This window comes from Comamonas sp. NyZ500 (genome assembly GCF_016772095.1).
GTDB classification, from domain to species: domain Bacteria; phylum Pseudomonadota; class Gammaproteobacteria; order Burkholderiales; family Burkholderiaceae_C; genus Comamonas; species Comamonas thiooxydans.
This window is the reverse complement of the sequence record NZ_JAEIJE010000022.1, coordinates 1-55,957: the sequence shown is the minus strand read 5'-3', so window position 1 is coordinate 55,957 and position 55,957 is coordinate 1. Positions and strand designations below refer to the sequence as shown.

At 63.6% G+C, this 55,957-nt stretch carries 53 protein-coding genes and 1 riboswitch (1 of these 54 cut by a window edge); of the genes, 31 read left to right on the top strand and 22 right to left on the bottom strand.

All coding sequences use genetic code 11. The features are described 5' to 3' along the window. Both JAO85_RS22420 and mltB read left to right on the top strand, forming a co-directional pair. Nucleotides 1-490, top strand: partial view of a DUF3488 and transglutaminase-like domain-containing protein gene (locus JAO85_RS22420; protein ID WP_202789066.1) — the end only. It extends 1,619 nt beyond the left edge of the window; 490 of the gene's 2,109 nt are visible here — the last part of the coding sequence; its start codon lies off the left edge, out of view; its stop codon occupies nucleotides 488-490. Next, complete coding sequence (gene mltB / locus JAO85_RS22415; protein WP_202789065.1) at nucleotides 487-1,629, top strand: lytic murein transglycosylase B; 1,143 nt, start codon at nucleotides 487-489, stop codon at nucleotides 1,627-1,629. The genes JAO85_RS22420 and mltB overlap by 4 nt, the downstream gene beginning before the upstream one ends. A gap of 42 nt (nucleotides 1,630-1,671) precedes the next feature. On the opposite strand, the gene JAO85_RS22410 is transcribed toward mltB, so the two are convergent. Next, on the bottom strand, nucleotides 1,672-3,027 hold the full coding sequence (locus JAO85_RS22410) for a branched-chain amino acid ABC transporter substrate-binding protein (protein ID WP_202789064.1): 1,356 nt from the start codon (nucleotides 3,025-3,027) through the stop codon (nucleotides 1,672-1,674). A gap of 91 nt (nucleotides 3,028-3,118) precedes the next feature. Between JAO85_RS22410 and JAO85_RS22405 the strand changes: the two genes are divergently transcribed. Together JAO85_RS22405 and wrbA are read left to right on the top strand one after the other, a co-directional pair. Continuing rightward, nucleotides 3,119-3,502 carry an Hsp20/alpha crystallin family protein gene (locus JAO85_RS22405; protein WP_039049179.1) on the top strand — a complete coding sequence of 128 codons (384 nt, stop codon included), beginning with the start codon at nucleotides 3,119-3,121 and terminating at the stop codon, nucleotides 3,500-3,502. A gap of 277 nt (nucleotides 3,503-3,779) precedes the next feature. Continuing rightward, on the top strand, nucleotides 3,780-4,382 hold the full coding sequence (gene wrbA / locus JAO85_RS22400) for an NAD(P)H:quinone oxidoreductase (RefSeq protein ID WP_202789063.1): 603 nt from the start codon (nucleotides 3,780-3,782) through the stop codon (nucleotides 4,380-4,382). Between the two features lie 55 nt (nucleotides 4,383-4,437). On the opposite strand, the gene tsaD is transcribed toward wrbA, so the two are convergent. The 7 genes from tsaD to JAO85_RS22365 all read right to left on the bottom strand — a co-directional run bounded on the left by tsaD (nucleotide 4,438) and on the right by JAO85_RS22365 (nucleotide 11,014). Further along, nucleotides 4,438-5,478, bottom strand: coding sequence for a tRNA (adenosine(37)-N6)-threonylcarbamoyltransferase complex transferase subunit TsaD (tsaD, locus tag JAO85_RS22395; RefSeq protein ID WP_202789062.1), 1,041 nt, complete (start codon nucleotides 5,476-5,478; stop codon nucleotides 4,438-4,440). 86 nt (nucleotides 5,479-5,564) lie between these two features. Continuing rightward, nucleotides 5,565-6,020 (bottom strand): CBS domain-containing protein, encoded by a 456-nt coding sequence (locus JAO85_RS22390; RefSeq protein ID WP_043004812.1) that lies wholly within the window; start codon nucleotides 6,018-6,020, stop codon nucleotides 5,565-5,567. Between the two features lie 153 nt (nucleotides 6,021-6,173). Next, nucleotides 6,174-6,884 (bottom strand): DUF937 domain-containing protein, encoded by a 711-nt coding sequence (locus JAO85_RS22385; protein ID WP_003053021.1) that lies wholly within the window; start codon nucleotides 6,882-6,884, stop codon nucleotides 6,174-6,176. Nucleotides 6,885-7,049: 165 nt separating this feature from the next. After that, a complete protein-coding gene (locus JAO85_RS22380; RefSeq protein ID WP_202789061.1) occupies nucleotides 7,050-8,096 on the bottom strand; it encodes a porin in 1,047 nt (348 codons plus the stop codon). A gap of 133 nt (nucleotides 8,097-8,229) precedes the next feature. Then, nucleotides 8,230-9,198: a tripartite tricarboxylate transporter substrate binding protein gene (locus JAO85_RS22375; protein ID WP_202789070.1), complete on the bottom strand. Its 969-nt coding sequence runs from the start codon at nucleotides 9,196-9,198 to the stop codon at nucleotides 8,230-8,232. A gap of 50 nt (nucleotides 9,199-9,248) precedes the next feature. Continuing rightward, entirely contained in the window at nucleotides 9,249-9,968 is a 720-nt protein-coding gene (locus JAO85_RS22370) for a hypothetical protein (RefSeq protein ID WP_202789060.1), read from the bottom strand. Continuing rightward, on the bottom strand, nucleotides 9,965-11,014 hold the full coding sequence (locus JAO85_RS22365; RefSeq protein ID WP_237734956.1) for a zinc-binding dehydrogenase: 1,050 nt from the start codon (nucleotides 11,012-11,014) through the stop codon (nucleotides 9,965-9,967). Before JAO85_RS22365 ends, JAO85_RS22370 begins: the two co-directional genes overlap by 4 nt. A gap of 131 nt (nucleotides 11,015-11,145) precedes the next feature. Between JAO85_RS22365 and JAO85_RS22360 the strand changes: the two genes are divergently transcribed. From JAO85_RS22360 to cobA, 3 genes are read left to right on the top strand one after another with little or no spacing between them, the layout of a single operon-like run. Continuing rightward, nucleotides 11,146-12,093: a LysR substrate-binding domain-containing protein gene (locus JAO85_RS22360; protein WP_202789058.1), complete on the top strand. Its 948-nt coding sequence runs from the start codon at nucleotides 11,146-11,148 to the stop codon at nucleotides 12,091-12,093. 58 nt (nucleotides 12,094-12,151) lie between these two features. Next, nucleotides 12,152-13,156, top strand: coding sequence for a DNA-binding protein YbiB (gene ybiB / locus JAO85_RS22355; protein ID WP_012839303.1), 1,005 nt, complete (start codon nucleotides 12,152-12,154; stop codon nucleotides 13,154-13,156). A 9-nt stretch (nucleotides 13,157-13,165) separates the two neighbouring features. Next, nucleotides 13,166-13,966, top strand: coding sequence for a uroporphyrinogen-III C-methyltransferase (gene cobA / locus JAO85_RS22350; RefSeq protein ID WP_059441120.1), 801 nt, complete (start codon nucleotides 13,166-13,168; stop codon nucleotides 13,964-13,966). 93 nt (nucleotides 13,967-14,059) lie between these two features. Here cobA and JAO85_RS22345 read toward each other — a convergent pair whose 3' ends face one another. After that, a complete protein-coding gene (locus JAO85_RS22345; RefSeq protein WP_003069412.1) occupies nucleotides 14,060-14,539 on the bottom strand; it encodes an acyl-CoA thioesterase in 480 nt (159 codons plus the stop codon). Between the two features lie 125 nt (nucleotides 14,540-14,664). On the opposite strand from JAO85_RS22345, the gene JAO85_RS22340 reads away from it, so the two are divergent. Together JAO85_RS22340 and JAO85_RS22335 are read left to right on the top strand one after the other, a co-directional pair. Then, the gene (locus JAO85_RS22340) at nucleotides 14,665-15,267 is read left to right on the top strand and encodes an SMI1/KNR4 family protein (protein ID WP_059441119.1); all 603 of its coding nucleotides are present in this window, start codon (nucleotides 14,665-14,667) and stop codon (nucleotides 15,265-15,267) included. Nucleotides 15,268-15,317: 50 nt separating this feature from the next. Continuing rightward, nucleotides 15,318-16,592 carry an NAD(P)/FAD-dependent oxidoreductase gene (locus JAO85_RS22335; protein WP_202789057.1) on the top strand — a complete coding sequence of 425 codons (1,275 nt, stop codon included), beginning with the start codon at nucleotides 15,318-15,320 and terminating at the stop codon, nucleotides 16,590-16,592. An 89-nt stretch (nucleotides 16,593-16,681) separates the two neighbouring features. On the opposite strand, the gene JAO85_RS22330 is transcribed toward JAO85_RS22335, so the two are convergent. After that, the gene (locus JAO85_RS22330; RefSeq protein WP_237734955.1) at nucleotides 16,682-17,731 is read right to left on the bottom strand and encodes a BMP family protein; all 1,050 of its coding nucleotides are present in this window, start codon (nucleotides 17,729-17,731) and stop codon (nucleotides 16,682-16,684) included. Between the two features lie 500 nt (nucleotides 17,732-18,231). On the opposite strand from JAO85_RS22330, the gene rpsU reads away from it, so the two are divergent. Next, nucleotides 18,232-18,444, top strand: a complete 213-nt coding sequence (gene rpsU, locus JAO85_RS22325) for a 30S ribosomal protein S21 (protein ID WP_003052999.1) — start codon at nucleotides 18,232-18,234, stop codon at nucleotides 18,442-18,444. A gap of 164 nt (nucleotides 18,445-18,608) precedes the next feature. Then, nucleotides 18,609-19,055, top strand: coding sequence for a GatB/YqeY domain-containing protein (locus JAO85_RS22320; RefSeq protein WP_039049219.1), 447 nt, complete (start codon nucleotides 18,609-18,611; stop codon nucleotides 19,053-19,055). A 107-nt stretch (nucleotides 19,056-19,162) separates the two neighbouring features. On the opposite strand, the gene JAO85_RS22315 is transcribed toward JAO85_RS22320, so the two are convergent. Further along, a complete protein-coding gene (locus JAO85_RS22315; protein WP_202789068.1) occupies nucleotides 19,163-20,098 on the bottom strand; it encodes a LysR substrate-binding domain-containing protein in 936 nt (311 codons plus the stop codon). Nucleotides 20,099-20,227: 129 nt separating this feature from the next. Here JAO85_RS22315 and JAO85_RS22310 point away from each other — a divergent pair, with 129 nt between their 5' ends. Next, entirely contained in the window at nucleotides 20,228-21,316 is a 1,089-nt protein-coding gene (locus tag JAO85_RS22310; protein WP_012839310.1) for a tartrate dehydrogenase, read from the top strand. A gap of 111 nt (nucleotides 21,317-21,427) precedes the next feature. Here the strand turns inward: JAO85_RS22310 and JAO85_RS22305 are convergent, their stop codons facing one another. After that, nucleotides 21,428-21,895, bottom strand: coding sequence for a DUF1801 domain-containing protein (locus JAO85_RS22305; protein ID WP_202789056.1), 468 nt, complete (start codon nucleotides 21,893-21,895; stop codon nucleotides 21,428-21,430). 139 nt (nucleotides 21,896-22,034) lie between these two features. After that, on the bottom strand, nucleotides 22,035-22,970 hold the full coding sequence (locus tag JAO85_RS22300; RefSeq protein WP_034352726.1) for a LysR substrate-binding domain-containing protein: 936 nt from the start codon (nucleotides 22,968-22,970) through the stop codon (nucleotides 22,035-22,037). Between the two features lie 111 nt (nucleotides 22,971-23,081). Between JAO85_RS22300 and JAO85_RS22295 the strand changes: the two genes are divergently transcribed. From JAO85_RS22295 to JAO85_RS22280, 4 genes are all read left to right on the top strand, one after another. After that, complete coding sequence (locus JAO85_RS22295; protein WP_202789055.1) at nucleotides 23,082-24,065, top strand: tripartite tricarboxylate transporter substrate binding protein; 984 nt, start codon at nucleotides 23,082-23,084, stop codon at nucleotides 24,063-24,065. A gap of 47 nt (nucleotides 24,066-24,112) precedes the next feature. Further along, the gene (locus JAO85_RS22290) at nucleotides 24,113-25,642 is read left to right on the top strand and encodes a UxaA family hydrolase (protein WP_202789054.1); all 1,530 of its coding nucleotides are present in this window, start codon (nucleotides 24,113-24,115) and stop codon (nucleotides 25,640-25,642) included. A gap of 62 nt (nucleotides 25,643-25,704) precedes the next feature. Next, nucleotides 25,705-27,186, top strand: coding sequence for an NAD-dependent succinate-semialdehyde dehydrogenase (locus JAO85_RS22285; RefSeq protein WP_202789053.1), 1,482 nt, complete (start codon nucleotides 25,705-25,707; stop codon nucleotides 27,184-27,186). 133 nt (nucleotides 27,187-27,319) lie between these two features. Next, nucleotides 27,320-28,123: an aldolase/citrate lyase family protein gene (locus JAO85_RS22280; protein ID WP_202789052.1), complete on the top strand. Its 804-nt coding sequence runs from the start codon at nucleotides 27,320-27,322 to the stop codon at nucleotides 28,121-28,123. Nucleotides 28,124-28,293: 170 nt separating this feature from the next. On the opposite strand, the gene JAO85_RS22275 is transcribed toward JAO85_RS22280, so the two are convergent. The 3 genes from JAO85_RS22275 to JAO85_RS22265 form a co-directional block, all read right to left on the bottom strand. Further along, on the bottom strand, nucleotides 28,294-30,900 hold the full coding sequence (locus JAO85_RS22275) for an EAL domain-containing protein (protein WP_202789051.1): 2,607 nt from the start codon (nucleotides 30,898-30,900) through the stop codon (nucleotides 28,294-28,296). A 259-nt stretch (nucleotides 30,901-31,159) separates the two neighbouring features. Then, a complete protein-coding gene (locus tag JAO85_RS22270; protein ID WP_202789050.1) occupies nucleotides 31,160-32,074 on the bottom strand; it encodes an EamA family transporter in 915 nt (304 codons plus the stop codon). A 112-nt stretch (nucleotides 32,075-32,186) separates the two neighbouring features. Further along, entirely contained in the window at nucleotides 32,187-32,741 is a 555-nt protein-coding gene (locus tag JAO85_RS22265) for a hypothetical protein (protein ID WP_202789049.1), read from the bottom strand. Between the two features lie 94 nt (nucleotides 32,742-32,835). On the opposite strand from JAO85_RS22265, the gene JAO85_RS22260 reads away from it, so the two are divergent. Beyond that, nucleotides 32,836-33,189 carry a hypothetical protein gene (locus JAO85_RS22260; RefSeq protein WP_003069365.1) on the top strand — a complete coding sequence of 118 codons (354 nt, stop codon included), beginning with the start codon at nucleotides 32,836-32,838 and terminating at the stop codon, nucleotides 33,187-33,189. Between the two features lie 57 nt (nucleotides 33,190-33,246). Here JAO85_RS22260 and pmbA read toward each other — a convergent pair whose 3' ends face one another. Further along, nucleotides 33,247-34,668, bottom strand: a complete 1,422-nt coding sequence (pmbA, locus tag JAO85_RS22255) for a metalloprotease PmbA (protein WP_012839320.1) — start codon at nucleotides 34,666-34,668, stop codon at nucleotides 33,247-33,249. 65 nt (nucleotides 34,669-34,733) lie between these two features. On the opposite strand from pmbA, the gene yjgA reads away from it, so the two are divergent. The 3 genes from yjgA to JAO85_RS22240 all read left to right on the top strand — a co-directional run bounded on the left by yjgA (nucleotide 34,734) and on the right by JAO85_RS22240 (nucleotide 37,592). Beyond that, on the top strand, nucleotides 34,734-35,417 hold the full coding sequence (gene yjgA / locus JAO85_RS22250; RefSeq protein ID WP_034389466.1) for a ribosome biogenesis factor YjgA: 684 nt from the start codon (nucleotides 34,734-34,736) through the stop codon (nucleotides 35,415-35,417). Then, nucleotides 35,410-36,021, top strand: coding sequence for a molybdopterin adenylyltransferase (mog, locus tag JAO85_RS22245; RefSeq protein WP_202789048.1), 612 nt, complete (start codon nucleotides 35,410-35,412; stop codon nucleotides 36,019-36,021). The genes yjgA and mog overlap by 8 nt, the downstream gene beginning before the upstream one ends. A 362-nt stretch (nucleotides 36,022-36,383) precedes the next feature. Beyond that, nucleotides 36,384-37,592, top strand: a complete 1,209-nt coding sequence (locus JAO85_RS22240) for an ABC transporter substrate-binding protein (RefSeq protein WP_039049162.1) — start codon at nucleotides 36,384-36,386, stop codon at nucleotides 37,590-37,592. A gap of 305 nt (nucleotides 37,593-37,897) precedes the next feature. Here the strand turns inward: JAO85_RS22240 and thiC are convergent, their stop codons facing one another. Beyond that, nucleotides 37,898-39,841 (bottom strand): phosphomethylpyrimidine synthase ThiC, encoded by a 1,944-nt coding sequence (thiC, locus tag JAO85_RS22235; protein WP_039049216.1) that lies wholly within the window; start codon nucleotides 39,839-39,841, stop codon nucleotides 37,898-37,900. Between the two features lie 259 nt (nucleotides 39,842-40,100). Beyond that, nucleotides 40,101-40,218: riboswitch (TPP riboswitch) on the bottom strand. Between the two features lie 81 nt (nucleotides 40,219-40,299). After that, nucleotides 40,300-40,959, bottom strand: a complete 660-nt coding sequence (locus JAO85_RS22230; protein WP_202789047.1) for a nitroreductase — start codon at nucleotides 40,957-40,959, stop codon at nucleotides 40,300-40,302. A gap of 184 nt (nucleotides 40,960-41,143) precedes the next feature. On the opposite strand from JAO85_RS22230, the gene JAO85_RS22225 reads away from it, so the two are divergent. Further along, nucleotides 41,144-42,364 carry an ABC transporter substrate-binding protein gene (locus JAO85_RS22225; protein ID WP_034363015.1) on the top strand — a complete coding sequence of 407 codons (1,221 nt, stop codon included), beginning with the start codon at nucleotides 41,144-41,146 and terminating at the stop codon, nucleotides 42,362-42,364. 131 nt (nucleotides 42,365-42,495) lie between these two features. On the opposite strand, the gene JAO85_RS22220 is transcribed toward JAO85_RS22225, so the two are convergent. The 3 genes from JAO85_RS22220 to JAO85_RS22210 all read right to left on the bottom strand — a co-directional run bounded on the left by JAO85_RS22220 (nucleotide 42,496) and on the right by JAO85_RS22210 (nucleotide 44,996). Further along, on the bottom strand, nucleotides 42,496-43,155 hold the full coding sequence (locus tag JAO85_RS22220; protein WP_046460931.1) for a nitroreductase: 660 nt from the start codon (nucleotides 43,153-43,155) through the stop codon (nucleotides 42,496-42,498). Between the two features lie 167 nt (nucleotides 43,156-43,322). After that, entirely contained in the window at nucleotides 43,323-44,159 is an 837-nt protein-coding gene (cysE, locus tag JAO85_RS22215; protein WP_012839329.1) for a serine O-acetyltransferase, read from the bottom strand. Between the two features lie 36 nt (nucleotides 44,160-44,195). Next, on the bottom strand, nucleotides 44,196-44,996 hold the full coding sequence (locus JAO85_RS22210; protein WP_003069345.1) for an RNA methyltransferase: 801 nt from the start codon (nucleotides 44,994-44,996) through the stop codon (nucleotides 44,196-44,198). Nucleotides 44,997-45,253: 257 nt separating this feature from the next. Between JAO85_RS22210 and JAO85_RS22205 the strand changes: the two genes are divergently transcribed. From JAO85_RS22205 to JAO85_RS22160, 10 genes are all read left to right on the top strand, one after another. Further along, nucleotides 45,254-46,174 (top strand): inositol monophosphatase family protein, encoded by a 921-nt coding sequence (locus JAO85_RS22205; RefSeq protein WP_003069344.1) that lies wholly within the window; start codon nucleotides 45,254-45,256, stop codon nucleotides 46,172-46,174. A gap of 237 nt (nucleotides 46,175-46,411) precedes the next feature. Beyond that, a complete protein-coding gene (locus tag JAO85_RS22200) occupies nucleotides 46,412-47,611 on the top strand; it encodes a site-specific integrase (protein ID WP_019726269.1) in 1,200 nt (399 codons plus the stop codon). Continuing rightward, nucleotides 47,608-48,672 carry a YhcG family protein gene (locus tag JAO85_RS22195; protein WP_019726270.1) on the top strand — a complete coding sequence of 355 codons (1,065 nt, stop codon included), beginning with the start codon at nucleotides 47,608-47,610 and terminating at the stop codon, nucleotides 48,670-48,672. Before JAO85_RS22200 ends, JAO85_RS22195 begins: the two co-directional genes overlap by 4 nt. A 364-nt stretch (nucleotides 48,673-49,036) precedes the next feature. After that, nucleotides 49,037-49,546, top strand: a complete 510-nt coding sequence (radC, locus tag JAO85_RS22190; protein ID WP_019726271.1) for a DNA repair protein RadC — start codon at nucleotides 49,037-49,039, stop codon at nucleotides 49,544-49,546. Nucleotides 49,547-49,829: 283 nt separating this feature from the next. Then, nucleotides 49,830-50,180: a DUF2958 domain-containing protein gene (locus JAO85_RS22185; RefSeq protein WP_019726272.1), complete on the top strand. Its 351-nt coding sequence runs from the start codon at nucleotides 49,830-49,832 to the stop codon at nucleotides 50,178-50,180. Between the two features lie 65 nt (nucleotides 50,181-50,245). Continuing rightward, nucleotides 50,246-50,524 (top strand): hypothetical protein, encoded by a 279-nt coding sequence (locus JAO85_RS22180; RefSeq protein ID WP_019726273.1) that lies wholly within the window; start codon nucleotides 50,246-50,248, stop codon nucleotides 50,522-50,524. Between the two features lie 700 nt (nucleotides 50,525-51,224). Further along, entirely contained in the window at nucleotides 51,225-52,049 is an 825-nt protein-coding gene (locus JAO85_RS22175) for a DUF932 domain-containing protein (protein WP_068584010.1), read from the top strand. Between the two features lie 64 nt (nucleotides 52,050-52,113). Further along, nucleotides 52,114-54,171: a ParB/RepB/Spo0J family partition protein gene (locus JAO85_RS22170; RefSeq protein WP_019726276.1), complete on the top strand. Its 2,058-nt coding sequence runs from the start codon at nucleotides 52,114-52,116 to the stop codon at nucleotides 54,169-54,171. 61 nt (nucleotides 54,172-54,232) lie between these two features. Then, on the top strand, nucleotides 54,233-54,442 hold the full coding sequence (locus JAO85_RS22165; RefSeq protein ID WP_019726277.1) for a hypothetical protein: 210 nt from the start codon (nucleotides 54,233-54,235) through the stop codon (nucleotides 54,440-54,442). Between the two features lie 854 nt (nucleotides 54,443-55,296). Then, nucleotides 55,297-55,611, top strand: coding sequence for a DUF736 domain-containing protein (locus JAO85_RS22160; protein ID WP_019726278.1), 315 nt, complete (start codon nucleotides 55,297-55,299; stop codon nucleotides 55,609-55,611). Nucleotides 55,612-55,957 lie beyond the last annotated feature (346 nt).

Below are 55,957 nucleotides of genomic sequence, written 5' to 3'. Positions count from 1 at the left end.
CGCCGTCTGGGAGGCCGTCAACAACCGCTGGAACCAGTGGGTGATCAACTACACGCAAAGCCGTCAGCTCAATTTGCTGCAGAGCCTGGGCTTCGAATCGCCAGGCTGGACGGATCTGCTGCGCCTGCTGGCGGGCAGCTTGAGCGCTCTGGCGCTGCTGTGGCTGATCTGGGCCCGCGCCACACGTCCGCAGCGCGACGGCTGGAGCCAGCTCATGCACGCTGCCAGACTGCGGCTGCAGCGCGCAGGCATAGCGAGCGGTGCCAGCGACTCCACGCGCAGCCTGTCGCGCCGCGTGCAGGAGAGCTGGGCCAAGGAATCTGCATCCGCGCCCCTGGCTGCGGCCATATCCGACTGGCTGCTGGACATGGAAAGGCTACGCTATGCGCCATCCTCCAATACCGAAGCCACCGAATTGAAGTCTTTGCGCCGACGCTGGCTGTCCATCCGGAAGCAACGCTGGCCCTATCCCTCCAGAAATAAAACATGATCATCACCCTCAATAACAGCAAGCACCTCAAAGCTAAAACACTGAGTACTCTGGCCCTGTGCCTGCTAACTGCCAGCGTCATCGCCGCACCAGCCAAAAAAGCCGTCCGCAAGGCAGCACCGGCTGCCGTAGCCACGGCTGCAGCCGCCACGGCCGTGGCCTATGCCGGTCGGGGCGACGCCATGCAACTGGCCGAAGAAATCGCAGTCCGCCGCGACCTGCCTGTCGACTGGGTGCGTGCGCAGTTGAGCGAAGCGCGCAACCTGCCCGTGGTCACACGCCTGATGACGCCGGCCGGCAAGACCTTTGTGAAGAACTGGACGGTATACCGCAGCCGCTTTATCGACCCCGTGCGCATACGCGCCGGCGTGAAGTTCTGGCAGGCCAACCACCAGGCGCTCGCGCGTGCCGAGCAGCAGTTCGGCGTGCCCGCAGAGATCATCGTCGGCATCATCGGCGTGGAAACCATTTACGGCCGCAACATGGGCAACTTTCGCGTGATGGATGCTCTGGCCACGCTGGCACTGGACTTTCCGCAATCCCACCCCCGCGCCCAGGCCCGCACCGACTACTTCCGTGGCGAGCTTGAGCAGGTACTGGTCACGGCCAGCCGCACGGGCAGCGACCCGTTTGCGCTACGCGGCAGCTATGCCGGCGCCATGGGCCTGGGTCAGTTCATGCCCACCAGTTGGGACAAATACGCGGTCGACTTTGACGGTGACGGCCGCATAGACCTGTTCAACAGCGCCACCGACGCCATCGGCTCGGTCGCCAACTACTTCGTCGGCCATGGCTGGAAGCCGGGCCTGCCCACGGCCTTTACCGTGGACATGCGCGCCCAGGGCGAGAATCTGGCAACCCTGCTGGCACCCGATATCAACCCCACGTTCACGGCCACGCAGATGGCAGAACGCGAAGTGCGGGTGCTGGGCGCCGACAACTATGAGCGTCCGCTGGCACTGATCGAGCTGAAAAACGGCAGCTCCGGCCCCACGGAGTACATCGCGGGTACCGAGAACTTCTACGCCATCACGCGCTATAACTGGTCGGCGTTCTATGCGCTGTCGGTGATCGAGCTGGGGCGCGAGGTACATGAAGCCTATCTGGCCAGCCAGACCGCCTCTGCTACACGCAACTAGATTAATTCGGGCTGCAGCGCTTTTTCCAACAAGCGCTGACAGCTATTGATTCAATAGTTCTCCAGCCACACAAAAGCGCTTCATCTGGCACTGACTTGGCATCTCTGCCCTGGCTGAAGAGATCTCGCGCACTACCTTGAAGCCGTAGCCCGAGCCTTCCACATCGAAGTCCACGCCTGAGCTACCTCTCTTTTCCATCATGCCCACCACCAGCGATTGCTGAAACTGATGGTCTGCCGCCCGCATGCTGCCCGAGCGTCCCGCCAGTTGGACCCTGGCATGCTCCAAGGCATGGGCCACGGCGACGGTGTCCGTGCTGCCGGCTTTTTTGAGGCTCTGCGCAAGAGCCTCGATCATGAGCTGCATGCGCATATGCACATAGTCGTCCTGCGGCCTGGGAAAGCGCTGACGGAAAGACTGGTAGAAGGCACGGCTCTCGGCCGTTGGCACATTGGGCAGCCAGTCGGCCACGGCCAGCACCTTGCCCACGCCGGCATCGCCCAAGGCCGCCGGGGCTCCCAGGGCATTGCCGTAGAAGGTGTAGAAGCGCCCCTCGTAGCCTGCCTCGCGCGCAGCCTTGACGAGCAGCATCAGATCATTGCCCCAGTTGCCGGTGATCACGGCCTGGGCACCGCTTTGCTTGATCTTGACCGCATAGGGCGCAAAGTCCTTGACGCGGCCCACAGGGTGCAACTCGTCGCCCACAATGCGCACATCAGGCCGTTGCATGCCAAGCTGACGCCTTGCTTCGCGCAACACGGCCTGGCCAAAGCTGTAGTCCTGCCCGATCAGATAGGCACTGTGTACGGCCTTGTCGTCCTTGATGACCTCCATCAGCGCAGCCATGCGCATATCGGCATGGGCATCGAAGCGGAAATGCCAGAAGCTGCAGCGCTCGTTGGTCAGCGCCGGGTCCACGGCCGAATAGTTCAGATACAGCACACGGCGCGAAGGGTCCCGGCTGTTGTGCTTGTCGATGGCGTCGAGAAGCGCCGCCGCTGTGGCCGACGAGTTGCCCTGCATGATGATGCGCGCACCGCTGTCTATGGCCGCGCGCAGCGCCGACAGCGCCTCTTCGTTCTGCCCCTTGCTGTCATAGCGCTCTATCACCAGTTCATGCGGACCGTCGGCCAGGCGCACGCCGCCGCGCGCGTTCACCCGCTCGGTCGCCCACAGCAGATTGCGGAACACGGCCTCGCCCGTGTTTGCAAACGGGCCCGAAAGACTCTCCACCAGTGCCAGCTTGATGGGTTGCGCAAGCTTGGCCTTGGCTGCAGCCACAGCAGCGCCAGCAATGCCAGCAATGCCAGCAATGCCAGCAATGCCAGCAATGCCGAACGGCGCACATAGTAGTGGCAACTGCAGGTATTTCAAGACATCGCGGCGCAATTTATTCATCAAAAAAACCTCTTGAAATGCGCTTGCCACCACCTACCTATGAATCAAGCGGCAACAACGCAAGCCGCGCAGTTTAAAGGAGTTAAACACCATGTTCTTCGCCCCTGTGATGAGCCGTAATACCTTTGTATCCCCTCGCGCCGCCGACCTGGCCCTGCAACGCTTTCTGCAGGAAACCCTGGGCGCTGCAAGCCCCGTACAACGCCAGGTTCAAGTCAGTCGCGATGACCAATTCACGACCCTGACCCTGGATGTGCCAGGCCTGGCACGCGAGCAGCTCAAACTCTCGCTGGAAGGCTCTGTCGCCAAGCTCGAAAGCGTGGAAGGTGCAGCCCGCCAAGTCAGATACACCTGGGATCTCGGCCATGAAATCGATGCTGCCAACAGCAAGGCCAAACTCGAGCATGGCGTGCTGACGCTGACCCTGGCCAAGCTCGAGCCCCAGAGCAAGGCCGTGACGCTGAGCATCGAATAAGCGCTGTTTACGCCGACCGGCCAGCCTCATCCTTTCTTCCATCTCCTCTTAGCAAGAGGTCGGCCGGAAAGCACAAAGCCCGCAATGCCTTGGCGTTGCGGGCTTTTTTCATGCCAATGCCATGGCCGATTCCGGGAGTTGAGCTGATTCGGCGCCTTGGCCTACAGGGGCAGACTGCCGGTGCGTGTCGCGCTGCCATCTTGAATTCCTACACTGTGGGTTCAGTCGGGTGCGCCATTGCTGCACCGCTTTCCAACCCCGTTTGAGGAATTCACCCATGGCGAAAGTGCTGGTTCTCTACTACTCCATGTACGGACATATCGAAACCATGGCTCAGGCCGTGGCCGAAGGCGCCCGCAGCGTCAGCGGTGCCGAGGTCACCGTCAAGCGCGTGCCCGAAACCATGCCCGAGGATGTCTTCAAGAACGCAGGCGGCAAGGCCAATCAGGCCGCAGAGGTCGCCAGCCCAGCCGAACTGGCCGACTACGATGCCATCCTGTTTGGCGTGCCCACGCGCTTTGGCAATATGCCGGGCCAGATGCGCAGCTTTCTCGACCAGACCGGCGGTCTCTGGGTCAAAGGGGCCTTGATCAACAAGATCGGCAGTGTCTTCACCTCGACCGGCACCGGCGGCGGCCAGGAAATGACGGCCACTACCACCTGGGCGACGCTGGCCCATCACGGCATGATCATCGTGCCGCTGGGCTATCCATTGCCCGAACAGACCAATCTGAGCGCGGTCAAGGGCGGCAATTCGCCCTATGGGGCCTCGACGATTGCGGGCGCCGACGGTTCGCGCCAGCCTCATCCCGACGAGCTGAGCATTGCCCGCTACCAGGGCCAGAACGTAGCGAAACTGGCCGTAAAGCTTGCCGGATAAGCGCAGGCAGCCATGAAAAAAGCAGCCACCTGGGCTGCTTTTTTGCTGCACAAACTCACCTGAGCGAATCCAGCGGCCAGCGCGGCTTCACATCGAACGCATATTCATGCAGGGCCTGCTCGCGTCCCGCCTGTATGCGCATGGCGGCAGCCATGGCAATCATGGCGCCGTTGTCGGTGCACAGATGCAGCTCGGGGTAATGCACGCGAATCTTGTGCTTGGCGCAGGCTTCATTGAGCTGCTCGCGCAGTTGCTTGTTGGCCCCCACACCTCCCGCCACCACCACACGCTTCATGCCGGTCTGCTTGAGTGCGGCCATGGTTTTCCTGACCAGCACGTCCACAATCGCGGCCTGGGTGCTGGCGGCCAGATCGGCCTTGCGCGCTTCCAGCTCGTCACCCAGCTTCTTGGCCTGGGTCAGCACAGCCGTCTTGAGGCCGGCAAACGAGAAGTCCAGGTCACCCGAATGCAGCAGGGGGCGAGGCAGCTTGAAGGCCAGAGGATCGCCGCCCTCCGCCAGCTTCGAGAGCACGGGACCGCCCGGATAGGGCAAGCCCATGAGCTTGGCCGATTTGTCGAAAGCCTCGCCTGCCGCATCGTCGATGGTTTCACCGAGGATTTCGTATTCGCCCACGCCGTCCACACGCATGAGCTGGGTATGCCCCCCCGAGACCAGCAGGGCCACAAACGGGAACTCCGGCGGGTCGGCACTCAGGAAAGGCGAGAGCAGATGGCCTTCGAGGTGGTGCACGCCCAGCACAGGCTTGTCCAGCGCGGCTGCCATGGCGCAGGCTGCACCGGAGCCGACCAGCAAAGCCCCGGCAAGGCCGGGCCCGCGCGTAAAGGCAATCACATCGACATTGTCGAGCTGCACCCCGGATTCGGCCAACACCTTCTCGGTCAGCGGCAGCACACGGCGAATATGGTCGCGGCTGGCCAGCTCGGGCACCACGCCGCCATAGGCGCGGTGCATTTCAATCTGGCTGTGCAGCGCATGACTCAGCAAGGTGGGCACACCTTGGCCGTCCGGCGTACGCACCAGCGCCACACCGGTTTCATCACAAGAGGATTCGATTCCCAGGATCAGCAAACTCATGGCCGCAAGTGTAGGACTTGCGCCTTCCAGATGCAGAAAAGGCGGACATTAGCCCTGCCCGCCTTCGCTATTCAATTCATAGCAACCTACGGTTGATTCACATTGGGGGTCCCGGAAATATAGTGTTCCAGCTGATGAATCGTGAACTGCTGGGCCGAGATGATTTCCTTGACGATGTCGCCAATCGAAATCAGCCCCTGCAGCTCGCGAGTCTCGTTGATCACGGGCAGATGGCGCATGCGATTGCTGGTCATCAGCGACATGCACTCCTCGCTGGTCTGGCGCGGCAGCACGCAATGCACCTTGCGCGTCATGACCTCGTCCACGCGCGTGCTGGCCGAGCTTCGCCCTTGCAAAGCGATCTTGCGCGCGTAGTCGCGCTCGGTCACGATACCGGCGATATCGCCACCTTCGAGCACCAGCAGCGCGCCAATGCTTTTTTCCGCCATGAGCTGCAGTGCAGCCAGCATGGTGTCGGAGGGAGAAACGCTGTAGATAGTGCTGTTGCCCTTGGCGCGCAGAATTTCGGCGACGGTCGTCATCTGGTTCTCCTTTCTGGATCGGCCTGTCATGCAAAACGCATGACGACATGACCAGTGTGAGAATCCTGCTGCATTGCGGCAATCAGGCTATGCCCGTATACAAAAACAAAAAAGGCAGCCAAAGCTGCCTTGATACTGTCACTCAATCCGGGCTCAGCGCCGACCGCCCAGCAGACCCGCGCCCAGCTTGAACAGATCTCCGGCATCCAGCTTGCCGTCGCCATTCTGATCGAGCAGGCTGCCGAGGATGCCTCCTGCCGCACCGCCTTGCGACTGGATCTGGCCGCGCTCCTGATCCAGGGCATTGCCCAGGTCGCCGGCCCCCATGCCCTGCGACTGGACTCGATTGGCCAGAAAAGACATCACCAGCGGAGCCAGCAGGGCAAGCAACTGACCTGCATTGCCACCCAGGCCCGTGGCCTGACCCAGACGGGACTCGGCCTGCTGCTGCTGACCGCCAAAGATATTGCCCAGGATGGCACCCGCATCCAACTGCGAGTTTCCGGCACCGGAGCCGCCTCCCAGCACCGAGCCCAGAATGCTGCCCAGCCCACCCAGGCCGCCAGCCGCACCAGCGCCACCGCCCGCTGCGCCGAGCAGGCCGCCGAGCCCGCCCAGCAGACCGCCCATATCCATCGCGCCATTGGCACTGCTGTGATCGCGCTGCAGCGCACCGAACAGATCGGCAGCTCCCTGAGGTTGGGCCGTGTTCTGGCCCAGCGCACCAAACAGCATGGGCAGCGCCACGCCCACGGCCTGCTCGGCCTGCACGGAGTCGATGCCCAACTGCTGGGCCAGGCCCTGCATGGGAGCGCCCTGCAGCTGGCCCATGAGTTCGTCGGTCAAAGATGCGTTAGCGGTCATTTCAACACTCCTCAAAAACAGCGCACATGTTACGCGCGCCCTGTGTCCCGAAATGTGATCAATGTTCATTCACTACGCAAGCCCCTCCCGGGCTATAGACCATTGAGGCGGCCTGCGCCCTGGACAGGGCTTGCTGCAGGCCGCAGCGTCCTGTGACGGCTTGACTCAGAAGGAGTGCGAGATACCGACCAGCAGCGAGCGCGGCTTGCTGCCCTTGGGAACCGAAGGCCCGGCATTGCTGGCGCTGTTGATGGTGAATGCAGCGTCGGCCTCGTTGCGGATTGCGGAGACACCCGCATACAGCTTGGTGCGCTTGGACAGCGCATGGTCGTAGCGCACGCTCAGGGCTCGCGCATCGCTGTTCGCACGCGCACGCCCCTGGAACTGTCCATAGGACAGCAGCAACTGCCCTGCCGTGCTGACCGGTATGGTCATGCTGGCTTCAAAGAAGCGTCCGCGCTTGCTGGCGACATCCGGCAGATCATCCTCCCGGGTGGACAGCAGCAAGGCAGCCCGGGCCAGCTTGAAGTCATAGGAGCCGCCCAGCAAGCGATAGCGGTCGGTGTTCTGGGCCGTGGTGCGACGCTCCCACAGCGAGGCTCCCAAGCTCCAGGGACCGCGCGTGTAGTCCAGCGAGCCGCCGAACTGACGCCCCACATTGGTGCCGGCGTTCTCCCCGAACGAGTACATGCCCCGCATCACCAGTCCCGCCATGGAAGCCGACTGAAAGCGCAGCGAGTTGTCGGCGCGCAGCACCGTGCCGTCACGGAAATAGTTGGCGGCATTGCCCCAGATCAGGCCCGTCAGGGCATAGGAAGCCAGCGAGGTATGAAACGTGGTGTAGTGGCGGCCCAGCGTCAGCTGACCCCAGTCGCCGCCCATGCCGACAAAGATCTGTCGACCAAAGGCGAGCCCGCCCTGAGCGCGCTCGCCGGTATCGGCATTCAGTCCGGCCTCCATCACGTACAGCGCACGCAGGCCGCCGCCCAGATCCTCGGTTCCGCGAACGCCCCAGCGCGAGCCCGCTAGGACACCGCTTTCTGCACGCAGGGTGCGGCCCGCGCCGGTGTACATCGACTCGGCGGCCATATCCACCACGCCGTACAGCGTGAGCTGGGATGTGGCGGGCGCAGCGGTCTGGGCCTGAGCCAGCGAACATGTGGAGATGAAGGCAGCGGCCACGGCCAAGCCTCCCGATTGCAAGGATGTCATGAAGTCTCTCTTTTTAATAATGGATGGGGCTCGCGGCAGAGTCCTGCCGCTGTCGAGCCGCTGACAGCAGCATCCACCGTTGCTGCGGGGATGCCGTGTGGGAGTCCGGCGCCTCAGATGGCGCCGGCCGCACTCATTCGAGGCGGATGTTTTTTTGCGTGATCAGGCTGCCGTAGATGCGTGCATCGTTTTCGATACGCCTGGCCAACGAGGCAGCGCTGGTGTCGTCGATGCGCCAGCCCTGGGCCAGCAGCTTGCTGCGGATATCGGGAGCATGAAGAATCTTTTCCAAGGCCGCAGCCAGCTTGGCGCGATGCTCGGCGGGCATGGAAGCCGGTGCCATGACCGCATTCCAGACTTCGATGTCCACATTGCCGGCACCGATCTCGGGCATGACGGGGACGCCGGGCGCCAGCGGGCTGCGCTTGCTGGAACTCACGGCCAGGGCGGCCAGCTTGCCGGACTGGACCAGCGGCATGACGGTGGAGGCCGGCAGCAAGGCCATCTGCACCTGATCGCCCATCAAGGCGTTGACCACAGCCGGGCCGCCGTTATAAGGCACATGCTGCAGATTCAGGCCCATGGCTTCCTTGATCAGCTCCACGCCCAGATGGCCGCCGGACCCCGTACCCACCGAGCCGTAGTTGCCCTGGGTCCCGGTCTTGAGCGCCTTGAAATAGGCGCCCGCATTCGCGGCCATGGACTTGGGAGCCACCAGCACCAGAGGGGCCGAGCCGATCATGGCCAGTGGTGCGAGATCCTTGATCGGATCGTAGGGCAGCTTGCTGTAGAGAAACTTGGAGCTGGTCAGCGGGCCGTTGCCGATCACGCCTATGGTGTGGCCGTCGCCGGCCTTGGCCACGGCGTCGGCGCCGATATTGCCGCTGGCGCCCCCTTTGTTCTCCACCACCACAGGCTGCCCCAGGGCCTTGGTCAGGGGCTCGGCCAGCAATCGGGCCTGCACATCGGGCGAAGAGCCGCTGGCATAGCCGACGATAAAACGTATGGGGCGGGTGGGCCAGTCAGGCTTGCCCTGGGCCTGAGCCGCCAAGGGCAGACAGGCAGCGGCACACAGCAGCAGGGCAGCCCGGCGCACGGGCATCGATTTTCTTGTCATCTTTATGTCTCCAGAATCTCGGACTCAGTCTCGGATCAACAATCGGCGTATCCAGCCATCAGTTCCATCAAGGGCGGCAGGCGTCCGCTGGCGGGCAGGGCCAGCTGCGAACGGTACACCCGGGTTTGCAGGCCAAAAGCCTGCTGTGCAGGCGTTTCGAGGTGATGTGCCTGCATTTGGTCGGCCCACCATTGGGCACCTTGGGTGCATGACGGTCCGTCGAGATGCTCGGCCAGCATGACCACCGTGACTTCCCCCTGGGCCTGCTCGGCAATGCGCTCGCCGCCAACGGGGTAGTGCAAGGAACGCTCCACAGGCACCACACCCGCCATGACCCGCAGCAGACGCCCTTGCTGCACCGCCTGCTCCGCCCAGCGGGCTGCGTGCGCGGCCCAGGTATGTACATCGGTGGTGACGGCCTTGAGCGTCGTCAACGCCGCACCGCTGGATGCTCCAGCCTGGACCTGCAATAGGCAGGGCCTGCGCATGAAAGCACTCAGACGCGGCCTCATGCGTGCCGACCAGGGCGTGGGGTTAGCGATCACATCCGCATACTCGGCCGAGTCCAGGGCCGCCAGAGACTCCAGACCGTAGAGCGTGAAGTATCCGCAGGCGCCGACATAGCGATGGCCATAGACAAAGCCTGGCAAACCCACGCGCTCGGGAACATGCTCGAGGGCATGCCAAGCCTCGTATTCTGCGCGAGCCTCGGGCCGGTCGATGTCGTTCCACAAGGCCAGGAAGGCGGTGCTCATGATGCAGAACCCGCGCCGGGCTGAATCAGCACCTTGCTCGCCAGCCGCGCACGCGCCAGCTCAAAACCCTGCCCGGCCTGTGCAAGCGGCACGCGGTGGGTGATCATGAGGCGCAGCTGATCCTGATGGGTCTGCATGAATTCAACGACCTCCAGCCAGCAGCGCTCCGGCGTGCGATAGGAGCCGCGCAGCTGCTGATGACGTCGCACCAAGGCCGTCAGATCCAGCGGCACGGGGGCTGAATGAATGCCGGCAATCACCAGCACGCCATGGGTCTTGAGTGCACGCAGGGCCGGCGCCAGCACTGCCGCCGCCCCGGTGGCTTCGATCACCACGTCAAAGAGAGCTTGCTTCGTATACGCGGCAAGGGCCTCGTCAATGTCCTGCCCCTCGAAGTCCAGCAAATCCTCGAACCCCATGGAGCGCAGGACCTCCAGCCGCGCGGCATCACCATGGCCGGCCACCACCACTTGGGCTGCCCCTGCGGCACGCGCAAACAGCGCAATGCCCTGGCCGATATTGCCGGGCCCCAGGATCAGTACGCGATCGCCGGGCTGGACATTGCCCGTGCGCACGGCTTCGAAGCTCACCGACAGCGGCTCGGCCAATGCAGCAACCTCGGGGTCCACGCCGTGTGGAATCGGCACGCAATTGCGCAGGGGCACGGCCACATACTCGGCAAAGCCGCCATGGCGCATGACACCGATGCCGCGACGCGTGGTGCAGGCATCGAAGTCGCCGGCACTGCAACTGGGGCATCTGCCGCAGGTGACCGAAGGCCGCACGGCCACCAACTGGCCCAGGGGCAGATGCTCGGCCCCCTCGCCTCTGGCCACGATCTCGCCGCTGAACTCGTGACCCACGGTCACCGGCAGCGCGGCCTGCAAAAAGTGGTAGCTCGCCGTCCAGGCATCGATATGCAGATCCGTGCCACAGACACCGGTGGAATGAACCCGCAGCAGCACTTCACCTGCGGCAGGCGACGGCATGTCGACCTCGTTGAGCTTCAGTCCCTTGGCGGACTCGGTTTTTTGCAAGGCTTGCATGAGACAGGCAATGCATGCGTGGACATGCATCTCAGAACGAACAGGATCGGCAGTGTTGCCGCCCTTCATTCATATGTCCAACACTGATTTAATATGAAACTCATACTTTTGAAATATGGATTCATTCAGGCATGGAACTGAGACATCTGCGCTATTTCGTGGCGGTTGCCGAGCAGGGCAACGTCAGCAGGGCCGCCCGCAAGCTATTCATCGCCCAGCCGCCGCTGTCACAGCAACTCAAGCAACTCGAGGATGAGGTCGGCACGCAGCTCTTCACCCGCCTGCCGCGCGGCATGCAGCTCACCGCTGCAGGCGAGTCGCTGCTGGAAGATGCGCGCGTCATATTGGCGCGTGCCGAGCAAGCCCCCTTGCGAGCGCGCGAACGAGAGCGCAGCAGCCAGACCGTGCTGCGCCTGGGGCTGGTTCCCTCGGCCATGCAGTCACTGCTGCCCGGCTTGCTGCGAGCTGTGGCACAGGCCGGCTGTGAGGTGCAGATCGAAGCCCGCGAAATGATCTCGTCCCAGCAGCAGCGGGCCTTGCGCCAGGGCGAGCTGGAACTCGGCTTTGCCCGCCCCGGCCACAAGGAGGCCGACGAGCTTGAGCTGGCCAGCATTGACGACCCCTATTGCCTGGCTGTTCCAGCCTCCCACCCTCTGGCCGGAGGCAGTGGAATGCTGGATCTTCAAGCAGCCGTGCATCAGCCCTTTGTGGGCTTCACCCGCTATCAGGACACCGACTACTTCGACCGCACGGTCGCGCTGTGCGCCGAGGCCGGCTTCACTCCGCTGATACGCCACGAAGCCGGTCAGTTGGTGAATGTGCTGGCGCTCGTGGCCTGCGGTCTGGGCGTGGCCATCGTGCCGGCATCCTTCGCGATGTTTCACCGCGAGCAGATCGTGTTCAGGCCGCTTCGGGCTTCGCGCCAGGTCAGCCGGCTCGCCGTCCTGGCGTCTGCCGATGCGCTCAAGAGCAACCCCATGCTGGACCTTGTCGCCCAGCTCGCGCAATCGCAGCTGCAGGCCCTGGCTGCAGAGCTGGCGCAACAGGGAGCGACGGAGTCTCGAGCACAGCCGGTTTGATTTATATAACCAAATCGTCTGACAACTCATGGTTTTTATAGCGACAATTACGTTAATCATGAGCATCAGCCACTACATCAAGGAAATCGGTCGCGGCACCAAGGGCGCGCGCTCTCTTTCGCGGACCCAGGCCTGCGATCTGATGGGGCAGGTGCTGGACGGCAAGGTCAGCGATCTGGAGCTCGGCGGCTTTTGCATTGCCATGCGCTTCAAGGGCGAAAGCGCCGAAGAGCTGGCAGGCTTTCTCGACGCGACCCAGCAACGTCTGCCCGTGTGGCCGCAGGCCCATAAGGCCCAGCCCGTGGTGGTCATCCCCAGCTACAACGGCTCGCGCAAGCTGGCCAACCTCACACCGCTGCTGGCGGGTCTTCTGGCGCAGAAAGGACTGCCGGTGCTGGTACACGGCAGCCATACCGAGGACAAGCGCCTGGGCACGGCCGAGGTATGGCGGCAACTGGGCTGGACGGCCATCGAGCGTCCCATCGCTCTGGAGCCTGGCGACAAGGTCTGGATGCAGACCCGTCACCTGCTGGCGCCGCTGGATCGGCTGCTGCAGATTCGCCGCCAGATGGGCCTGCGCAACCCCTCGCACAGCATCGTCAAACTGCTGGACCCTATCCATGGCAGCAGCACCGCGCAATCCGGGCTGGTGCTGGCCAGCTATACCCACCCGGCCTATGCCCAGCCCATGCTCCAGACCCTGGCCCTGCGTGCGACCAGTGCGCTGCTGGTGCGCGGCACGGAAGGCGAGGCCGTGGCCGCCCCTCACCGCGAACCCGTGAGCACGGGTGTGATTGCCGGAGAAATCTGCTTTGAGCGCTCTTCCCTGCACAGCAGCCAGCTCGCATCCGGCACCGAGAGCAGTGCCCCGGAACAAGATCTGAATGCCGAGCAGACAGCCCGGCTGACACTGGACATTCTGAACGGCCAGCTACCTGTGCCGGCGCCGATCGCGCAACAATTGGAACAAATACAAGCCCTGCACCAGGCCATGCAGGTCACCGATGCCGACGCTGCCGCCAGCCGCGCCGCACTGCAAGCCTATAACCGCAGCCCCGACTGAGACCCCACAATGACTGCCATTTCCCACAACCCCAATCAGCGCGGCTCGTGCACCCTGGTGGGTGCCGGCCCCGGCGACCCCGAGCTGCTGACCATCAAGGCCGCCAAGGCCATTGCCGCAGCCAGCGTGCTGTTTGTCGACGATCTGGTCAGCGATGGTGTGATGAGCCACGCCTCGCCCTCGGCCCGCGTGGTCTATGTGGGCAAGCGCGGCGGCTGCAAGAGCACTCCCCAGGCCTTTATCGAAAAGCTCATGATTGCGGCCGTGCAGGACGGCGAACGCGTGGTGCGCCTCAAGGGCGGCGACCCCTTCATCTTTGGCCGTGGCGGCGAAGAGGTCGAACATCTGCGTCAGGCCGGTATCGAGGTGGATGTCATCAACGGCATCACCTCCGGTCTCGCGGGCCTGACCAACCTGGGCGCCCCGCTGACCCACCGCGATCGCGCGCACGGCGTGCTTTTCATGACCGGCCATGCCAAACCCGGCGACAGCGGCCCCGACTGGCGCCAGATCGCCGCCACGGCCCATGCGGCCAAGCTGACGCTGGTGATCTATATGGGAGTGAGCAGTGTCGAGCGCATCAGCAGCGAGCTGCTCAGCGGCCTGCCCGGCAGCACGCCCGTGGCCGTGATCCAGCATGCCAGCCTGCCGCAGCAGCGCCATGCGCTGACCTTTCTGAAGGATTTGCCGCAAAGCATTGCCGACCACCAACTGGGCAGCCCCAGCATCATCGTCGTCGGCGATGTGGTCCAGGGCATTGCCGCCTGGCAGAACCAGCCCCAAGCCTTGCCGCAATCAGCGGCAGCCTGATCCAGGACCATCCCCGGGCTGTCCTGCAAGCCGGGCGAGCGGCAAGCGCCGCCTCGCTGCGAGACTACGTCCACGCAGAAGCGGCGATGCGACTCAGGGAGTACGAGTCTCGGCAAAGCGCTCGGCGAGCTCCTTGCGCAGTTCCTTGCGGATGATGGCGGCGTCCCAGCGGCGCTTTTCCTCGTCGGTTTCGAGCTGCAGCGGGGGCACGGGGGCAGGCTTTTTGTCATCGTCCACGGCCACCATGGTGAAGAAGCAGCTGTTCACGTGGCGCACCACCTGGCTGCGAATCTCCTCGGCAATCACCTTGATGCCGATTTCCATGGAGGACTTGCCGGTGTGGTTCACGCTGGCCAGAAAAGTCACCAGCTCACCTACGTGGATAGGCTGCAGAAACATCACCTGATCCACGCTCAGCGTCACGACATAGCGGCCCGCATAACGGCTGGCGCAGGCATAGGCAACCTGGTCCAGCAATTTCAAGATGGCGCCCCCGTGCACATTGCCGGAGAAGTTGGCCATGTCAGGCGACATGAGCACGGTCATGCTCAGTTGGTGGGATGGTGTATTCATGGGGCGCGATTCTAGAAGTGATCCGGGACGCACGCTGAACCCTTGCGCATACCCCAATGGGACAATGGGCTGCAGATATAAACAAGTACCGACTTACACCGTGCTGTAAGTCTCAGGAGTGCGTCTTGCAAGTTCTGTTTCCCAACCCCTTCGGCCAGCCTGCCGCCAGCGCACAGGAAGTTGCAGCGCTGCAGGCGCACATTGGCTTCTCAGATGCTTATGCGCAGTTTCTGATCACACAGAACGGCTTTTCCATGTATGCGCTGGAACAGGCCTCAGACCACGCCAGCTATCTTCATGACAGCACCGAGATTGCCAGCGAAAGCCACGCCAACTTTGCCGACCTCTTCAGCTTTGGCGCGCAACTGCATCAGGAAGACCTGAAAACCGTGCAGTCCGAATTTCTGCTGGCCCGCTGGTTTGTAGCCATTGGCCACGACCAGGGCGGCAACCCATTTGTGGAAGTTCTGCACGGTCGGCACAAAGGAAAGATCGGCAGTCTGGACCACGACCTTTTTCTGGGCGCCAGCGATCTGCAGGAATTCTTCGGCGATATGGAGCTGGAGCATATTGCGGCACTCAGCCTCGCCGATCAGGCCGATGCACTGTGCGACTCCAAGCTGGGCCTAATCTGGTTTCACGCCAGTGACCTGAATCACTTTACGGCCTGCTGCATTCACTGCGACGACGGTTTCTGGGGCTTTGTAGTGGACGAGCCCAAAATCTGAGGCATCTGGGACAATCGCGGCCTTGTTCTTGCTCCATCGCCCTGCCCGCCGTGTCCTCCTCTTCACAGGTCCCCTTCCAGATTTTTGACGCCATCATCATCGGCGCCGGTGCCGCCGGCCTGTTCTGCGCGGCCCAGGCCGGCCAGCAGGGCCTGAAGGTGCTGCTGATCGATCATGCGCCCAAGGTGGCCGAGAAGATCCGCATCTCGGGCGGCGGGCGCTGCAACTTCACCAACCGAGATCTGGACGTGCGTGCGCCGCACAAGCATTTTGTGGGGCAGAACCCTCAGTTCTGCCGCTCGGCCCTCTCGCGCTTCACACCCGCCGACTTCATCACGTTGATGGACAGACACGGCATTGCCCACCACGAAAAGCACAAGGGCCAGTTGTTTGCCGACCATTCGGCCGAGGACATCATCGCCATGCTGCTGGCCGAGTGCAGCGCGGGCGGCGTGCAGCGCTGGCAGCCTTGCCAGGTCAAGAAAGTAGTGCTTTCGCCGTCAAACCAAGACACAGAAAGCGATTTCAGCTATCAGATTGAAACCGATCGTGGCCTGGTACAGGCCGCCAACCTGGTCATTGCCACTGGCGGCCTGAGCATTCCCAAGATAGGCGCCACCGACTTCGGCTACCGTCTGGCCCAGCAGTTCGATCTGCCGCTGATCGAGCGCACGCCCGGCCTGGTGCCCATGACCTTCGACGGCGAAGGCTGGCAACCCTACGCGGGCCTGGCCGGTCTGGCCCTGCCCGTGGAAATCAGCACCGGCAGCAAAAAGGAGCGCATGAGCTTCCACGAGGATTTGCTGTTCACCCACCGCGGCCTCTCGGGTCCCGCCGTGTTGCAGATCTCCAGCTACTGGAAGCCCGGCACCCCGCTGCAGATCAATCTGCTGCCTGGTGTGGATCTGGCCGAGGTGCTGGCCCAGGCCAAGCTCCACTCGCGCAAGCTGGTGGCCAACGAGCTGGCCGCCCATCTGCCCGCGCGCCTGGCCGATGCCTGGGTCGGCCGCATGCCCGAGTTGCAGCGCCCCATCAACGAGGCCGGCGACAAGGCCCTGGCCAGACTGGCCGAGCAGCTGTCGCGCTGGGAGATCACTCCCACGGGCACCGAGGGCTATAAAAAAGCCGAGGTCACGCTGGGCGGCGTGGACACCAGGGTGCTGTCCCAGCAAACCATGGAATGCAAGACCCGGCCGGGCCTGTACTTTATCGGCGAGGTGGTGGACATCACCGGCTGGCTGGGTGGCTACAACTTCCAGTGGGCCTGGGCCAGTGCCGCCGCCTGCGCCCAGGCCATGGCGGAAAAGCAATTGGTCATGGCTTGAGCGACTGGAACCGAAGCGCCTGCCGCCATGAAAAAAAGGATGGTTGAGCCATCCTTTTTTGCTGCCAGCGCCTCCGGCGCACCATCCGGTCAGGCAGAAAATTCCTTGCCTTCATAGTGTTCGGGAACCTTGAGCTGCCCCGAGGCGATGGCAGCCGACGCATTGCCCACGCGCTCGCGCACAGCGGCGGCCACGCCCTGGCCCATGGTCAGGCGTACGGCGGCCGGGTCGCTCAAACCGATCTTGCGAATGCCCGGGCCGGGCGCACCGCGCTCCTGCATATCCTTGACGGCCAAAAACGCGCCAATGCCCACATCGGCCCAGGCGGAAGCGACAAACACCTGCGGGTCCACCGTGGTCCAGTCGATCACATTGCCGATCTGGCGCGTGCCCGCCTCGCGGCAGGCCTGGGTCACGCCATCGCGGCCGGAGTTGAGCATGGTGAAGATCACATCGGCACCGGCAGCCATCTGGGCCCTGGCAATGCGGTGCGACAAGGCGTTGTCGTCCTGATCGCCCGAGAAGTTCGTCAGCAGCTTGACCCTGGGATCGGTATCGCGCACGCCGGCCGCATAGGCTGCACGCCCCTTGAGTCCCGGGGGCACGCGAATGCCCGACATATGGCCGACCACCCCGGTTTTGGTGGTCAGCGCCGCCAGCACGCCGGCCAGATAGGCCGACTCCTCCTGCAGCACGTCATAGCTGCAGAGATTGCTTCCCTGTACCGCGCCCTGGGTCACGACGAACTGGGTCCTGGGAAAGCGCGCCGCAACTTCGGCTGCAGCCTGATTGTTCTGCCCGCCATGGGCAATCACCAGTTGCGCCCCCTGCTCCGCAAGCTGTGCAAGAGCCGGCACCAGCAACTCCTTCCTGGGCGCCATGCCGTCGAGAAAGCGGGTCTGCACGCCCAGCTCCTGGCGCGCTTTTTCCAGGCCGCGCCAGCCAGCCTCCATAAAGCCCTTGTCGCTGCGCGAGCCCGCAAACAGACCACCCACCACCAGGGAACCGCCGGATGCGGCAGGCCCGGAAACTCCGGCCCTGCCGGCACAGGCCGTCAATGCCAGCAAGCCCGGCACGGCTACGGCCGAAGCCATCCATTGGCGACGCGAAATAAATGAGGAATGAGAAGCGCTGGACAAGATGGAAGCTCCTTGAACACAGAAAAACAGCGACGCGCACAGGCACGAAACCCACTTATTCCTTGACCTTGGTCACGAAATAAAGCCTCTAAACTGTATGCAATTTCCGTGCACACGATACTCCCAAGAAACCCCAGCGCCGGGCTCGGCTGTCCTGGCGCCTGGGCAGCACCGTGCTCTTGCATTGCGCATCCGGCTTCGCTCCGCAATACACGCGACTTGAACGCGCCGATAGTCCAAAAGGCACAATGGCGGTGCCTGAATCTGGTCTGCGACAACGCCCTGCCTGCCGCCGCAAAACCATGCGCGCGCGACCGACGCCGGATTGCTTCACGCCCCATTGAAGACGCAGCCCAAGTCTTGGTCTATAATGCTCGACTTTGCTGGCATTACCCCGTCGGCCATACTAGTTAAAAAGTGGCGGGGAAACCGCTGTTCACGGCTCTCAGGCCCGATCTTCCCGAGAACCCTCTGTCAGCACAGATATATCTGGAAATTAAATGACTACCATCCGCGTCAAAGAAAACGAGCCCTATGAAGTTGCCCTGCGCCGCTTCAAGCGCACCATCGAAAAGCTGGGTCTGCTGACCGATCTGCGTGCTCGCGAGTTCTACGAAAAGCCCACAGCCGAGCGCAAGCGCAAGAAGGCTGCTGCCGTGAAGCGTCACTACAAGCGCGTTCGCAGCATGCAACTGCCTAAGAAGCTGTACTAATCGTTGATTAGGACCAGTCGGCCTTAAAACAGCCGCAAACCCGCGCTCGGGACGCCAGGCGCGGGTTTTTTGTTTTCTGGCCACTGCCAAGCCTGCCCGGCTGCGCAGTGACCTCCCAGCGCATGGACAGTCAGCGTCCGTTCGCCCACCCCAAGGAGAAAGCCATGAGCCTGAAAGCCCAGATTACCGAAGACATGAAGACCGCCATGCGTGCCAAGGACAGCGCGCGCCTGGGCACCATCCGCCTGCTGCAGGCCGCGATGAAGCAAAAGGAAGTGGACGAGCGCATCGAGCTCGACGACGCCGCCGTCATCGCCATCGTCGACAAGCTGATCAAGCAGCGCAAGGACTCCATCGCCGCCTTCGAAGCCGCCAACCGCGCCGATCTGGCCGATGTGGAAAAGGCCGAAATGGAAGTGCTCAAGGTCTATCTGCCCGAACGCATGGGAGAAGCCGAGATCACCGCAGCCGTGCAGGCCATCGTGGCCGAACTGGGTGCCTCCGGCCCTGGCGACATGGGCAAGGTGATGGGCGCCGTCAAGGCCCAGCTGGCCGGCAAGGCCGATATGGGCCTGGTGTCCGCTGCCGTGAAGGCCGCGCTGACCCGATAATTGGCAAATAGCCTGGGCCGCCACGCGGCATCAGGCTCAAAAACAGAAGCTGCTTGCGCTGGTTGTGCATATCTTTCAGACTCAAAATAATCTGAAATTCATGCATATCAATCGATAACAGCTTCTTTTTTAATAGCACCCCTCAATCCCGTGGACGCCTGTTTGCTGAAGAACTCCTGCAGGAACTCGACGCAGACCCGCACCTTGGCCGAGCGCTCCAGCCGCGTCGGATAGACGGCCCAGATATTCGCCTGCTGCTGCCACTCTGGCAGCAGCTGCACCAGGCTGCCGGCCTGCAGATCGGCCGCCACATCCCACAGCGAGCGCAGCACGATGCCATGGCCGTCGCGCGCCCATTGCACGGCCATCTCGCCATGATTGGTGGACAGCGGCCCGGTCACTTTCACGCTGCGCTCCTGACTGCCCGAGCGCAGTTTCCAGACACCGAAGGGATGATCGCGCTCCTTGATGACCAGACAGTCATGTGCTGCCAGTTCATCAAGCGTGCGCGGGCTGCCGCGCCGCTGCACATAGGCCGGGGCCGCGCACAGCACGCGGTGGTTGTCGGCCAGATGCCGGGCAATCAGGTGCGGCGCGATCTCGTCGCCCACGCGCACATCGAGATCGAAGCCCTCGGCCGCGACATCGACGATGCGGTCAAACACCTCCAGGCGCAGCTGCAGCGCCGGATATTGCGCAATCAGCTGCGACAGCGCGGGCGCCACCACATTGCGGCCAAAGCCGAAGCTGGTGGACACCCGCAGCAGGCCGCGCGGCTGGCGCCGCGTCACGTCCACCTCCTGCAGCAGATGCTCGACCTCGTCCAGAATGCGCTGCGCCCAGTGGTAGACGCGCTCGCCCTGCTCGGTGACAGCGACCCGCCGTGTGGTGCGATGCAGCAGCTTCACGCCCAACTCCTGCTCCAGCAGGCGGATGCGCTTGCTGACAAAGGCCGGCGAGGCATTGTGCGCGGCCGCAGCCTCGGCAAAGCTGGCTTTGCGCACCACGGTGGTGAAGACACGCAGGTCTTCGGGCGAGGGCATTTTCTGCACGATCTGTAAACAATCAGGCCACGATCAGTCAATTGTATTCAGTTATGCAAGGTGCAAAAATACCGCCAGGCACAGGCTGAGCCGCTGCCTCGCCACCCAACACACTCACGAGAGAGCACCATGTCCACTCCCAAAAAAATTGCAGTCATCGCCGGCGACGGCATCGGCAAGGAAGTCATGCCCGAAGGCCTGCGCGCGCTGGAAGCCGCAGCCAGGCGCTTCGACCTGCCGCTGGAGTTCCACCATTTCGACTGGGCTCACTGCGACTACTACGCCGAACACGGCCAGATGATGCCCGACGACTGGAAGGCCCAGCTCTCGGGCATGGATGCCATCTTCTTCGGCGCCGTGGGCTGGCCCGCCACCGTGCCCGACCATGTCTCGCTGTGGGGCTCGCTGCTCAAGTTCCGCCGCGAATTCGACCAGTACATCAATCTGCGCCCGGTGCGCCTGTTCGAAGGCGTGCCCTGCCCCCTGGCCGGCCGCAAGCCCGGTGACATCGACTACTACGTGGTGCGCGAGAACACCGAAGGCGAATACACCTCGCTGGGCGGCGTGATGTTCGAAGGCACGGACCGCGAGATCGTGATCCAGGAATCGGTCTACTCGCGCAAGGGCGCCGATCGCCTGCTCAAGTACGCCTTCGATCTGGCCCAGAGCCGCGCCAAGAAGCACGTGACCCTGGCCACCAAGAGCAACGGCATTGCCATCAGCATGCCCTGGTGGGACAAGCGCGCCGACGATGTGGCCAAGGACTACCCCGAAGTCACGCTGGACAAACAGCACATCGACATCCTGACCGCGCGCTTCGTGCTTCAGCCCGGCCGCTTCGACGTGGTGGCCGCCACCAATCTGTTTGGCGACATCCTGTCCGACCTGGGCCCTGCCACCACGGGCACCATCGGCCTGGCACCATCGGCCAACCTCAACCCCGACCGCAACTTCCCCTCGCTGTTCGAGCCCGTGCACGGCTCGGCACCCGACATCTACGGCAAGAACATCGCCAACCCCATTGCCATGGTCTGGTCGGGCGCGCTGATGCTGGACTTCCTGGGCCGCAGCGAAGGTGCCTGGCGCCAGGCCCACGACACCATCGTGGCCGCCATAGAGCACACGATCAAGGCCGGTCCGCTGACGCCAGATCTGGGCGGCAAGGCCAACACCACCGAGGTGGGTGAAGCCATCGCCGCGGCCATCGCCAAGGCCTGATGACTCCGGGCTGGCCCCAGCCGGCCCGATTCAAGGCGCACCCCGCACAGGCTGAACCTGCACCGGGTGCTTTTGCACGCCTGAACGCCCAGGGCCACCGGCTGCGGCGACCTAGGCTTCAGACCGCGATTTGGCTTTGGCTTGCGAAGCCGGTTTTCTGGCCGACCGTGCCTGGGCATTGCGCTGCGCAGCGGCCTGCACCAGTGCCTGGAACGCTGCGGCGTCAAGCGCATCGCCCAGATGCAGGTCTATGGCCCGGCGCGTGGCGCCTTCAAGACTGGCATTGAACAGGCCGGCCGGATCGGCCAGGGCCGCGCCATGCGCGAAGGTCAGCTTGACCACGGCCTTGTAAGTCTCGCCCGTGCACAGAATGCCGTCCTGCGACCATACGGGCGTTCCACGCCATTTCAGCTCTTCCACCACGGCGGGCAAGGCCTCTCGGATCAGCGCCCGCACGCGGGCCAGCATGGCGCCGCGCCAGTCGTCCAGGCCGGCAATCCTGGCATCGATCAGAGCCGAAGCCTCGGGGCCGCCGACAGGTTCGGCCGAAGGTGCAGGCATGGGTAGCAAGGCAGTCATAGATGGGTCTCCATGGTTGGACCTGGAACCATGTCCGGCACAAGGCTCAAGGCATGGGACAAGGATTGCACCACGGTAGCACGCCAGAGCAGAGCGGTCCCAGAGTGCCAGCCCGCCCCATATCAGACTCATTCCAGGCTCAGCCCAGCTCGCCCGCAACCTCGCGCAGGCATTCGACCAGCAAGCCCGTGGTCGGCGTCAGCGGCTGGCCACGCAAGGTGATCAGGCCGACGGGCGGCAGATCTATGGGCACGACCAGATCCAGCATGGCCAGCGTACCCAGGGCAGCATGGCAGCGGGCCACGCCACGCGCCATGAAGGCCACGGCGCCGCGCTGGTGCACAAAGGTCAGCTGCGAGAGAAAGGACGCGGTCTCCACGATGTCGGCCGGCGGGTGCAGGCCGTGGGCATAGAACTGCTGCTCCAGCTTCACACGCAGCGAGGCCCAGGGCGGTGGCAGCACACAGGGCTGGCCCGCCAGGGCCTGCCAGCTGGCCGCGCCCGGCGCCAGCAGCGCATGACCGGGTCGCACCACAGCCACCATGGGATCGTCGTACAGCGCCTCGGTCTCCAGATCAGGCGCGGCATAGCCGGGCTCCAGCCGTCCCACGAACAGATCCAGCTCGCCCAGGCGCAGCTTGGGCAGCAAGCGCGTCAGGTCCCCTTCCTCCACCATCACCGTGGTCTGGTCCGAACGCGCTTTCAAGCGCTCCACGGCGCGCGCCAGCAGCACCGGCGTGGCCACCACCATGGCCCCCACACTGGCGCGCCCGCGGGCACCGCTGGCCTCGGCAGCCATCTCGTCGCGCGTGCGTTCGAAACCGGCCAGCACCGAGCGTGCAAAACGCACCATGCTGACACCGGCTGCCGTGGGTTCGGTGCCGCGCGTGGAGCGCTCGAACAGAGCCATGCCCAGCATGCGTTCGACCTCGGCCAGAGTCTTGGAGACGGCAGGCTGGGTCACTGCCAGAAACTCGGCCGCACGGCCCAGGTGGCGGAACTGATCCAGCGCCACCAGCAGCTGCAGATGGCGCAGCTTGAGGTTGGAGCGCAGCACACGATCGATCTTGCTCATGGTGCTTCATTACCTAATAGTTATGAAGAGAGTCTATCTTTTCATTGGATTGTCATGGAGCAGTTTTGAACAATCGGGGCTGGCAGTTCATATAACGACAGGAGACAAGCGATGATCCCCCCACACAGCAGCCGACGCAGCTTTGTGCTCGGCACCCTCGGCGCAGCCACGCTCGGCACTTCCACCCGCCTGCTGGCCCAGACCTGGCCCGAGCGCCCCATCACCTTCATCTGCCCCTGGCCTGCCGGCGGCACGGCCGACCAGTCCATGCGCGCGCTGTGCACCGTGGCCAGCCGCATCCTGGGCCAGGCGATTGCAGTGGAAAACCGCGCCGGAGCCTCGGGCATGATCGGCTCCAAGGCCCTGGCGTCGGCGAAGCCCGACGGCTACACCATCGGCCAGATCCCGATCTCGGTCACGCGCTTCTCCCAGCTGGGCACGCTGCAGGCCGATCCGCGCAAGGACTACACCTATATCGCGCGCACCTCGGGCCAGACCTTCGGTATCGCCGTGCCGGCCAACTCGCGCTTCAAGACCTTGCAGGACTTCGTCGCCGCCGCCAAGGCCAAGCCCGGCAGCATCACTTACGCCCACGCCGGCGTGGGCGGCGCCACGCATGTGGGCATGGAGGAATTTGCGGCCGCAGCCGGCATACAGCTCAGCCACGTGCCCTACAAGGGCGGCGCCGAGGCGCTGCAGGGCGTGCTGGGCGGCCATGTGGATGCGCTGGCCGACTCCAGCTCCTGGGCTCCACATGTGGAAGCCGGCAAGCTGCGCCTGCTGGCCACCTGGGGCGAGCAGCGCACGCCGCGCTTCAAGGAGGTGCCCACGCTCAAGGACCTGGGCTACAACGTGGTCGTCGATGCGCCCAACGGCATCGGCGCGCCCAAGGGCCTGCCGCCCGCGGTCGAAGCCAAGCTGCGCGATGCCTTCCGCCAGGCCGTGGCCAGCCCCGAGTTCAAGGCCGTGGCCGACAGGCTGGACGCGCCCTTGCTCTACCTGGACGGCCCCGACTATGCCAAATATGTGAACACGGTCTACCAGAAGGAGACCCTGCTCATCGACAAACTCAAGCTGCGCGACCTGATGCGCTGACGCGCCGCGTCCCCACCGCCTCAGGCCCGCCATCCCCGGACTCCAAGATGCTCTCCTCCTCTTCTTCCCTGCTGCACCTGCACCCCAACGACAATGTGCTGGTGGCCAAGACCGCCCTGGCCCTGGGCCAGGACATTCCCGAGCTGGGAGTGCGCACGCGCGCCCAGGTGCCGGCCGGCCACAAGATCGCGGCACGCCGCATCGCCGAGGGCGAGCAGGTCAAGAAGTACGACACGGTGATCGGCGTCGCCACACGCGACCTGGAGCCTGGCGACTATGTGCACAGCCACAACCTCAAGCTGGTGGACTACTACCGCGACCCCTCGTTCGGTGCCGACGTACGGCCCGTCCAGTATGTGCCCGAGGAACAGCGCGCCACTTTCCAGGGGTTTGTGCGAGCGGGCGGCGGCGTGGGCACGCGCAACTTCATCGGCATCCTGTCCTCGGTCAACTGCTCGGCCACCGTGATCAAGCGCATCGCCGCCCACTTCACGCCCGAGCGGCTGGCAGCCTTTCCCAATGTGGATGGCGTGGCCGCCTTTGCCCAGAACAGCGGCTGCGGCATGTCCTCGCCCAGCGAGCACTTCGACGTGCTGCGCCGCACCCTGGCCGGCTATGCGCGCCATCCCAACCTGGCGGGCGTGCTCATCGTGGGTCTGGGCTGCGAACGCAACCAGGTCGATGCCTTGGTGGATTCGCAAGGCCTCAAGGAAGGCCAGTTGCTGCGCACCCTGGTGATGCAGGAAGTGGGCGGCACACGCGCCACCATCGCGGCCGGCATTGCCGCCATCGAAGAAATGCTGCCCATCGCCAACCAGGCCCAGCGCAGCACCGTCGCTGCCAGTCACCTCAAGATCGGCCTGGAATGCGGCGGCTCGGACGGTTTTTCGGGCATCACGGCCAACCCCGGCCTGGGCGCGGCCATGGACATTCTGGTGCGCCACGGCGGCACGGCCATTCTGTCCGAGACGCCCGAGATCCACGGCGTGGAGTTCATGCTCACGCGCCGCGCCATCAGTCCCGAAGTCGGCCAGAAGCTGCTGGACCGCCTGGCCTGGTGGGAACGCTATGCAGCCGGCCAGAACGCCCAGTTCAACGGCGTGGTCGGTCATGGCAACCAGGCCGGCGGCCTGGCCAACATCTTTGAAAAGTCCCTGGGCAGCGCCATGAAGGGCGGCACCACGCCGCTGCGCGCCGTCTATGAATACGCCGAGCCCATCACCGAGCACGGCTTCGTCTTCATGGACTCGCCTGGCTACGACCCGGTGGCCTCCACCGGCCAGATCGCCAGCGGCGCCCAATTGATCTGCTTCACCACGGGCCGCGGCTCCATGTTCGGCAGCAAGCCTGCACCCACCATCAAGCTGGCCAGCAACACGCCCATGTACCAGCGCCTGCAGGAAGACATGGACATCAACTGCGGCGTGGTCGTCGACGGAGAGCTGAGCGTGCCCGAGCTGGGCCAGCAGATCTTCGAGCAGATCCTGCGCCATGCCAGCGGCGAACCAACCAAGAGCGAAGCCTTGGGACTGGGCGACCACGAATTCGTGCCCTGGCATCTGGGCATCGTGAGCTGAGGAAAACGCATCTTCCAGAGCTTTGCGCCCTTATCCGATCTTCACTTTCTGCGATTTTCACCATGAACGCCACGCCACTCAGACTGCAACGCACCGAACTGCAGCGCAGCGCCAACTTCATCGCCGGTGCCTGGACGCCTGCTGCCAGCGGCGCCAGCTTTGCCGTGACCGATCCGGCCACGGGCAACACCATCACCAGCGTTCCCGATTCAGGTGCGGCCGATGCGCGCGCCGCCGTGAACGCCGCCCAGGCAGCCCTGCCCGCCTGGCGCAAGCTGCCGGCCAAGCAGCGCGCTGCCATCATCAAGCGCTGGAACGATCTGGTGCTGGCCCATCAGGACGATCTGGGCACGCTGATCTCGCTGGAGCAGGGCAAGCCCCTGGCCGAAGGCAAGGGCGAAGTGGCCTATGCCGCCAGCTATATCGAATGGTTCGGCGAGGCCGCCACGCGCATGAATGGCGAAGTCATTCCCGCGCCCGTGCCGGGCCGGCGCATGTTCGCCCTGCTCGAACCCGTGGGCGTGGTCGCCGCCATCACGCCCTGGAATTTCCCGGCCGCCATGATTGCGCGCAAGATCGCGCCGGCCCTGGCTGCGGGCTGCACCGTGGTCTGCAAGCCGGCCGAGGACACACCGCTGACCTCGCTGGCCCTGGTGCTGCTGGCACATGAAGCCGGCGTGCCTGCCGGCGTGCTCAATATCGTCACGGCCTCGCGCGAGCGCACGCCCGAGGTGGTCGATCAATGGCTGGATGACAGCCGCGTGCGCAAGATCACCTTCACCGGCTCCACGCCCGTGGGCAAGCACTTGGCGCGCCGCAGCGCCGACACCCTCAAAAAGCTCTCGCTCGAACTGGGCGGCAATGCGCCCTTCATCGTTTTCGAGGACGCCGATGTGGCTGCGGCCGTGGACGGCTTCATGGCCGCCAAGTTCCGCAACGGCGGCCAGACCTGCGTCTGCCCCAATCGCGTCTTTGTGCACCGCTCGGTGCACGAGGCCTTTGCCCAGCAACTCAGCGCCCGTGTGGCGGCCCTGCACGTGGGCCCGGCCAGCGACCCGGCCTCGCAGATCGGCCCCATGATCAACGACCGCGCGGTCGAGAAAATCGCCCGCCATGTGGAGGACGCGGTGGCCAAGGGCGCCAAGGTGCTCACGGGCGGCCGCCGCCTGCCCGAGCTGGGTCCCACCTACTACGCCCCCACCGTGCTCTCCGGTGCCACTGCGGCCATGGCCTGCGCCTGCGAAGAGACCTTCGGCCCCGTGGCCCCGCTGACCGTGTTCGACGACGAGGCCGAGGTCATCGCCGCGGCCAACGACACGCCGTTCGGTCTGGCCGCCTATTTCTACAGCCAGGACCTACGCCGCATCTGGCGCGTCGCCGATGCCCTGGAATCGGGCATCGTGGGCGTCAACGAAGGCGCACTGGCCGCCGAGGCCGCCCCCTTTGGCGGTGTCAAGGAGTCAGGCTACGGCCGCGAAGGCTCGACCCACGGGCTCGACGATTACCTGCACATCAAATACGTCTGCCAAGGTGGATTGGATTGAATGCAGAACACCACCCGGAAGAGCTGCGCGGTCAGCCCAGGCCCTTGCTTGGCGTCTCTGGCTTGGGCCGCGCCAGTTACAGGCCCCGCGCCTATTCACCTGCACTCAGCCCTTTCACTGAATCGAGACCCCCATGCCCGCACTGAACCCCTTCAAGACCGCCATCGCCGCACGCCTGCCCCAGATCGGGCTGTGGCTGTCCATGGCCGCCCCCTACCTGGCCGAAGCTGCCGCCACCACAGGCTATGACTGGTTGCTGATCGACGGCGAGCATGCGCCCAACGATCTGCGCAGCACCCTGGCCGCACTGCAGGCCGTGGCCCCGCACCCGGCTCAACCGGTGGTGCGAGTCGTGGAAGGCAGCACGGCCCTGATCAAGCAGATGCTGGACATCGGCGTCAAGACGCTGCTCGTGCCCATGGTGGACACGGCAGACCAGGCCCAGGCCATCGTGGCCGCCACGCAATACCCGCCTCTTGGCGTGCGCGGCGTCGGCAGTGCCGTGGGACGTGCCTCTCAGTGGAGCAGCCGCGCCGACTATCTGAATGTGGCCGACGACGAGGTCTGTCTGCTGGTGCAGGCCGAGACCACCACGGCCCTGAAAAATCTCGAAGCCATCTGCGCCGTGGACGGCGTGCACGGCGTCTTCATAGGTCCTGCCGACCTGGCAGCCTCCATGGGCCACCGCGGCAACCCCGGCCACCCCGAGGTGCAGGCCGCCATCGAGGCAGCGATGCAGACCATTGTTGCCAGCGGCAAGGCTGCAGGTACGCTGACCTCGGACCCCGCGCTGGCACAGCGCTACCTTCAGCTCGGCTGCAGCTTTGTAGCCGTGGGTGTGGATGTGTTGATGTTCGTGAATGCCGCGCGCAAGCTGCGTACCCAGTTTGCCGGCTCCACGGTGGCGGCCCCGGCACTGCCAGGAGCCGCCTACTGAAGCCTTGAGGCACAACGTTGAAGTTGCAACCATGCCCGCATATCCTGACGAAGATGCCGAACAGCCGCCAAAGCCAGGGCAGCATCACAATGCGCGTGGCCTCTCAGCCACATCTGCACATCACTTCATCGCTGCCGGAGCGATCTGTGCCGAACCTCCGCACGACAAGTTCATGCAGCGACGGCGCCTGGCGCGGTCGGCACCGGGGAAGCCGGGTTGGCAGCCAGCCAATGCTCAAACTCCTTCGGTGCCAGCGGCCGGGCGAACAGAAAGCCTTGCGCCACCGGGTAGCCCTGCTCGCACAGCATCACGCTCTGCGTTGGCGTCTCCACCCCTTCCGCCACCACGGTCAGGTGCAGACTCTTGCCAATGCCCAAAATAGCACTGCTCAACGCCCGAGCCGCCTCGTCGTGCTCAAGATCGGCCACGAAGCTGCGATCCAGCTTGAGTTCGCTGACCGGCAGCCGGCGCAGATAGCTGAGGCTGGAGTAGCCGGTGCCGAAATCATCCATGGACAGGCGCACGCCATGCGCATGCACCTCGTTGATGGTCTTCATGGTGCTGGGGTTGGTGTCCAGCAAAATGCTTTCCGTCAGCTCCAGGGTCAGGTCCTGCGGCACCAGATCGTTTCGGTCCAGCGTGTCGGCGATCATTCGTGGCAAATCCAGATTGTGAAAGCTCGATGGCGACAGATTGACCGACACCGCGGGGACTTCCATCCCCTTGGCCCGCCACTGCGACAGCTGGCGACAGGCCTCTTCCAGTGCCCAGCTTCCCAGATCGGCGATCAGCCCGCACTCTTCTGCCAGCGGGATAAAGCGGGCAGGCGAAATCTCGCCCAGCTCGGCATGGGTCCAGCGCGCCAGTGCCTCCACGCCATACAGACGGCCGGTGGCCATTTCGATCTGAGGCTGATAGTGCAGGCGCAGGCCGCCGCTTTTGAGCGCCTTGCGCAGCGCAGTCTCCAATGCCAGGCGCTCCTGGGCCAAGCGGTTCATTTCGCTGCTGAAGAAACAGAAACGGCCGCGCCCCTTGCTCTTGGCCTGGTACATGGCCATGTCGGCGCGGTGCACCAGGGTCTCCATATCCCGGCCGTCCATGGGAAACATTGCAATGCCCACGCTGGCGGATATGGACAGCGAGGTGTCGGCGATATTCAGGGGCTCTGCCAGCAACTCCTGCAGGCGTTCGATGGTATTGGCCACATGCTCCGCATCGCATTGCGGCAGCACGGCAACAAACTCGTCACCCGACAAACGCCCGGCAATATCGGAGCTGCGCAGCACGCGCTGTAATCGCGTCGCGACATTGCGCAGCAATTCATCCCCCACAGGATGACCCAGAGAATCATTGACCTGCTTGAACCGGTCCAGGTCGATGAACAGCACCGCCAACTGCTCGTCATTGCCGGCAGCTGATGCAATCGCCTGATCGGCCTTGGCCTGCAGCAGGCTTCGATTGGGCAATCCGGTCAGTCCGTCGTAGAAAGCCAGCTGACGAATGCGCGCGCGCGACAGCTCACGCTCCAGCGCCAGGGCGCACAGATGGATGCAGGCATCCACCAGTTGCTGGTGAAAAGCCGAGGCATCCCCGGTCAGTTGCTCCCGGTAATAGAACGCGAAAGTACCGATCGGCTTGCCGCCGCTGTTGCAGATGGGAGTGGACCAGCAGGCTTTGAACCCCAGCGGCAGGATCAGGTGCTTGAAATCCGTCCACAACGGATCATGTGCAATATCGTCCACCAGCACCGGCGCGTTGCGCCAGGCCGCCGTTCCGCAGGAGCCCACATTCGGCCCTATGGCCACCCCGTCTAGCAGCGCTGAATAAGAATGCGGCAGGCTTGGTCCGGCCAGCGGATGGAGCAGCCCCTGGGCATCCACCTCGAGAATCGATGCCGTCACCTCCGGAGCAATCCTCTCGACCTCCTGGCACACCATCTCCAGCACCTCCGCCAGCGGCCGCTCGCGCGCCATGGCTTCCAGCACGCGGTGCTGCAAGGCCTCATGCATCTTGGAGCGCGTGATATCGGTCAGCATCGAAACCGTGTATTGCCAGCGCCCGTCCGCGTCGAGGATGGGGTTGCTGATGACCTTGGCCCAGTAGCGCTGTCCATGCTTGCCGACCACGATTTCCTCACGCCCCACAGGCTGGCCGGCGCGCAATTCCGCGCGATAGTGGTCCACAAAGGCCTCGGACGCCTGAGGAGCCAGCAAGGCAATCGGCATGCGCCCCGCGACCTCCTCGGTGCGCCAGCCGAACATGCGCGTAAAGCCGCCGTTGACATGCACGATGCGTGAGCTTCCATCACTGATGACCACTGCCGTGTCGGAGGCATCGGCCACCAGGGACAAGCGACGCAAGTGCTCCTGCTGCGCCTGCTCCCGGGCTCGCCGCTGCGTGACGTCGGTAGCGATCTTCAGAATATGCATCACCCGGCCCTGGGCATCCATCACCGGTGAATAGGTAGCCTCCAGCCAGCAACTGCTGCCATCGCTGCGTAGTCGCTCCACCACTCCGGAGTAGGCATTGCCTGCGCACAGATGCGTCCAGATTTCCCGATACCTGGCACTGTCGGCCAGACGCGCAGAGCAAAAGCTGCGATGTGGGCGGCCCAGAGACTGCTCACGCGTAAAGCCCATGAGCTGCAGATAGTTGTCATTGGCACGGTGCAACGACCCATCCAGGCCAAATTCAGCCATGGCCATGACCCTGTCCAAGGCCTGCAGCTGGGCCAGCTGCAGCTCAGGAGGCATCGCGCCAATATCTCCCTCTCGCATCATTATTCCTTTGCATATTCGCATCCCAGGCCGGCTCGAATCCGGAATGGAAAAGTCATGCTTTTATCTGGATGCAGGCAATAATAATGACGAAAACGAGATTCAATATTCGTGATTCAGTCCAAGTGTTCAAAAAAACTTTGATCGACAACAGCTATTGACTTGCGAGCCCGTGCTGCGCTGGCAAAGTGCTCTGCCGGGCAGTCACCAGCCGCTGCGGCAGAGCAGCGGTGTGCCCGGCTATCAGCCAGCCGGTGTCTCAGCGTCGCCATTTGCCGCCAAATTGGTTGACCACCATGCCCAGCAGAACGCCCAGCGTGCCCAGCCATTGCAGGCCATTGGGAGCTTCTCCCAGCAGCAGCATGGCCGACAGCAGACCGATCACCGGCACCAGCAGCGACAAAGGGGCCACGGTGCTGGCTGCATAGCGCTGCAGCAACCGCGTCCACAGACCATAGCCCAGCAAGGTGGACAGAAAAGCCAGATAGGCGACCACCCCAAGCTCGCTCCAGCCTATGGACTGCAGCTGCGAAGCCACCGAATCCGCGCCATCCACCCACAGGGACAGCAACAGCAGCGGCAGCATGGGGAAGACGCTGGTCCAGACGATGAAGGACACCGGCTCATACGAGCCTTGCTTGGCCGCCATCCGCGTCAGCAGGTTCGAGCCGGCCCACATGGCCGCGGCGCCCACGGTCAGCACAAAACCGATCAGCGTCATATCCGATGTCCCCTCACCATGGGCTGCACCGATCAGCAGCAGTCCGGCAAGAGCGATGAGCAGGCCCAGCCATTGCCAGCGCTGCGGTTTCTCGTGCAAGAACGCAGCCGCCAGCAGCATGGTGATGAAGGCCTGGGTCTGAAGCACCACGGATGCCATGCCGGCAGGCATGCCCAGCTTCATGCCGGTGAACAGCAGGCCGAACTGCCCGACCCCTTGCACCAGGCCGTAGGCGGCCAGCAGACCCCAGGAAAGATTTTTGGGCGGACGCACGAACAGCAGAAACGGCAGCGATGCCGCGGCAAAGCGCAGTGCGCACAGCAACAGGGGCGAGAGCTTGGCCAGCCCCCACTTCATGACCACGAAATTGAGACCCCAGACCACGATGACGATGATGGCACTGAGCCAGTCCGGACGGCTCATGCCGGAGGTGGGTGAGGATGCAGAACTCATGACACTGACAACTGAGATTGGATTTTCTAGATCAAGCCCCCTAGTATGACTTGCCATCAGTCATGACTGGCTGCGAAAGCGGTCAAATCGAATACCGGGACTGCAAACGGTCTTACTTGAGCAGATACCGGTCCACTTTGATCGGCAGCATGAGCAAGGCCTTGAATACATACAGGACGATCAAAGTGCCGCTGAAGTCGCCCAGGATCATCACCAGAAGCTGGTCCATCTGAAAACCATCCCCTATGACCACGGACCAGGCCTGGTGCAGCAAGGCATTGCTCAGTCCGTAAATAACACTGAGCCACAGCAGGCGACGCGGCGTGAGATCACTGAGAGATCGCCCGAGCCCCATCCATTTACGAGCTGCGCAATAGGTGCCATAAGGGGCAAGCGTGGCCATGATGCCGCCCGCAAATGCCCGCAGCCAGTCATCCGGGAAAAAGTAGAAGTTGCAGACCAGCCATGACACGACGAAAAGCCCGGCCACGCCCGCCTCCGCAAAAAGCAGGGTACAAAGCAGACGAGCGCCTGCAGGCAGGTAAACCCAGTTGACGCCCCTGACAAATTCCAGTTCGGAGAAAATCCACTGATTAAGAGCCAGCATCGCCAGGAACAGCAAAGCCGTGATAACCGCCACCGAAAATTGCGTCCAAATGTTCTTCATGCGCTGCCGCCGAGCTTGTTCACTGTCTGCACAGTATTATGAGTGCCGTTTATTCGCTCTTCGTTAGCGGCGCGTCGCCTGTTTTTGCCTTCTCATGCCAAAGTCCCTGTCTGCCGATATCTATTTACGCTTTCTGCACCTGGCAGCGACCATCCGCAACCTGCCAGTGCTGCCCGCACTGGATCCACTGGAGGAACGCCTGCTGGAGCAAATCGCCAATGCCGGCACGCGCCAGGAGCGTCTTTGCGTCCGGGACCTGATGGCCCAGCGTGAACTCGGGTCTCCGGCCACGATTCACACCCGTCTGAAATCCATGCGCCAGAAAGGCTGGATCCTGCTGGCCGATACCGAGGATGCCAGACGCAAGCAGATCGAGCTCAGTGCCGATGCCCACAAGCATTTCGAGAAACTCTCGCACTGCATAGTTCAGGCCGCAGCCGAGAGCTGATGCAGAAATGAAAAAGCAGCCGCCGGGCTGCTTTTTTCATGGAGCGACCGACAGCGATCAGCTGCCGGCCACCTTCATGCGATTGATCAGCATGGAGCCCACGGTCTTGGCACCGTAGTTGTAAGCATCGGCTCCGATGGCCTCAATGCCCTTGAACATGGTCTTGAGGTTGCCCGCGATCGTGATTTCGTCCACGGGGAAAGCGATCTCGCCGTTCTCCACCCAGAAGCCGCTGGCGCCGCGCGAATAGTCGCCGGTCACATAGTTCACGCCCTGGCCCATCAGCTCGACCACAAACAGGCCCGTGCCCAGCTTCTTGAGCATGGCATCCAGATCGTCGCCCGCCTTGGTGCGGCGCGAAGTCATGACCAGATTGTGCGAACCGCCGGCATTGCCCGTGGTCTTCATGCCCAGCTTGCGCGCCGAGTAGCTGGACAGGAAATAGCCTTCCACGCGGCCGGCATCGACCACCTTGCGAGCCTGCACGCGCACGCCCTCTTCGTCAAAGGGCGAGCTGCCCTTGCCGCCCAGGACAAAGGGGTCTTCCTCGACATCGATGTGCTTGGGGAAGATGGGCTTGCCCATGGAGTCGAGCAAGAACGTGCTCTTGCGATAGAGGGCGCTGCCGCTGACGGCCTGCACAAAGCTGCCCAGCAGGCCGGCGGCCAGCGGAGACTCGAACAGCACCGGGCATTCGGTGGTCGGGATCTTGCGGCTGCCCAGACGGCTCAGCGTGCGCTCTGCGGCGTAGCGGCCCACGGCCTCTGGCGAGGCCAGATCGGCCGCGTTGCGCATGGAGCTGTACCAGTAGTCGCGCTGCATCTCGCCATTCTTGCCGGGCAACTTGGCGATGGGCGCCACCGACATGCTGTGGCGCGAGCTGGCGTAGCCGCCGCGAAAACCGTTGGTATGGGCCGTGAAGAAATGGCTTTGCTGGGCCGAGACGCCCGCACCTTCGCTGTTGCTCACGCGACGGTGGGTCTTGAAGGCGGCCTCCTCGCAGCGCAGCGCCATCTCCGCAGCGGCTTCGCTGGTGATATCCCAGGGATGGAACAGATCCAGATCGCGATGCGTGCCGGGCAGCGCGATATCTGCGCTGTCGGGCAGGCGGGCAAACGGGTCTTCTGCGGTGAAGCGCGCGATGTCATAGGCGGCCTGCACGGTCTGCTTGATGGCGGCTTCGGAGAAGTCCGAGGTGCTGGCATTGCCCCGGCGCTGACCCAGATAGACGGTCACGCCCAACGACTTGTCGCGGTTGCGCTCCACGGTCTCCAGCTGGCCCTTGCGCACGCTGACCGACAGGCCGCAGCCCTCGGAAGCCTCGGCGCCGGCGTCCGTCGCACCCAGCTTTTTGGCATGCTGCAAAGCCTGGTCCACCAGCCCCTCGAAAAAGGCTTGGCTGAAGCTGAAACCGGCTTGCGGTGCGGATTGGGCCTGTGCACTGGAAGTGCTTGTATTGCTGGAGCGAGGTTTTTTCATAGCGGCGGATATGATAGCCGCCACTGCGGCGCCCTCTGCGCTGCCACCGATATTGCCCCCTTACCATGTCACGCAAACCCACCAAAGGCTATTTTGTTCGCGGAAAGTTCGTTGCCGAAGGCAGCGAGCTGGACCTTGAGCTGAAGGCCGAACTCAAAGGCACTTACGACTCCACCAAGACCGACCTCAAGCGCGAAAGTGATGCGCTGCAGGATCTGGGCAAGGAGCTGATGACGCTGCGCAGCGACCTCTTCAAGCGTCTGCAGCTGTCCGACCAACTGATCGACGCGCTGGCCGAGGCCAAGCGCATCACCAACTTCGAAGGCAAGCGCCGCCAGCTCCAGTATGTGGGCAAGCTCATGCGCAAGCTGACGCCTGAACAGGTCGCGGCCGTCAAGCAGGCACTGGACGAGCAGCGCAATGGCTCGGCCAGCGAAAAAATGTCGCTGCAGGTGGCCGAGCAATGGCGCGACCGCCTGATCGTCGAGGAAGCGGCCCTGTCCATCTGGCTGGAGCATTTCCCCGGCACCGATGTGCAGCAGCTGCGCTCGCTGATCCGCCAGTCGCGCAAGGACATCGACAAGGCCAAGGAGCAAGCCGCCGCAGCGGCCGCTGCCGCCGGCCCCGATGCCGAGCCCAAGGAAGTCAGCAAGGGCCGCGCCTACCGCGACCTGTTCCAGCTGGTGCGCGAGCAACTGGCCAGCGCCGGCAAGGCCGGTGCGAGCGCCGAGGATGACGGCGATGAGTGATGTGCCCGTATATCTTCACGATGCCGTGAAGATCGGCATTGTCTCCATCAGCGACCGCGCCAGCAGCGGCGTCTATGAAGACAAGGGCCTGCCCGCGCTGCAGGAATGGCTGAGCCGCGCGCTCAAGAACCCCATCCAGTTCGAGCCGCGCCTGATTCCCGACGAGCAGGCCGGCATCAGCGCGGCGCTGATCGAGCTGGTCGATGCAGGCTGCAGCCTGGTGCTGACCACCGGCGGCACCGGCCCCGCGCTGCGCGATGTGACGCCCGAGGCCACCCTGGCCGTGGCCCACAAGGAAATGCCGGGCTTTGGCGAGCAGATGCGCCAGATCAGCCTGGCTTTTGTGCCCACGGCCATACTCTCGCGCCAGGTGGCGGTGATACGCGGCAGCAGCCTGATCATCAATCTGCCGGGACAGCCCAAGGCGATTGCCGAGACGCTGGAAGGCCTCAAGGACGCCGACGGCAAATCCAAGGTCAACGGCATCTTTGCTGCCGTGCCCTACTGCATCGACCTGATCGGCGGCCCCTATCTCGAAACCCATGACGAGATCTGCAAGGCCTTTCGCCCCAAGACCGCGATTCGCGCGCCGCGCACTGCATAGCCTGCAGCGCCAGGTGCAATCCCTGCCAAAACACCCACCAAAGCAGCCTGCGGGCTGCTTTTTTCATGGTGCTCACGTGGCATGGCTGCTGTGGGTATCTCGCTGCAACCGCTATCAGAATAAAAGCACTTTGCGCCTTTAATACATGGACTTCAGCAATAAATCCATCTGAAACCTATGACAAACAAGCACTAGAAGCTATCAAAGCAGGTGTATCCCTTGGGATTTCCCGCAAGTGCTTGCCCCGATGCCAGACGCATGGGCCGCCCCTAGCATGTTTGCTGCGATGCAGCGACAGCGGCCACCCGCCGACCGGACGCTGCACGCTCTCTCCACATTTCTCATAATTTTCAGGAGACTCCATGCATCGCTTGTCCCAGTCTGCGCCCTCTGCCTGCCTGCTGGCTCTCGCCCTGACGGCCGCTTTCGCGGCTCCCGTCATGGCACAGGAAAAAGTCAAGATCGGCTTCATCACCGACATGTCCAGCCTCTATGCCGATGTGGAAGGCAAAAACGGTGCCGTTGCCATACAGATGGCGATTGACGACTTTGGCGGCAAGGTACTGGGCAAGCCCATCGAGCTGCTGACGGCCGACCACCAGAACAAGGCCGATATTGCGGCCAGCAAGGCCCGCGAATGGATAGACACCCAGGGCATCAGCCTGGTGTTCGGCGGCACCAACTCCGCCACGGCCCTTGCCATGGCCAAGGTCGCACAGGAGAAAAAGCGCGTCTTCATCGACAATGGCGCGGGCAGCTCGGCGCTGACCAACGAGCAATGCAGCCCCTATACCGTGCACTACGCCTTCGATACCGTGGCCCTGGCCAAGGGCACGGGCGGTGCCGTGGTGGACACGGGCGGCAAGAGCTGGTTCTTCGTGACGGCCGACTATGCCTTCGGCCATGCCCTGGAAGCCGACACCAGCAAGATCATCGAAGCACGTGGCGGCAAGGTGCTGGGCTCGGTCAAGACGCCGCTCAACGCCAGCGACTTCTCCAGCTTCATGCTGCAGGCCCAGAACAGCAAGGCGCAGATCCTGGGCCTTGCCAATGCCGGCGGAGACACCATCAACTCCATCAAGGCGGCCAAGGAATTCGGCGTCACCAAGAACATGAAGCTGGCCGGCCTGCTGGTCTTCTTCAGCGACATCCACAGCCTGGGCCTGAAGAACACCGAAGGCATGCAGTTCACCGCCCCCTGGTACTGGGACATGAACGATGGCTCGCGCAAGTTTGCCGACGCCTTCATGGCCAAGACCCAGCGCCGCCCCAGCGAGATCCAGGCTGCCGACTACTCGGCCACCATGAACTACCTCAAGGCCGTGGAAAAAGCCGGCACGCTTGATGCCGACAAGGTCATGGCCACCTTGAAAAGCACCAAGATCGACGACTTCTTCGGCCAGGGCTATATCCGTGAAGACGGCCGCTATGTGCACGATATGTACCTGATGCAGGTCAAGTCGCCGGCCGAATCCAAGGGCACCTGGGACTATTACAAGATCATCAAGAAGCTGCCAGCCGAGCAGATCTGGACCACCAAGGCGGAAAGCAAATGCCAGTACTGGCGGTGACTTGAACCCGCGAGGCATACGCCCCGCACCGGCAAAACGGACAGCAAGCCGCGGCAGCTGTCCGTTTTTTCATGGCAGCAGTTCCAGCAGCTCCAGGCGTCAATCCGCAACAAACTTACATCGCGATATTTGCGCCTTATCGAGATGGACCTGACGGGCGGCGTCCCCAGCGACCCTTTCCAAGCCGAACGCCGCAGCCCCTGCGGCATCACTCGGCAAAAAGGCAGGCCCTGCGGCCTGCCTTTTTCATGGCGACGGGCAAAAGCGCTTGATGCACAAGTGCCGCAGCCCGGCTTCAGTTCAGGTCAACGTGCCGTGGTGTCGGTCGAGGCATTGACGATGGGAATGTAGAAATCGCCGCCCGCCTGATTGAACTCCGCCGCCTTGGCCTGCATGCCCACGGCAATGCTGTTCTCGGCGCTCACGCCTTGCTGCTTGGCAAAGTCGCGCACTTCCTGGGTGATCTTCATGGAGCAGAACTTGGGTCCGCACATGGAGCAGAAGTGAGCCACCTTGGCGCTGTCCTTGGGCAGGGTCTCGTCGTGGTAGGCCTGGGCCGTATCGGGATCCAGTCCCAGGTTGAACTGGTCCTGCCAGCGGAAGTCGAAGCGTGCCTGGCTCAATGCATCGTCGCGCGAGCGTGCGCCCGGATGGCCCTTGGCAACGTCGGCCGCATGGGCCGCAATCTTGTAGGCGATGATGCCCTGCTTGACGTCGTCTCGGTCGGGCAGACCCAGATGCTCCTTGGGCGTGACATAGCACAGCATGGCCGTACCAAACCAGCCGATCATGGCCGCGCCGATGGCGCTGGCGATGTGGTCGTAGCCGGGGGCGATGTCTATGGTCAGCGGGCCCAGGGTGTAGAACGGAGCCTCGTGGCAGTGCTTGAGCTGCTCGGTCATGTTCTGCTGGATCATGTGCATGGGCACATGGCCAGGGCCTTCGATCATGGTCTGCACATCGTGCTTCCAGGCGATCTGCGTCAGCTCGCCCAGCGTGGCCAGCTCGGCAAACTGGGCATCGTCGTTGGCATCCGACGCGCAGCCGGGACGCAGGCCATCGCCCAGCGAGAAGCTCACGTCATACTGCTTCATGATGTCGCAGATGTCCTCGAAATGTTCGTAGAGGAAGCTCTCGCGGTGATGAGCCATGCACCACTTGGCCATGATGGAGCCGCCGCGCGAGACGATGCCGGTGCGGCGCTGGGCCGTGAGGTGGATGTAGGCCAGGCGCACGCCGGCGTGGATGGTGAAGTAGTCCACGCCCTGCTCGGCCTGCTCGACCAGCGTGTCGCGGAAGATCTCCCAGGTCAGATCCTCGGCAATGCCGCCGACCTTTTCCAGCGCCTGATAGATGGGCACGGTGCCGATGGGCACGGGCGAGTTGCGCACAATCCAGTCGCGCGTGGTGTGGATGTTCTTGCCGGTGGACAGGTCCATGACATTGTCCGCGCCCCAGCGAATCGCCCAGACCAGCTTTTCCACCTCTTCCTCGATGCTGGAAGTCACGGCCGAGTTGCCGATGTTGGCGTTGATCTTGACCTTGAAATTGCGGCCGATGGCCATGGGCTCGATTTCAGGGTGGTTGATATTGGCCGGAATGATGGCGCGGCCGCGCGCCACTTCGTCGCGCACGAATTCGGGTGTGATGATCTTCGGGATCGCTGCGCCCAGGCTGTTGCCGGCCAGGCGCAGCTCCCGCGCCGCGTCCTGCTGGTACTGCGCCATCCATTCACGGCGACCGTTTTCACGCAGGGCCACATACTCCATCTCGGGCGTGATGATGCCGCGCTTGGCATAGTGCATCTGGGTCACGTTCTGGCCAGATTTGGCACGGCGCGGCTGGCGCTGCAGCGCGGCCGCCTCGGCGCGCAGTTGGTCCACGCGCGCATCTTCCTCGCCGCGCTTGCCGCCGTCGTCCAGCGCCACACGCAGGCGACCCACGTAGTATTCGCTATCGCCGCGCGCTTCGATCCAGGCACCTCGCACGCTGGGCAAGCCCTGGCGCACGTCGATCTGTACGGCGGGATCGGTATAGGGGCCCGAGGTGTCGTAGACGCTGACCTGCTCTCCATTGGTGAGCGCAATATCGCGCACCGGCACACGCAGCTGCGGATGCAGCGCGCCACTCAGATAGCTCTTGGTCGATGCGGGAAACGGCTGGCGCGACTGAGCCAGCAGCTCGGCAAAACGGGCGGCATCGGGGGCATGACCTGCAGCAGGCGTAAAAATGGAATCAGGGGCGTTCATCGCAGTCTCCTCAAAGCGGTTGAAGTGCATCAAACGCTCCGTGGAGTGCGGCCCTGCTCTGATCTTGCCCTGCACTGGCACGGCCCGCTATGGGGTATCCGGCCTGTGCCGCCGAAATTCTGCAATCTCGGCCTGGTTCTTCACGCACCGGCTGTCCAGAAAAGACAAAACCCCAGTGCGCGAGGCGCCTGGGGTTTGCTGTGCCCATGGCTTTCAGGGCTGGCACTCGTGCCAGTTGCCCTGTCAATCCATCGGCCCTGCGTCAGGGTCCCGCTCTTCTTCCGCCGGTATGAACCGGATCAAGTTCGTCGGGTTCGCCTGCACTGTTTTCACAGTGACTGGCATCTCAGCGCTTTCGCACACCCCGGAGCTGCACGCAGTATAGGCTGGTTTTGCCACAATTTGCGCACTCTTGAAGCTGTTTAACTATCCTGACCCTCAAGCGTCTAATCCGCCGTTCAATCCAGCCCCTGCAGCGCCAGCCATTCATTGCTGGCAGCACGGCTTGCGCGCCACTGGTTGATGGGCGCGCTGACATCCTCGTAGCCCAGGGCAATGCCAAAGGCAATCTGGTAGCCATCCGGCAATGCCAGCTGTTCGATCAGCATGTCGTTGTACATGCGCCAGAAGCCCTGGGCACAGGTGGCCAGACCTTTCTCCACCGCCAGCAGCATGAAGGACTGCAGATAGATGCCCAGATCCACCCATTGCGCATAGCCCATGCGCTCCTCCACGGCCACGAAAATACCCACGGGCGCACCGAACATCTGGCCGTTCTTGGCCAGCTGGGCCAGACGTGCTGCCTTGTCCTCGCGACCGATATTGAGTGAGCGATACAGATCTTCGCCGTTTTCAAAGCGGCGACTGCGGTAGGGCTCCCACAAACCGGGTGGATAGGACAGGCCGGGGCGCTGCACGGCCTCGGTCTCCCTGGCCCTGACGCACAGATCCTTGAGCGCCTGTCCGCCCACTGCGGTCACACGCCAGGGCTGCATATTGCCGCCGGACGGCGCCTGCGCTGCGGTCTCCAGCAAGTCCCGCACCATGGCAGCAGCCACGGCCTGCGGCAGAAAAGCGCGCACCGAACGACGCTGCTGCAATGCTTGACGAATATCCATCTCTTCTACTTTCCTAAATCACTGGTGTGCAGTGTAGGAGCTTGCGGCATTTTCCCGAGTCGCCGTGGATACCTTGTCGCAGCCGCCCCGGTGCTTGCCCTGATGGCGCGCCCTGCTCCAACTGCGACCATGCTGGCTGCCCGTCGCAGTGACCGGGTACTCACCACCTCAGGAGATGACTCTGATGAAGCCTCGCTCTGTTTGCTCCGCTACCGTTTTTTCCCCAAGAACATTGACGCTGGCACTGGGATGCCTGCTGACCGCTGCAGGCGCTCAGGCGCAGGACAAGATTCGCATCGGCTTCATCACCGATATGTCGGGCCTCTATGCCGATGTGGACGGCAAGGGTGGTGCTCTGGCGGTGCAGATGGCCGTGGACGACTTTGGCGGCAAGCTGCTGGGCAAGCCCATCGAAGTATTGACGGCCGACCACCAAAACAAGGCCGATATCGCGGCCAGCAAGGCACGCGAGTGGTTCGACACCCAGGGCATGAACATGCTGATCGGCGGCACCACCTCCAGTGCCGGCCTGGCCATGGGCAAGGTGGCCGACGAGAAGAAAAAGGTCTACATCATCAACGGCGCGGGCACTTCGGCACTGACCAACGATCAGTGCAGTCCCTATTTCGTGCACTATGCCTATGACACCGTGGCGCTGGCCAAGGGCACGGGCAAGGCAGTGGTGGAGCTGGGCGGCAAGAGCTGGTTCTTTCTGACGGCCGACTATGCCTTTGGCCAGGCGCTGGAGGCCGACACCACCCGCGTGGTCAATGCCGCTGGCGGCAAGGTGCTGGGCAACGTCAGGCACCCGCTGAACACAGCCGACTTCTCTTCCTTCCTGCTGCAGGCCCAGAACTCCAAGGCCCAGATTCTGGGCCTGGCCAATGCAGGCGGCGACACCATCAATGCCATCAAGTCGGCACGCGAGTTCGGCCTGACCAAGACCATGAAGCTGGCCGGCCTGCTGCTGTTCAGCTCCGACATCCACAGCCTGGGCCTCAAAGCCACGGAAGGCCTGATGTTCACCGACAGCTGGCATTGGGACCTGAATCCCGAAAGCCGCAAGTTCTCGGATCGCTTCTTTGCCAAGTTCAAGAAGATGCCCACCTCGCTGCAGGCAGCCAACTACTCGGCCGCCATGCAGTATCTGAAGCTGGCCGAGAAGCTGGGCACGACGGACGCCGACAAGATCATGGCCGGCTTCAAGGCCACGCCGCTATCGGACTTCTATGCCAAGGGCGTGATCCGCCCCGACGGCCGCTACGCTCACGACATGTATCTGCTGCAGGTCAAGACGCCGGCCGAATCGAAGAAGGCCTGGGATTACTTCAAGGTGCTCAAGACCCTGCCCGGCGACCAGGTCTTCACCACCAAGGAAGAGAGCAAGTGCGCTCTGTGGAAGTAGCCGGTCGACATTGAAGAAGCAGCCGGGCTGCCTGCATGGCACCCGGCTTGATGCCTTGCGCTTCGTCCTCGCCTTCTTGCCACGCAAGAAGAAGCGTCAAGCGACTACCCGCACCGGCATCAAGACAAGGCTCATTCGAACCCGCGCATCTCGCACCATTCCCCGGGCTCTGCCCTGGTGGAGCGCCACTGGTTGATGGGTGCCGCGCTGTCCTCATAGCCCAGAGCCATGCCAAAAGCGATCTGGTAGCCCTGCGGCAGCGCCAGATGCCGGCTCACAAAATCGCTGTAATTGCGCCAGAAGCCCTGGGCGCAGGTGGCCAGTCCCTTTCCGGTCGCCAGCAGCATCAGCGATTGCAGATAGATGCCCAGATCCACCCACTGCGCATGCAGCATGCGGCTCTCGACCGCGACGAATACGCCTACAGGTGCGCCAAACATGTGAGTGTTCCGGGCTAACTGCAGCAACCGCCCACTCCTGTCCTCACGCCCCATGCCTATGGAACGATAGAGATCCTCGCCATTGTCAAAGCGGCGGCTGCGATAGGGCTCCCACAGCTGAGGTGGATAGACCAGGGCCGGATCAGAGTTGGGGGTCGCCGCAGGCATGGCCTGGCGCAAGGCCTGAAGGCTGTCCCCCGTCAGCGCTATCACGCGCCAGGGCTGGAGGTTGCCGCCGGAAGCCGCTAGTCCGGCCTGCGCCAGCAAATCCCTGACCAGCGCCGCATCCACCCTTCTTGGCAAAAAAGCACGCACCGAATGGCGCTGCTGCATGGCCTGTTCCACATTCATCATTGCTCGCCTCGGGTTTGAGTTGGCAAGCAGTCTCGGCCGGACAGGCAGGGCTTTCGCCCCTCAAATCGACTACGGGCAAGCACCATGAAAAAAGCCAACGACAGGCGTTGGCTTTCACTGGCAGAGCAGAAGCATCAAGCGATCCATGGACAAGCGCTTGGGGTTTACTTGCCCAGAATCTGATCGATCTTGTCCTTCTGGAATGCCTCGGGTCGTTCGGACTCGCAGGGCACACAGTCCTTGACATGGCCTTGAATCGAGAGCTTCTCAATGGCGGCCCACAGCAGTGCAATCTGCTTTTCATGGCCGGCAGCGCCTTCGGACAGAGAGCGCATGGCCTGGGCCACGGGATCGACTTCGGCCGTTACGCCATAGGCGGTGAAGCCGCTCTTGCCGCAATCCTCGTCAATCACGACAGCCGTTTGCGCCTTGGCCTCGACCTTGGGTGCCGACTCATGCTCGGTCACATCGGCGCTATGCCCGGTCTTGCTGGGAATGATGCGCGCCGGAATGCCCACGGCAGTCGCACCTGCAGGCACGGGCTTGATGACCACGGCATTGCTGCCTATCTTGGCACCATCGCCTACCTCGAAGCCGCCCAGCACCTTGGCGCCGGCACTGACCACCACGTTCTTGCCCAGCGTAGGGTGGCGCTTGGCGCCCTTGTAGAGCGAGGTACCGCCCAAGGTGACACCGTGATAGATGGTGCAGCCATCGCCCACCACGGCGGTTTCGCCGATCACGACACCCATGCCGTGATCGATGAAGACCTCGCGGCCAATGACGGCACCGGGGTGGATTTCAATGCCGGTGAACCAGCGCCCCATGTGCGAGATGAAGCGCCCCAGCCATTTGAAGCCATGCGTCCAGCACCAGTGCGCAGGGCGCTGCAGCCAGATGGCGTGCAGCCCCGGATAACAGGTGATGACCTCCCAGGTGCTGCGGGCCGCGGGGTCGCGGTCAAGAATGCACTGGATGTCGGAGCGCAGGCGATCAAGCATCAAATAACAACGTGAGGAATGTTTAGCTTGTGAAGTCTAGCGGGTTGGTGGCTGGCTCTGCAGCATGGCTTTGGCAACACCGCGAAGAATATGGATTTCTTCCTGGGTCAGCTGCGCGCGGTTGAAAAGCTGGTTAAGCCTGGGCATGAGCTTCTTGGGCGCTGCCGGGTCCAGAAAGCCGATATGGGCCAGGGCCTGTTCCCAGTGGCCCAGCATGCCCTGCACCTGGGCCATGTCGGCGCGATGCGCCTCGGGCGTGTGCTCCACCACGGGAAAACCACCCAGTGCCACGCGCCAGTCATAGGCAACGACCTGAATGGCCGAGCCCAGATTGAGCGAGCCGAACTGCGGATTGGACGGAATCGACAGCGCCACATCGCAGCGGTAGACATCGTCGTTGCTCATGCCAAAGCGCTCGCAACCGAACAGAAAGGCCACGCCCTTCTGGTTGCAGGCCGCACCGGATGTGGGCAGGTTATCGGTCAGACCTGCGTCCACTTCAGACACAGAGCGCGTATCGAGCTCTCCTTTCAGGAGCAACTCGAAATGCTCGCGCGGAGTGCGTGTAGGCGGGCCGAAGTCGCGTGGCGTCATTGCCGTCGCGCACATATGGCTGATGCCGTCCAGGGCTTCCTCCAGGGTGTCGACCACGCGGGCCTTGTCCAGCACATCCAGTGCGCCGCTGGCACGCTGAATGGTTTCTTCCTTGCGCAGCACGTTCTTGTAGCGTGGGCGCACCAGCACCAGGTCGTCGAAGCCCATGGTCTTGAGCGCTCGGGCAGCCGCGCCCACATTGCCGGCATGGCTGGTTTCAATCAGTACGAATCGGGTTTTCATCAACGCAGAACAATGCAAAAGGCCCCACTTGTGGCCTTGATATGACAGCAGACTACGCGGCCAGCTCTCTCTGGCATCCGCAAGCGCCGCAGAGAAGACCCTCGGGTCGCCGGGACGAACAAGCAAAAAAAGCGCAGCCTGGGTAGAATTGCACCCATTGTCGCCGCCCCGCATCGCCGGTCGCGGCTTTTACGTTCTTACCCGCGTAGTTCAGCCCAGTTTTGCTCCGGGCTGCATCGCCAACGCACTCACAATTTATGTCGAACTCCCTGCACCCCATGCTCAACGTGGCCATCAAGGCTGCTCGCGCCGCTGGCGCCCTCATCAACCGTGCCGCACTGGATGTGGAATCGGTGCGCGTTGCGCAAAAGCAGGTGAACGACTTTGTGACCGAGGTAGACCAGGCGGCCGAGCGCATCATCATTGAGACGCTGCTCAACGCCTACCCCCAGCATTCCATCCTGGCCGAAGAATCGGGCAGCGAGCATGGTGCCAAGAACTCCGACCATGTCTGGATCATCGATCCCCTGGACGGCACCACCAACTTCATCCACGGCTTCCCCGTGTACTGCGTGAGCATCGCCCTTGCCTACAAGGGCAAGATCGAGCACGCCGTGATCTATGACCCCAGCCGCAACGACCTGTTCACGGCAACCAAGGGTCGCGGAGCCTATCTGAACGAGCGCCGCATCCGCGTCTCCAAGCGCACCCAGCTGCGTGATTGCCTGATCTCCACGGGCTTCCCCTTCCGCCGTGGCGACAACTTCAAGCAATACATGCTGATGCTGGGCGAAGTCATGCAGCGCACCGCCGGCGTGCGTCGCCCCGGCTCCGCCGCCCTGGACCTGGCCTATGTGGCTGCCGGCTTTGCCGACGGCTTCTTTGAGTCCGGCCTGTCCATCTGGGACGTGGCTGCCGGTTCTCTGCTGGTCAGCGAAGCCGGTGGTCTGGTGGGCAACTTCACGGGTGAAGCCGACTTCCTGGAACAACGCGAAATCCTGGCCGCCAACCCACGCATCTATGGTTCGCTGATTCCCGTGCTGGGCAAGTTCAGCAAGTTCGCCACCGCTGGCGAAAAAGCGGCCGTGCGTCAGGCTGTCAAGACTGGCGAATTCGAAGCCCCCGCCGAAGAAGGTGCAGAGGCAGTGGCCGAAGAAGGTCAGAAGAACGCAGAATAAAAAAGGCGGTCGCCCCACGACTGCGGAAAGGGCCTGGTCCGGTGGACCGGGCCCTTTTTTTATTTCACGATGACTCCAGCACCGAACTTTGCTGGACTGCGCTAGAACCCGATACAGAAGGTTTATCAATAACTTACGCGCGTCCATCATATGCCGGTGCTTTCTGAAACCTGACCCGGCTTCCGCTCTCATGGCTCCCATGTGGCTCTTGGAAACGGGTCTTTCCGAGGAGTCATCATGGCCAAGATCAAGCTCACCAAGACCGCCGTGGAGGCGGCGCAACCCCAGCCGCAGGCCGTCGAACTACGGGATACCGTGGTGCCTGGCTTCCTGTGCAAGATTACCCCGGCGGGCCGCCGCGTGTTCATGCTCCAGTACCGCACGAACGCGGGCGAGCGACGCAAGCCCGCCCTGGGCCTGTTCGGGGAACTGACCGTTGAACAGGCCCGCGTCATGGCTCAGGACTGGTTGGCCGAGGTTCGCCGGGGCGGCGATCCTGGCGGCGCCAAGGCCGATGCGCGCAAGGCGCCCACCGTCACGGAGCTGTGCAAAAAGTTCATGGAGGAATACTCCAAGAAGCGCAACAAGCCCAGCACGCAGGAGGGCTATCAGGGCGTCATCGACCGCTGCATCATTCCACTGTTGGGCCGCAAGAAGGTGCAGGACGTGAAGCGGCCCGACATTGCCGGCCTGATGCAAAAGCTGGCCTACAAGCCGACCGAAGCGAACAAGGCTTTCGGCGTGTTGCGCAAGATGTTCAACCTGGCCGAAGTGTGGGGCTACCGTCCCGACGGCACGAACCCGTGCCGTCACGTCCCGATGTACCCACCTGGGAAGGAAACCCGGCTCATCATTGATGACGAACTGGCGTTGATCTTCCGCCACCTGGACAAGCTGGAAGCGGAAGGTCTGGAGAACTACGTCATCCCCTTGGCAATCCGCCTGCAATTCGAGTTCGCCGCGCGTCGCTCCGAAATCTGTCCGCTCGAATGGAGCTGGCTGGACTTCGAGAACCGGCGAGTGGTGTGGCCCGACAGCAAGACGGGCGGCATGTCCAAGCCCATGAGCGCGGAAGCCTATCGGCTGCTCTCGACGGCGCCACGTCGGGAAGGCTGCCCGTATGTCCTGCCATCGCCCAACGACCCGGACAAGCACCTGACCTTTGGCGAGCACTATGGCGGATGGTGCCGGGCGCTTAAGGCCGCCGGCGTGCCGCACGTCGGCACGCACGGCATCCGCCATCGTTCGACGACCGACATTGCCAATTCGGGCGTGCCGACCAAGGTAGGCATGAAGCTGACCGGGCACAAGACCGTGGCGATGTTCATGCACTACGTCCACACCGAGGACAAGCCGGTACGCGAGGCGGCCGAGCTGGTGGCGAGCCGTCGTCAGGCGATCACGGGTGCGCGGCAGGCCGAGGGAGTAGCAGCATGAACCGGCGCAAAGTATCCGTGGCGTCCTCCGCAGCGCCTTCGGCGCTGCTGGGCGACATTCGGGCATTGATTGAGGCGGCGCGGCAGCGCGCCGTCTTGGCGGTCAATGCCGAACTGACCCTGCTGTTCTGGCGTATCGGCCAGCGCATCCATACGGAGGTGCTGGCCGGCCAGCGGGCCGGGTACGGCGAGGAAATCCTGCCGACCCTGGCGGCGCAGCTTGTGCGCGACTACGGGCGCAGCTTCGCGGACAAGAACCTGCGCCGCATGGTGCAGTTCGCCGCCACCTACCCGGACGAGCCAATTGTCGTGACGCTGTCACGACAATTGAGCTGGTCGCATTTCCTGGCGCTGCTGCCGCTGAAAGACCCGCTCCAACGGCAATACTACGTGCAGATGGCGAGCGCCGAACGCTGGAGCGTGCGGACGCTGCGCGAGCGCATCGACTCGATGCTGTACGAGCGCACGGCGCTGTCGCAGAAGCCGGGCGAGACGATCGCGCAGGAGCTGGCGACGATGCGCGATGCGCAGCGCATGACGCCGGCGCTGGTCATGCGCGATCCCTACATTCTCGACTTTCTCGGGCTGCGTGACACCTGGCAGGAAAGCGACTTGGAAGCGGCCATCATCCGCGAAATGGAATCCTTCCTGCTGGAGCTGGGGGCCGGTTTCTCCTTCGTCGCCCGGCAAAAGCGCATCCCGATTGACGACGAGGATTTCCACCTCGACCTGCTGTTCTACAACCGCAAGTTGCGGCGGCTGGTGGCGGTGGAGTTGAAGGTCGGCGAGTTCAAGGCGGCCTACAAGGGGCAGATGGAGCTTTACCTTCGCTGGCTGGACAAGCACGAACGCGAGCCGGAGGAAGCCTCGCCGCTGGGCATCATCCTTTGCACCGGCAAGAAGCGCGAGCAGATCGAATTGCTGGAGCTGGACAAGTCAGGCATCCACGTCGCCGAGTACCTGACTGCCTTGCCGCCGAGGGGCGTGCTGGTGGAACGGCTGCAACAGGCAGCAGAGCGGGCGCAGTTGCAGATCGAGCAGCGCAAGACGGACACCGAGTAGTCCTGTCCCAAGCAGTCGGGCATCCCGGCGTTCCGCCGTCGCGCTGTCGTGCTGCGCATCGAGCCTCGCTGCGCGAGTCTCGCCCCTTGCGGGCTTCCATCGTTCCCTCGCTTTGCTCGGCTGACGCCTTCGGCCCTGACGGGCCTGCGCGCTCCGCTTGCCCCAAAAGCCGAGGGTGTGCAGTGGGCGGGGTGTAGGCGGTCTTGCTGTTCCCTTCACCGTATCACGGCGTTCTCGCCGTCAAGGGCGGCGCGCGCTGTTGCGCGCTTGCGTCCTGGCGGCCGTCTGCGACCCCTGACTGCTTGCGCTGCGCCGTGCTGGACACGGTTCCGGGCAATTCCGCCCGAGCAACCGGAGCACGATCATGTCGCAACTGTCCTTTTCCTCGTTCGATGCCGCGCTGATGGTGCGCGACTCCCAAGGTCATTACCTGCCGGCGACGGCCGACCAGATTCTGGAGGCCGCGCGCCAGGCCATCGAGCACAAGATGCAGCGCGGTGCCTCATTCAGTTCACCGTCGGAAGTCAAGGAGTACCTGCGCGCCAAACTGGCCGGCTTCGAGCATGAGGTGTTCGCGGTGCTGTTCCTCGATTCGCAGCATCGCCTTATCGAGTATGCCGAGATGTTCCACGGCACCATCGACAGCGCATCGGTGTATCCGCGCGAAGTGGTGAAGGAAGCGCTGCGGCTCAACGCGGCAGCGGTCATCGTTTCGCACAACCACCCGAGCGGCAATCCAGAGCCAAGTGCGGCCGACAGGGCATTGACGTTGCAACTCAAGAGCGCGCTGGCGCTGGTGGACGTTCGCACGTTGGATCACATCATCGTGGCGGGCAGCCTCACTACGTCCTTCGCCGAACGTGGCTTGATCTGACCGAGGGGGCTTCGGCCCCCTTTTTGCTGCGCCTGCTGGCGCAACTCCGGCCCTCGCGGGCCTGCGCGTGCTACGCACTTGCCCCAAAGCCGGAGGTGCGTGGAGGTTGTGAGGGAGGCGGTCTTGCTGTTCCCCTCATCGTGCCACGGCGTTCTCGCCGTCAAGGGCTGCGCGCCAATGGCGCTTGCGTCCTGGCGGCCGTCTACGACCCCTGACTGCTTGCGCTGCGCCGTGCCCCGGAAGGGTCGGGCAATTCCGCCCGGCAACCTTTCAGGAGTTCACCATGAACAACGTACTTATCACTGCCGAGCAGCGCGTCGTGCTGCTGGCCAACGGCAGCACATCGCTGGAGAACCCGGACTTCGACCCAGCCCCGGTGGTCAAGCTGTTCACGCCGGACGGCGGCGCGACCTGGCTGCTGACCGAGATTGACCCCGACGACCATGACCACGCTTTCGGTCTTTGTGACCTGGGGCTGGGGATGCCGGAACTCGGCTGGGTCAGCTTGAACGAGCTGGCGAGCGTGCGCGGCGGGCTGGGCCTGCCGATCGAGCGCGACCTGTCTTTCCGTGGCGAAAAGCGGTTGAGCGCCTACGTGCGCGATGCGCGGCTGGCGGGGCGGATCGTCGTCTGACCTCGCCCTTGGAGCGCCTCAAGGCGCTCCTTGCGCTTTCTCGATCATTTCAGGAGATCAATGCCATGAGCAGCCATCACGACTACATCATCGAAATCACGGCGCAGCACGATGCGCTCAAGCCCTTCGCGCCGGAGAACGGCCAGCCGCTGCGCTTCAAGATCGGCGACGCGGTGATCTACACCAACCAGTTCGGCGTGCAGTTCCGTCGCCGCGTCACCGGTTTCTACCAGCCCAGCGGGCTTTGTGGTCACTATGCGCGCGGAGCGCGCTATCTGCTGAACTCGACTTCGCCGTGGGTGCCGGTTGCGCAATCCAGCCTGCGTCCTGACGACTCGGCCTGATGCCTTCGCGCCCCTTGCGGCGCGCTACGCGCTTCGCTTGCCTCCAGGGGAAAGCCCTGCGGGCTATCCCCGCCGCGCAGACTTGGCGCCCCTGAACATCGCCGACCCGGCTGCGCCGGATCGGCCAGACAGCATCCACAGCAGATCCACGATGCCCTGCGCGTGCTCGTCCTGACCCTGTTGTCCATTCGGTTTTGAAGTCTGGGCGTCCCCGGCCACCTGGGAGATGGCCGGTCGCGCTGTCGTGCTGCGCATCGAGCCGCCTGCGGCGTCTCGCCCCTGTCGGGCTTCCATCGTTCCCTCGCTCCGCTCGGCTGACGCCTCCGGCCCAGCTTCCAGCTTCGGGCCTGCGCGCTTGCGCTTGCCGTGCGGTCGGCGTGGAAGGTGCCCGTTGCCATGTCCAGCCGTCTTCCCTGACTCCATCACCTTGTCCGCGACTGTAGCCCGCTCCCGTGTGCCATCAAGGCGCGCAGGGCCGTGTCCTCGGCTTCGCCTGCGGGCCGCACCAACCCTGCGCTTTTTTCCTTGACGGCCCCCGTCCGCGCGCTCCTGACCGTCGCGGGCGATGAACTCAGGAAAGACGGTGGCAACAGGGCCAACCGGGTTCCTCGTGCCGACCGCACCGAACAGCCGAAAGGCTGGGCTCCGAATCTAGGAATCCGGTGTGCGCTTTCTTCAACAGCCAAGTCAGGAGAACGACATGCTTGCAACCCGTTTCGCTTCCCATTCCCCCGCACTGCGCAGCGACTACCCGCTGTCCGATGACCAGATTCACCGTGTAGCGCCGTCCATCTTTGCGGATGCCCCGTATGAAAGTCGTTCGCAGCGATACGCCTATATCCCTACGGCGGCGGTTTTGACCGAGCTTCGCAAAGAAGGGTTTCAGCCTTTCATGGTGACGCAAACCCGCGTGCGCGATGAAGGCAAGCGCGAGCACACGAAACACATGCTGCGCCTGCGCCACGCCAGCCAGATCAACGGCGCGGAAGCCAATGAAATCATCCTGCTGAACTCGCACGATGGCACCAGCAGCTATCAGATGCTGGCGGGCCAGTTCCGATTTGTTTGCAGCAATGGCCTTGTGTGCGGCGACACCGTGGCCGATGTGCGCGTCCCCCATAAAGGCGACGTGGCGGGCCAAGTCATCGAAGGCGCTTTCGAGGTGCTGCGCGGTTTCGACCTTGTGCGCGATTCCCGCGACGCCATGCGCGCTATCACGCTCGATGAAGGCGAAGCCGAAGTGTTCGCCCGCGCCGCGCTGACCCTCAAGTACGACGACCCGAACAAGCCCGCGCCCATCACCGAAAGCCAGATTCTGATGCCGCGCCGGTTTGAAGACCGCCGCCCCGACTTGTGGAGCGTGTTCAACCGCACCCAAGAGAACCTGACCAAAGGCGGATTGCATGGTCGCAGCGCCAACGGACGCCGCCAGCAGACCCGTCCGATACAGGGCATTGATTCCGATGTGCGCCTCAATCGCGCCTTGTGGATGCTGGCCGATGGCCTGCGCCAGTTGAAAGCCTGACCCGTCCCCCGCAGGAGGGGCGGTTTCCCCTCCATTCCTTGTTTCACTCGATTGGAGAACCACCATGAACGCCATCACCACCACCGAAGCCCGCGCCGTCAATGCCGCCGCCGCTATCCCGCTGGAAGCCGCCGACCCGACCAAGAACCTGATTCTGGTTCCGCTGTCGCGGCTGGTGCTGCGCCCCACGGGCCGCAACGTGCGCAAGACCCCGCGCATGTCCATCCCCGAACTGGCTGCAAGCATCCAGCGCGTGGGCCTGCTGCAAAACCTGATCGTGATCGCATCCGCCGATGGCGAGCATTACGAGGTGGTCGCCGGTGGTCGTCGCCTTGCTGCGCTGAAGCTGCTGGCGAAAAAGCACCGCATCGCCAAGGATTGGGAGGTGCCTTGCTTGCAAGTGGCCGATGGCACGGCCCGCACTGCCAGTCTCACCGAGAACGTGCAGCGTGAAGCCATGCACCCGGCAGACCAGTTTGAAGCCTTCGCCGCGCTGGTGGCCGAAGGCCGACCCATCGAGGACATCGCAGCGGATTTTTCCGTCACGCCGCTGGTGGTGCAGCGCCGCTTGAAGCTTGCGAACGTCTCGCCGCGCCTCATGGCCGACTACCGCGCCGATGCCGTGAGCCTTGACCAGTTGATGGCCCTTGCCATCACCGATGACCACACCGCGCAGGAAGCCGCCTTCTACGATGCGCCAACGTGGCAGCGCCAGCCGTCCGCGCTGCGCGACCGCCTCACCGAAAGGGAAATCGACGCCTACCGGCATCCGCTGGTGCGGTTCGTCGGGCTGGAAACCTACGAGGCCGCAGGCGGTGGCGTGCGCCGTGACCTGTTCGCGGAAGGTGACGCGGGCGTGTATCTGACCGATGCCGCGCTGCTGGACAGGCTGGCGCAAGACCGGCTGGCGGGCATCGCCGCCGAGGTGAAGGCCGAAGGCTGGGCATGGGTGGATGCCACGCCGGGCGTGACCCATGCCGACCTGCACGCTTTCCAGCGTGCGCCGAGGGAGCGGCGCGAACCGACCAAGCGCGAAGCGCAGCGCATCGAAAAGCTGCAAGCCAAGGTGCAGGCCATTGGCGAAGCCCTCGATGGTGCGCTGGAAGCCGAGGACGAGGACAAGGCCGACGCGCTGCAAGAGGAAGGCGAAGCCGTGGGCGAGCAGTTGCAGGCGTTGGAAGATGGTTTGCAGGACTACAGCCCGACCGTGAAGGCCGCAGCCGGTGCCATCGTCACCATCGACCGCAACGGGCAGGCCGTGATCCATCACGGCCTGATGCGCGAAGCCGAGGCCAAGGCCCTGCGCACGCTGGAACGCCTGCGCCAAGGTTTCAGCGGTGAGGATGCCGAGAACGGCGACGAAGGCGAGGACGACGACCAGCCCAAGACCGCCGCCATGTCCGACCGACTGGCGCAGCGGTTGAGTGCCCACCGCACCGCCGCGCTACAAATCGAAGTGGCGCAGCATCCGCAAGTGGCGCTGGCCGCGCTGGTGCATGGCATGGTGCAGACCGTTTTGCACGGCAGCCACTACGGCCACGACCTGCCGCTGGGCGTGAGCCTGAAAGTGCAAGACCGGCTGGAAGGCATGGCACCGGACTGGCCGGAATCGCCCGCTGCCGTGGCGCTGCGCGAACTGCAACAGGTGGCGGGCGAAGCCTTGCCGCAGGACAGCGCCGAACTGTTCGCCGCGTTGCTGGCGAATTCGCAAGACGAACTGGTGCGACTGCTGGCGGTATGCGTGGCCGTCACGGTGGACGTGGTGACACCCCGCACCATGCGGCAGCAGCCGGGCGAGGAACTGGCGCAGGCCGTGGGGCTGGACATGGCCGCATGGTGGAAGCCCACCAATGAGGGTTATTTCCGGCATGTGCCGAAGGCCGCGATTCTGGAAGCCGTGGAGCAGTTCGCCCCGTCGCACGTCACCCGGCTGGCGAAGCTGAAGAAGGCCGACATTGCCAGCGAAGCGGAGCGGCTGGCCGATGGCACTGGCTGGATGCCTGCCATCTTCAAGGCCGAAGGCACGCAGGAAACCACGCCGGCGGCGCCGCAGGCCCAGGACAACGCCCCGGAGGATGCCGAGGCAATGGCGAATGAAACCGCCGTGGCGCTAGCCGCTTGACCCGCGCCGACAGCAAGCGCCCCGGTCTCGACCGGGGCGCTTGCTGGAAGGAGAACACCCCATGACACGTACCACCACCAGCCGCCCACGCATGGCGGCGATCTACGCCCCCGGCACGGTACGCGCCCGCCGCTGGCACGGCGATGGCGACGTGCGCGGCTACCGCCCGCCCTCGGGCTGGTCAGCCCGCGCCGACCTGACCGACATTCACCCCATCACGGGCCGCGCCTTGCCGCGTGCCGTATGGTGGCTCATCGAGACGAAGGAATAACCCGATCAGCACCGCGCCCATGCCGTTCCGTCCTGGGCGCGGTGAAAGCAAAATCCGGGCGCGGCAGTGGCCGCGCCCGGTGTTCAAGGCCAACTGCCGAATCAGAACGCCGCCGCCCTCGCGGTGGCTCAGGTGGCGGCGTTAAAGCAGCCGAGCATCCGCCCGGCCCACACCTGCGCGCTCCGCTTGCCTCCAGGGGAAAGCCCTGCGGGCTATCCCCGCCGCGCACAGCTTGGCGCCCCTCGATGCCGCCGAACCGGCTTCGCCGGATCGGCCCGGCCAGCGCTCCGCCACGATGGACGGGGCGCTGGCGAACACGCTGGCGTTTGCTGCGGCGGGTTGTGCAAATGCGTGCCGTCCTCAACGCTGGCGGTTCTTGCCCATCACGTCCATGAAGGACTGTTCACGGACAACCCGCCCAGCATCGCTATGGAGTTTCTATGCCACGCCACTAGACCGGCGCCGCAAGTTGCGGCGGAGGCGTTCTTGCCTGTCATCGGGTGGTTGACCTGGCCTGCGTCAGTGGGCGAGCCGGAGCAGTCTTCATGCGGGGATGCCGAGCCGGCCACATCTCCTTGCGGTGCGGTTCGGCCCAAGGCGTCCTTGTGTTGTTGTGAATCCTGGCGGTGGCGCGGCTGCGCCTCGGGCTTCATGGCTGCAACCGTCCGGCGAAAACAATTTCCCCTGCTTTGTCACTGCGTTCGGTGCATTCCTCGCGGGACAAATTCTTTTCGCCTCCCGGCTCTCCACTGCGTTTCGACCGCAAGCGGTGCAGCCAGCCCGTCCCCCGCCGGCCGGATCACAACAAGGACGCGATGGGCGCGAACCTTGTTCCACCGAACGGAGATTTCACTATGGCCAACATCGGCACCTTCACCGCAGACAAAGACGGCTTCACCGGCACGCTTCGCACCCTGACGCTCAACGTCAAGGTCAAGCTGGTGCCCAACGACAAGGGCGACAACGAGAAGGCCCCCGACTTCCGCCTGCAGGCCGCCAGCCACGACATCGGCGCAGCGTGGAAGAAGACCAGCGAGGCCGGGCGGGAGTACATCTCCGTGACCCTCGACGATCCATCGTTCCCGGCCACGGTCTACGCCCGCCTGATCGAAGGCGAAGACGGCACGCACGACTTGATCTGGTCGCGCAGCAAGCCCCAGGCGGCGTGACCGCCGCCCGCAGCGCCCCGCCACATGGCGGGGCGCTGCGCTGTTGTGTTGGTTCGTACCGAACCTGGTGGCAGGCGGTGGCCCATAGTGTGGGCTGCACTTCTATGCGGGGACGCGGTGCTTGCCGTTGCAATCAGGGCATGGCGTGTCGGCGCGACCCGCCGCCGGACTTTTACGGGCTACGCCCCGTGCCGTCTTTGCCGTCACGGCCATCCGGCTCCAATCCCTCACGCCTTCGCGCCTGCGGCGCTGCGCACTTCGCTTGCCTCGGGGTCTCCTCGTTTTCAGTGCAATAAGTGACGGTACGAAAAGCTAGCACTGGCGCGGAGGTGGTGTTGGTAGATCG

Bases quoted from the DNA above. Each gene is read 5' to 3' on its own strand.
- JAO85_RS22370 (WP_202789060.1), bottom strand. From the start codon at position 9,968: ATGAGCACCGCCTTCCTGGCCTTGTGGAACGACATCGACCGGCCCGAG.
- rpsU (WP_003052999.1), top strand. From the start codon at position 18,232: ATGACTACCATCCGCGTCAAAGAAAACGAGCCCTATGAAGTTGCCCTG.
- thiC (WP_039049216.1), bottom strand. From the start codon at position 39,841: ATGAACGCCCCTGATTCCATTTTTACGCCTGCTGCAGGTCATGCCCCC.
- JAO85_RS22405 (WP_039049179.1), top strand. From the start codon at position 3,119: ATGTTCTTCGCCCCTGTGATGAGCCGTAATACCTTTGTATCCCCTCGC.
- JAO85_RS22280 (WP_202789052.1), top strand. From the start codon at position 27,320: ATGCCCGCACTGAACCCCTTCAAGACCGCCATCGCCGCACGCCTGCCC.
- radC (WP_019726271.1), top strand. From the start codon at position 49,037: ATGTCGCAACTGTCCTTTTCCTCGTTCGATGCCGCGCTGATGGTGCGC.
- tsaD (WP_202789062.1), bottom strand. From the start codon at position 5,478: ATGAGTTTGCTGATCCTGGGAATCGAATCCTCTTGTGATGAAACCGGT.
- JAO85_RS22375 (WP_202789070.1), bottom strand. From the start codon at position 9,198: ATGCCCGTGCGCCGGGCTGCCCTGCTGCTGTGTGCCGCTGCCTGTCTG.
- JAO85_RS22240 (WP_039049162.1), top strand. From the start codon at position 36,384: ATGCATCGCTTGTCCCAGTCTGCGCCCTCTGCCTGCCTGCTGGCTCTC.
- JAO85_RS22210 (WP_003069345.1), bottom strand. From the start codon at position 44,996: ATGAAAACCCGATTCGTACTGATTGAAACCAGCCATGCCGGCAATGTG.
- JAO85_RS22345 (WP_003069412.1), bottom strand. From the start codon at position 14,539: ATGAATACACCATCCCACCAACTGAGCATGACCGTGCTCATGTCGCCT.
- JAO85_RS22170 (WP_019726276.1), top strand. From the start codon at position 52,114: ATGAACGCCATCACCACCACCGAAGCCCGCGCCGTCAATGCCGCCGCC.
- JAO85_RS22290 (WP_202789054.1), top strand. From the start codon at position 24,113: ATGCTCTCCTCCTCTTCTTCCCTGCTGCACCTGCACCCCAACGACAAT.
- JAO85_RS22360 (WP_202789058.1), top strand. From the start codon at position 11,146: ATGGAACTGAGACATCTGCGCTATTTCGTGGCGGTTGCCGAGCAGGGC.
- JAO85_RS22410 (WP_202789064.1), bottom strand. From the start codon at position 3,027: ATGAATAAATTGCGCCGCGATGTCTTGAAATACCTGCAGTTGCCACTA.
- JAO85_RS22270 (WP_202789050.1), bottom strand. From the start codon at position 32,074: ATGAGTTCTGCATCCTCACCCACCTCCGGCATGAGCCGTCCGGACTGG.
- JAO85_RS22220 (WP_046460931.1), bottom strand. From the start codon at position 43,155: ATGAATGTGGAACAGGCCATGCAGCAGCGCCATTCGGTGCGTGCTTTT.
- JAO85_RS22205 (WP_003069344.1), top strand. From the start codon at position 45,254: ATGTCGAACTCCCTGCACCCCATGCTCAACGTGGCCATCAAGGCTGCT.
- JAO85_RS22285 (WP_202789053.1), top strand. From the start codon at position 25,705: ATGAACGCCACGCCACTCAGACTGCAACGCACCGAACTGCAGCGCAGC.
- JAO85_RS22175 (WP_068584010.1), top strand. From the start codon at position 51,225: ATGCTTGCAACCCGTTTCGCTTCCCATTCCCCCGCACTGCGCAGCGAC.
- JAO85_RS22180 (WP_019726273.1), top strand. From the start codon at position 50,246: ATGAGCAGCCATCACGACTACATCATCGAAATCACGGCGCAGCACGAT.
- ybiB (WP_012839303.1), top strand. From the start codon at position 12,152: ATGAGCATCAGCCACTACATCAAGGAAATCGGTCGCGGCACCAAGGGC.
- JAO85_RS22380 (WP_202789061.1), bottom strand. From the start codon at position 8,096: ATGACATCCTTGCAATCGGGAGGCTTGGCCGTGGCCGCTGCCTTCATC.
- JAO85_RS22390 (WP_043004812.1), bottom strand. From the start codon at position 6,020: ATGACGACCGTCGCCGAAATTCTGCGCGCCAAGGGCAACAGCACTATC.
- JAO85_RS22305 (WP_202789056.1), bottom strand. From the start codon at position 21,895: ATGACTGCCTTGCTACCCATGCCTGCACCTTCGGCCGAACCTGTCGGC.
- JAO85_RS22230 (WP_202789047.1), bottom strand. From the start codon at position 40,959: ATGGATATTCGTCAAGCATTGCAGCAGCGTCGTTCGGTGCGCGCTTTT.
- yjgA (WP_034389466.1), top strand. From the start codon at position 34,734: ATGTCACGCAAACCCACCAAAGGCTATTTTGTTCGCGGAAAGTTCGTT.
- JAO85_RS22365 (WP_237734956.1), bottom strand. From the start codon at position 11,014: ATGCAAGCCTTGCAAAAAACCGAGTCCGCCAAGGGACTGAAGCTCAAC.
- mog (WP_202789048.1), top strand. From the start codon at position 35,410: ATGAGTGATGTGCCCGTATATCTTCACGATGCCGTGAAGATCGGCATT.
- cysE (WP_012839329.1), bottom strand. From the start codon at position 44,159: ATGCTTGATCGCCTGCGCTCCGACATCCAGTGCATTCTTGACCGCGAC.
- JAO85_RS22320 (WP_039049219.1), top strand. From the start codon at position 18,609: ATGAGCCTGAAAGCCCAGATTACCGAAGACATGAAGACCGCCATGCGT.
- JAO85_RS22160 (WP_019726278.1), top strand. From the start codon at position 55,297: ATGGCCAACATCGGCACCTTCACCGCAGACAAAGACGGCTTCACCGGC.
- cobA (WP_059441120.1), top strand. From the start codon at position 13,166: ATGACTGCCATTTCCCACAACCCCAATCAGCGCGGCTCGTGCACCCTG.
- JAO85_RS22200 (WP_019726269.1), top strand. From the start codon at position 46,412: ATGGCCAAGATCAAGCTCACCAAGACCGCCGTGGAGGCGGCGCAACCC.
- JAO85_RS22385 (WP_003053021.1), bottom strand. From the start codon at position 6,884: ATGACCGCTAACGCATCTTTGACCGACGAACTCATGGGCCAGCTGCAG.
- JAO85_RS22225 (WP_034363015.1), top strand. From the start codon at position 41,144: ATGAAGCCTCGCTCTGTTTGCTCCGCTACCGTTTTTTCCCCAAGAACA.
- JAO85_RS22195 (WP_019726270.1), top strand. From the start codon at position 47,608: ATGAACCGGCGCAAAGTATCCGTGGCGTCCTCCGCAGCGCCTTCGGCG.
- JAO85_RS22315 (WP_202789068.1), bottom strand. From the start codon at position 20,098: ATGCCCTCGCCCGAAGACCTGCGTGTCTTCACCACCGTGGTGCGCAAA.
- JAO85_RS22265 (WP_202789049.1), bottom strand. From the start codon at position 32,741: ATGAAGAACATTTGGACGCAATTTTCGGTGGCGGTTATCACGGCTTTG.
- mltB (WP_202789065.1), top strand. From the start codon at position 487: ATGATCATCACCCTCAATAACAGCAAGCACCTCAAAGCTAAAACACTG.
- JAO85_RS22310 (WP_012839310.1), top strand. From the start codon at position 20,228: ATGTCCACTCCCAAAAAAATTGCAGTCATCGCCGGCGACGGCATCGGC.
- JAO85_RS22295 (WP_202789055.1), top strand. From the start codon at position 23,082: ATGATCCCCCCACACAGCAGCCGACGCAGCTTTGTGCTCGGCACCCTC.
- wrbA (WP_202789063.1), top strand. From the start codon at position 3,780: ATGGCGAAAGTGCTGGTTCTCTACTACTCCATGTACGGACATATCGAA.
- pmbA (WP_012839320.1), bottom strand. From the start codon at position 34,668: ATGAAAAAACCTCGCTCCAGCAATACAAGCACTTCCAGTGCACAGGCC.
- JAO85_RS22185 (WP_019726272.1), top strand. From the start codon at position 49,830: ATGAACAACGTACTTATCACTGCCGAGCAGCGCGTCGTGCTGCTGGCC.
- JAO85_RS22275 (WP_202789051.1), bottom strand. From the start codon at position 30,900: ATGCGAGAGGGAGATATTGGCGCGATGCCTCCTGAGCTGCAGCTGGCC.
- JAO85_RS22300 (WP_034352726.1), bottom strand. From the start codon at position 22,970: ATGAGCAAGATCGATCGTGTGCTGCGCTCCAACCTCAAGCTGCGCCAT.
- JAO85_RS22165 (WP_019726277.1), top strand. From the start codon at position 54,233: ATGACACGTACCACCACCAGCCGCCCACGCATGGCGGCGATCTACGCC.
- JAO85_RS22260 (WP_003069365.1), top strand. From the start codon at position 32,836: ATGCCAAAGTCCCTGTCTGCCGATATCTATTTACGCTTTCTGCACCTG.